We start from the raw sequence: 57,671 nt of genomic DNA, 5'->3' as shown, positions 1-57,671 counted from the left end.
CGGCCGGACTGCCATTGCGTGACCGGGCTGTTTTCGTAGATCTTCACCCCCATGTTCTGCACGGTACGCGCCAGCCCCCGCACCAGTTTCGCCGGGTGAATGGTCGCTACATGAGGCGCGTAAATGCCGCCGTATGGCTTGGCGATGCGGATCTGTTGCGCCAGTTGTTCCGGGCTGAGCCAGCGGTAATCGTCGTCGGTCAGGCCTTGGGCATGCAGTTTCGCCAGATAGTCGCGCAGGTTCGCTTCCTGCTCCGGATAACGCGCCGCGCAGTAAAGCACCCCGCCCTTGCGATAATCACAGTCGATACTTTCCTGTTCGAGGACGACCTCTACCTCATCGGGAATGCTGTGCAGCAGATCGAATGACGCCCGGCGCTGCTGCGGCGACAATCCGGCGAGCAAGCGATCCTCGCCGAGCAAATTACCCATCAACCACCCGCCATTGCGCCCGGACGCGCCGAAACCGGCGGTTTGCGCTTCGACAATCGCAATGTCGAGGCCCGGCGCGTGTTTTTTCAGGTAATAGGCCGTCCACAGCCCGGTGTAGCCGGCGCCGATAATCGCCACATCGACGTCCAGGTCCCGCTCAAGCTCAGGTCGCGCGGTCAGCGACTCGTCGAGCTGGTCCATCCACAAACTGATCGTGCGCCACGCTGGCATGCCAGACTCCACCACTTGAAACCTTCGATGGCGTCGATCCTAGTGGCAGTCCTTAGCCAGTGTCTTGCGCGCGTGCCCGCAAAGAAATTTGTTTGACGTAGGCTTTGGGCGACTGGCCGGTGTGCTGGCGGAAACAGCTGTAAAACGCCGACAACGAATTGAAACCGGCGGCAAACGCCAGCTCATCGATGCGCAGCGGCGGCATTGCGCTGTCGAGCGAACGCAGCAAATGCTGCAGGCGCGCCTGATTGACGTAGCGGTAGAAGCTTTGCCCGAGCACTTGATTCAGCAGGTAGGAAATCTGGTTGCGACTGTAGCCACACTCCTTCGCCACTCGCTGCAAATCGAGTTCGGGATCGAGATACGGCTGCTGTTTTTCGAAATACTGCTGCAGGTCTTCGGCCATAAAACTCAACTGGCGCGGCGACAATCCCAGGCGACTCTCTGCCGGGCGCTGGCTTGACGAGGCAGTGCCATCTGCTTGCGTACGCACCAGCGAGGCATATTCATTGACCCGCCAGATCAGCCCGTCCTTGACGGTGATCGCCTCGCTCGAGCGAAACGACACCAAGCCGTCGCCGCCGCGCAACGTCACTTCGTATTGGATGAACGCGGTGTTGCCATCGACGCGAATGCGGTCGCAATGCTCAAGCAGTTCGTCGGATTCTCGCGGCATGCTGACGCGCACGTATTCACGCAGCTCATCAAGGCCGAGCACGCGATTCTGAAAGAAATCGTTGTACTGGATATCCGGGTGATACAGCGCCATGACGCTGTCCAGATCGCGATGTTTCCAGCTCAAGTGATAGCGCATGACCGTGCCAGCCGTGGCTTGGGTCTGTGCGGGGCCGTCATCATCGGCGTGCATGGAAGGCTCGAAAAAAAGAACCGAGCTTGCCCAACATTGGCATTGGCGGCAACGAAAAATCAGTGATGGCCATTTGGCAAGTTCTCGCCTCGACGTGATCCACATCAAAAAAATCGCTGCAATCGCCAAATGGACTGAAAATTCTCACGAGAATTTCACAACTGGATGCTACTTTTAATAACTGTCACCGGTTGAGCCAATGAAGGCTCTTCCCACCTAACATGAGCAAACGGAAGCGCTCGATGAAGAAGGCGGGCAACACATGAATAAAGGGTTTAGCAAAGTCACGTTCCCCAATGCATGCCAGCTGATGCGCTGGCATTTTCATCCCATGGGTTTCGAAGCAACGATGGACGCGCCAGGCAGCATGGTCGCCCGTCTGTTCGATCGCGCCAGTGGGGAAACCATGATTGCCATCGCCGGTATTCCCTGCGCGACGGTCATGAATGCGGCAGACGTGGAACGAATCATCGAGGCTGTGGAGGATGAGCTGGAAGCTTTCATTCCTCCAGAGTCCTTCAGGAGTTACGCCTAGCCTGTTGATCTACAAAGAAAAAAGCCCGCGGTGTGCGGGCTTTTTTGTGCTCAGGTGGTTTGTCTGACCTTGCGCTGATCAGCAAAGAACGGCTTGTTGCTGGCGACCCGATCGGACGCCCGTGGCATGTTCACCGCTTGCGCGTCCTGCGGCTCAACGTACCAGTAGCAATGGCTGACCGCACGGGTGATGCCAACGTAGGCCAGGCGCAGGATTTCGTCTTTCTGGGCGTTGTCATACGGCTCGCTGTCGCCCGCTTTACCCAGCCCGGCCATGCGGTAAACCTGATTCTTGTAAGGCGAACTGGTCAGGTGTTGGCAATCACCGAGCAGGAACACCGCATCGGCCTGCAGGCCTTTGGCGCTGTGGTAGGTCAGTTGTTTCAGACGTCGAGCTTCGTACGGCAAGCTCGAATCTACATTAAGTACTGGCTGAATATGCTCTGTTATCAATGACTTATCGCTGCTTTTTCGATAAAGCATCAAGATCGAATGGCCCTGGCGATAGTGCTCGGACAACCGCTCAGCCAGTGCCTGATCGTCACGCTCGAGAACGTTGACCGCTTGCAATGGCTTGGGCGTTCCGCTCGCCTTGGCCTTTTTGCCCGGGATGGCCGGTGCCGCGCGAACGATATGTTCGGCGGCATCGATGATGTGTTGGTGGCTGCGGTAATTGTCGCTGAGCATCACCCGCGTCGTGCTCGGCGACGGGAATTCCTTGTCGAACGCCATGAAGTAACTCGGCGAACTGCCGCGCCAGCCATAGATCGACTGCCAGTCATCGCCAACGCACAGCAACGACGAGCGCTGTGCCCCGCGCCCGACGTGCATGGCCGGACCCCGGCTGCGGATTTCAGCGAGGCTTGCCCGTATCCAGGAAACGATCTGCGGCGAAACGTCCTGAAATTCGTCAATCATCAGATGTGACAGCGGCCGAAGCAGCTCATCGCTCAACAGCTTGAGGTTTTCCGGCGAATGCTCGCTGAACAAGGCGAACATCCGGTTGTAAGTCATGACCGGTGGTTTCTGATCGAGCAGATGATCTTCGAAGGCGCGCCAGAACAGGCTCAGCGCCTCGAAGAAAAACCGGTCCGGGTCGTCTTTGGCGAAACTCATGCGACCGACTGCATCGGGCACATCCAGCCCCAGGTTCTCGATAAACCCGGCCGCGCCGACAAAACAATCGAGCAACGGCGCCGAAGCCAGCTCGCCCTTGACCTTGTAGTCGAAGCCCGGACCGGCGCTGGCATCCCCGGCCAAGGTTGCCAGGATGCGCTTCGATGACTCGTAACTGTCCAGCCAGATCAACGGCTTACGACAGAAAGCTTGAAACAGGGTGCGCTTGACTGCCCATTCGGCGCGCACGCTGAGCTTGGCGTTGGGCCGGGAAAGCTGAGGGTTCTCGCGTTGATCGAAACCCAGCACTACCCAGGCATCCAGGCTCGGGATGTAGCCATGACTATGGAATTTCGCACCGTTGATCTCGAACGTCTGCCGATTCGGTTCGATGCCCTCAATCGGCCACGCACCGGCGCGAAACCAAAGGTCCTCGATCACATCGCAGAGTTCTTCATCACGTCGGGCGGCCAGCTCCGTTACCGCTACACGCTTTTGTACGTCCGGGTGATCGCGCTCCAGCTCCTTCAACTGCAAACCGGCGCGGGACAACGGCTGAATCAACTGCCGGAAACGTTCGTCTTCGTTAAACAAGCGGTGATAGCAGGCATTGAGCTGCTGGCGCTGCGCGTCATTGATGCGCAGGTCAAACGGGTTGCTGTCGACCTCTTCGGCAGCGCCCTGCGCTCTGTCACTGAGGTTCTCGAAAGCCTGCAAACGCTCGAAACCGGGCAAGCTGCGCACCATCGGCAGAATGCGCGAATGAAAGGTGCGCACCAGTTCGCGAGCCTGGCGCAGGTTCACTGCCAAATCCCACAGTGCGAACACTTCGATCAGTTTGTTGATGAAATCCTTGCGTGACTCGCGGGTGAAGGTCACCACAGTCATTGAATCCAGCTCGAAACCCAGATAGTGCTTGAGCAGCAGGATACGCAGCACCAGCGTGGTCGACTTACCCGCGCCGGCTCCGGCGACCACCGAGGTCGACGGCGTTTCGCTGAAGATCATCTTCCATTGCGCGGCGCTTGGCTGCGCGTGGGCAGGCAACAGGCGCGCGACATCGGCTTTCATGCGTTTTTTCAGTTCGGCGGTCAGCGGCAGTCGCCAATCGTCGAACAAATGATTGTCGACACTGGGCGGGCGATACTCGGTGTTGCGGCTGTCGCGTATCAGCAGCACCTGGCGGCCTTCCTCCAGCCCTTCGAGCTTGCCTTGTTTGAAGCCGTAATCGACACCAGCGGTGTGCCCGCTGCGAAAGCCATCCGCCTGCCCGTGCAACCAGGACGCACGGTGCTGCGCGCGCAAACGGGTCAGACCATGGCCGAAGAAACGCGCCGCCAGGCGTTTGAACCAGGGCATCTCGGCCAATGGGCGAAGTTCGGGAGGGAGATCGGGGGTGTGTTGCGCCACGCAGACGGCTCCAGTGTGTGAGGCTGAGGCGGCTATGGTGTCTGGATTCGCCGTTCGTTTCTAGCGAAATGCTTATGGGTCATCGGTTTAGGCGATGAAATGAAAGTCGGGTGAGATGTTTTCTTTTCCCCTTTCATCAACCTATTCGATAGTAATGCCGCATTTTTTACGCTTTTTATCGATAGTTAACGGGTAGATGATCGCCGTCATAAACCACCGGTTTCGCCCTGTGACGAACCTTTTGCGGAGACGATCATGCTTGAACTCAGACCTTTCAATTCGCTGGGCGCAGCCAATCATGGCTGGCTCGACGCCCACCACCATTTCTCCTTTGCCGAGTATTACGACCCGCAACGCATGAACTGGGGCAATCTGCGCGTCTGGAATGACGACGTGATCGCCGCCGGCAGCGGTTTTCCGCAGCATCCGCACCGCGACATGGAAATCATCACCTATGTGCGTGAAGGCGCGATCACGCACCAGGACAACCTTGGCAACAAGGGCCGCACCGAAGCGGGTGACGTGCAGGTAATGAGCGCTGGCACCGGCATTGCGCACAGTGAATACAACCTGGAAGCTCAGGACACGCGGATTTTCCAGATCTGGATTCTGCCGACCGAAACCGGCGCGCCGCCGTCCTGGGGTGCCAAACCGTTTCCCAAAGGCCAGCGTGAAGGTTTTGTAACCTTGGCCAGCGGCAAGGACGGTGACGACCAGAGCCTGCGAATCCGCGCCGATGCGCGTTTGGTGGCGGCCAATCTCAAGGCTGGGGAAACTGCGGAATACCGTCTGGATGAAGGCCGCCGTGCGTATCTCGTTCCGGCCACTGGCGTGATTGAAGTCAATGGCTTGCGTGCACAAGCTCGAGACGGCGTTGCGGTGGCGCAGGAGCAAGTGCTGACCGTCACGGCGGTTGAAGACAGTGAAATTGTTCTGGTGGATCTGGCTTAAAGTTCTCGATCATCCAACGCCGCATTACCAGGTCGACAAATGCCTCAAGCCGCCCACATTCAGTCCCCTCTCCCTCTGGGAGAGGGTTAGGGTGAGGAAAAAAAGGGGCAACCATCACGGCTGCCCCTTTTTTTACACCTTGGTGAACATCAACGGCTGGAAATCGCCCCATCCACCAATGCCTGCGCTTCAACCACCAGTTGCTTGAGGTGGTCATCACCGATAAAGCTCTCGGCGTAAATCTTGTAGATGTCTTCAGTGCCCGACGGCCGCGCAGCGAACCAGCCGTTCTCGGTCATCACCTTCAGACCGCCTATCGCCTGATCGTTGCCCGGTGCATGGCTGAGAATGCTCTGGATTTCCTCGCCAGCCAGTTCGGTCGAGGTGACCTGCGCCGGCGACAGCTTGCTCAGCAGCGCTTTCTGCTCTGGATCGGCCTTGGCATCGACACGCACCGAGAACGGTTCACCCAGTTCATCGGTCAGCGCCTTGTACGCCTGGCTCGGATCGCGCCCGGTGCGCGCGGTCATTTCCGCAGCGAGCAATGCCGGAATCAGACCATCCTTGTCGGTGCTCCAGACGCCACCGTCCTTGCGCAGGAACGACGCACCGGCACTTTCTTCGCCGCCGAAACCCAGCGAACCATCGAACAGGCCTTCCGCGAACCATTTGAAACCGACCGGCACTTCGTACAGCCGGCGGCCCAGACGCTTGGCGACACGGTCGATCAAGCCGCTGCTGACCACGGTTTTACCCACGGCAGCATCGGCGCGCCATTGCGGCCGGTTCTGGAACAGGTAATCGATGGAAACCGCAAGATAGTTGTTCGGCGCCAGCAAACCACCGGACGGCGTGACGATACCGTGGCGATCGTGATCCGGGTCGCAGGCAAACGCCACGTCGAAACGTTCTTTCAAGCCAATCAGGCCTTGCATCGCGTGGCTTGACGACGGGTCCATGCGAATCTGGCCATCCCAGTCAACGGTCATGAAGCGGAACGTCGCATCGACTTCTTTATTGACCACTTGCAGATCCAGACGGTAATGCTCGGCGATCGCCGACCAGTAGCGCACCCCTGCTCCGCCCAGCGGATCAACGCCCAGACGCAGCTTGGCGTCACGAATGGCATCGAAGTCGATCACATTGATCAGGTCGGCAACGTAGGTATTGACGTAGTCATGGCGATGGGTAGTGCTGGCCTTGAGCGCCTGCTCGTAGCTGACGCGTTTCACGCCGGCGAGCTTGTTGGCCAACAGTTCATTGGCCTTGGCTTCGATCCACTTGGTGATATGGGTGTCGGCTGGTCCGCCATTGGTGGGGTTGTATTTGTAACCACCGCTTTGTGGCGGGTTATGCGACGGCGTGATGACAATGCCGTCCGCCAGACCCGAGGTGCGGCCACGGTTGTAGCAAAGAATGGCGTGGGAAATGGCCGGTGTCGGGGTGTATTCATCACCTTCGGCGATCATCACCGTGACACCGTTGGCAGCCAGAACTTCCAGCGCGCTGGCCCCGGCCGGGGTCGACAGCGCATGTGTGTCGATGCCGACGAACAATGGCCCGGTAATGCCTTGCGCTTCGCGGTACAGGCAGATCGCCTGGCTGATTGCCAGAACGTGCCACTCGTTGAAACTCAAGTCGAACGAGCTGCCCCGGTGTCCGGAAGTACCGAACGCCACACGCTGAGTGGAAATCGACGCGTCGGGCTGTCCGGTGTAGTAAGCCGTTACCAGTCGCGGGATATCGACCAACAGTTCTGCCGGTGCCGGTTTGCCCGCAAAAGGACTGAGTGTCATGCAAAACCTCTGAAATGGAGTGATTCAGGAATAGAGCGCAGTTTACTGGCAGTTTGACCGTAGTGCGACGGGATCTATCCGGGACTCTTCCGATGTTTTTTAACGTCAGTCAGCGGGGGCCAGACGCAAGGCGTCACCGAGCAACCCGACCACACTGGCCAGATCACGCTCACCATGACCCAACGCGCTCAGACGCAGATTCTGCCCGTGCAGCCCCTGCAAGCTGAACAACTCGCCCGGCGCCACCACGATCTGCTGCCTGAGCAGGCGCTGGAAAACCTGAACCATATTGACCGGCCGCGACGACCGCACCCATACGGTTGCGCCGCCCTCGGGCTCGACGACATCCAGCGCGTCGCCCAGGCGATCGCGCAACAGCGCGATCAGCGGCGCGCGACGCTCCTTGAGCATTCTTCGCAAGACCGCCAGATGCTGGTCCAGTCGCCCGCCACCCAGCAGTCTGGCAATGGCTTTCTGGCGAATCGGTGACAAGCGGAACGCGCGCAACAAAAAGTGCCGCTGCAGCTCATGACGCCAATGTCGCGACAACAGAAAACCGAACGGTGCCTCGGCGCCGATGAATTTCTCGAATGTTGAAAACACCAGCAACCGTTCAGGATCCAGCCAGTCACGCAAGGGCTGTGGGCCCTCGCCGTCATGCAGTTCGCTGTAGCAGTCGTTTTCCAGCACCCAGGTGCCGTGCAATGCCAGTAAATGCGCAATCGCCTGCTGGTTACTCAACGGGCGCAGACTGCCGCGCGGCATGTTCAATGCAGACGACACCAGCATCAAGCGAACCGATTCGTGCGTTAACAGCGACTCGAGCTGTTGCGGGTCCACCTGCCCTCCGCCCAGCAGCGGCAACTCGATGACGTGCACCTGGGCCGCCTGCAACAGACGCAGGATCACCCAGTCGCATGGCGACTCTACGACGACGGTGGCGCCGCGCAATTGCAGCACCGAAATCAGTATTTCCAGTAGCCCACGCAAATCTGCACCGATATAGACGTCGTCCGCGCGCCAGTAATTGGCGGTCGAGGTGGTGTAGCGCGCGGCCAATACCGTACGCAGCTCCCGCTCGCCGCACGGTTGGATCAGCGAAGACGGCTGGCGTGGATACTGGCGCAACAATTCGCGCTCGAGCATCAACAACGGACTGTCCAATGGCTGCAGTGAAGCCGGGTCGTCAGCGCTCAGCACGCACATGCCCGGACGTCTGGCGTTGACGTACACCGTTTCCAGCAAATCATGGCAGCTATCCGGCGAATCCATGTCGTGTAGCGCCTGGGCGTAATACCCGGACTTGGCGATCGAGTAGACCCGCCCTTCCTTTTCCAGCAGCGAATAGGCGTACTGCACCGTCGAGATCGATACGCTGAGCCGGTCTGCCAGTTGTCGCAGCGAGGGCAGACGCACTGCTGCGCCCTTCCCGGCTTCGTCTATCAACGATGTCAGATATCGATAAACCGCCTGATAAACGAAGTCATTATCCCTCGACGCTTTCACAATCCCGTATCCGTGGGCATCCATTCATCTCCTGGCACACTGCTCATGGTCAGCCTTTTGCCGAGCGGTCTGCTGGTGGCTGTGCAGTGGCGCCATGGTCGTCCAGGCTCGGCGAGGTGGCCTGGTCTGGAGCGGATAGACGAAACGGCCCCATCGCATAGAGGCGAACGATCAACCGCAGCGGCAGCCCGCTGACATCCGTCATCCACTTCACGACCTGTTCCGGGGCATGCAGCCCTTGCATTGCCCGGTGCAGATCCGGGATCGCCACCAGCATGCCGGGGTGACAATGGCGCAGGAACCGCTCAAGACCCGCGCCGCCATCGATGAACGGGGCAAACAGCAGGCATGTCAACTGGATCTGGTTCAAGTCGAAACTGGCCAGCAACGCACCTTCCGCCTGTACGCTCAGTTGATCGAGCTCCCGCAAATGGCCGAAACTGGCCAGCAGTTGCTCGCAAACCGATTCGGGTACCTGTTTCTGCCGCATCGTCAGCAAGCTGCTCGCCAGATAATCACTGACACCCTCGTCGTAGGTCCGACCTTCGATGAATTGCGCCTGCAAACCGCGCAGATGCGCAGCCACCACAGGCTCTACGTGTTCATCGTCGGGCTGATAGAGCGTCATGTCGTCCGCCTGGAAACCGAGGAAATCACTGAGCAATGGCCAGCGCTCCTCAAGCTTGCCGACAATCATGTCGTTGATATGAATGAAACTGGTGCGCCGACAGGCTTCAAACTCACCTTGCGGACGCCAGACCACCCGCTCCTCCTCTGGATAAAACTCACGGTAATAATCGCCACCCAGCGCATCGAGCAAAGGAAACAGTCTGTCGAAACCGACATTGCTCACCTGAGGCCCGGCGATGCCGGCCTTTTGCACCGCCCGGTCCAGCCCGTCCAGAAAATGCTGCTGACGGCGCGTTGATTCGCTGCCGACCATGGCATCAACGCCATGATTCCAGCGTGCGATCTGGCCATAGAATTCGGCGCTGGCAAGATAGGCGTCGTCCCACAAATGCAGCGGTTCGTCCCAGTTACGGCGGTGACCGAGCAACAGCAGATTGAGGCGATTGGCTTCGCGACCTGCATCGCTGATCGGCGTCTGATGATCAAACGGCACGACTTGCCGATGGTCCACCATCACCAGTTCGACCCGTGGATCGTCATACAGAAACAAGGCACTGTAGCTGCGATGCATGTTCTGGAGCGACGTCTGGCTGTTGCCGTTCCAGCGCAGATTGGCCACTCGCAGTTGAAACGTCGCCGGCGCACGACTCGCAATGCTCAACTGTGCAGCGCGCAGCAAGGCCAGGGTGTAACAGCTGTCGCGCGACCCGGACTGGTTCACCAGCACCCTGAATTGACCGATGTGCTCCATGCCGCCCGCGGCCACCGCCAGCCGTTGAATCAACAACTGCAGGGCCGTGCGTTCAGCACGGGAGAAAAAACTCAGCAAGCGTTGCAATACTTGCTGGTAGACATAGTTCATTGCTTGATCATGGATCGTGCTCATCGGTATTTACCCGGAATCGAAAGTTTCATGCCGCACTCACGGAGACACCCGTAGCGGACAATTCATCAATAAGTAATAGACGCTCAAATGCTAACACTTACAACTTTGAAGTTATTTGAAACACTTGAGCTGGCGAAACCCCCAAGGATTGCCTTTTTTGGTCTCAAAGCCCTGTATTTAAGGGGTTATCGTCGCTCACCGTTCGTCCTAGGAAATTTCCCACGGGGTCCGAAGGCAAGTGAGTACAAGAAAAAGAGAAGCGGTTTCCGAATCGTCTTACAGCATTTAAACAGAAGTTGCCGTTATCAACAGATTCAACAGTTAGATGTCGCGCAGGACAAATAGAATGCACAGCCATGGCTCATTCCTTGAGATGAAAGTAATCATTCAATTATCAGGGCTTATATGGCGATTAGAAGATACAGATCGAGAGCAAAAACCAGCTCAGTTGTTCAACAGGCACGCGGATGGCGCCTCAACAAGCGTGGTTGTCGCAAAGGGAGAGTAAACGCAGAGGAGTCCGTGGGACCACGGACTCCGAAGGCAGGGCTTACGCCGGTTCGACTTGCAGGGCGACCCGTTCGCGGCACGGGCATTCGTCCATGTAGCGGTGTGCTTCGACGAACTCGTTGAACGCGAATACACGGGTTTTCAGTGGCAGCAGTACGCGGTCAGCGGTCAACTGATTGATGTCACGCAACGCGCGTTGCAGGGCGACGCTATCCTGCGCGATACCCAGCTCGGGCTTGCCGGTGAAATTGCCGATGCAATGCACAAAGAACTGGATGTTCTTCTGAAACGCTGCGCAGGCCGGAAACGGCGTCTGATTGCCGCCCTGCAAACCGTACAACACCAGACTGCCGCGCGGTGCCAGCACATCGCCGAGCAACGACATCTGCGGACCACCGAGGCCATCGAACACAACGTCGACACCGCGGTTGTCGGTGATCTTGTTGATTCGCATCAACAGATCTTCCTCTTCGGTCACGATCACCTTTTCTGCGCCCAGAGACAGCAGATACTCGCGCTCCTCGGCTTCCTTGGTCGCGGCAATCACCCGCACACCCAGCGCCTTGCCCAACTGGACAAACGACGGGCCGGCGCAATGGCTGGCGTCCGTGACCAGAGCGAACTGCCCCGGTTTGACCCGCGCCAGATCGGCGTAGGCAAAGTAGGCGATCAGCAGCGGCGTGTAATGAACACTGGCTTCGATCGGGCTGAGGACATCCGGATAACGCGTCAGCGCGGTCCGCGGCAGCACGATCGACTCGCCGTAAACCGGATAGTCGTTGGGGCTTTCAGCCGGGAAACTGGCCACCTTGTCGCCCACGGACAGGTCCTCGACGTCGGCACCGACTGCGGTGACCACACCGGCCATTTCATGGCCAAGGCCCGAGGGCAGACGCGCCTGGGACGAAGCCAGATTCTGACGCCAGAGGGTGTCATACCAGCTGATGCCGATGGCTTCGACACGCACCTGCACTTCGCCAGGACCTGGCTGAGCGGCCGCATGCTCTTCGCATTTGAGCACCTCGGCCGGACCAAACTTGTGAAAACGGATCGTGCGGGACATCGCAAACCTCGTCAAAGTAACCTCTAATGCCATGAACTCTATCTGGGCTTTCGACCCAAGACCATCAGTGGCTATTAATAGTCGACATGCCTGTCATTGATTCCGCAACAGGGGCGGCATTGGCATAAACCTGCAAAAAAGCGCTGCCGCCGTCTCGTAAAAGCTGAATTTTCCGGTGCAGAGTACCAGCCTTTCCCCGTAAGATTCATGCCGGCCATTGTTCTCATATGGCCGCTCTCGTCAAGCTTGATGACTCTGCCAGGACTCCAGATGAATCGTAATGACCTGCGTCGTGTCGACCTGAACCTGTTGATCGTATTCGAAACATTGATGCACGAACGCAGTGTGACCCGGGCGGCAGAAAAGCTCTTTCTCGGACAACCGGCAATCAGTGCGGCGCTGTCGCGCCTGCGCAGCCTGTTCGACGACCCGCTGTTCGTACGCACCGGGCGCAGCATGGAACCCTCTGCCCGCGCGGTGGAAATCTTCGCCCTGCTCTCGCCGGCCCTCGATTCGATTTCGACCGCCGTCAGCCGCGCAGCCGATTTCGATCCCGCGACCAGCACGTCGGTATTTCGGATCGGTTTGTCCGACGACGTCGAATTTGCCCTGCTGCCGATGCTGCTCAAGCGCCTGCGCGCAGAAGCACCGGGCATCGTGCTGGTGGTGCGCCGGGTCAACTACATCCTGATGCCAGGCCTGCTCGCCTCTGGCGAAATCTCGATCGGCGTCAGCTACACCACCGACCTGCCCGCCAATGCCAAGCGCAAAGTCCTGCGCCGCAGTGCCCCCAAACTGCTGCGCGCCGACACCGTACCCGGCCCGCTGAGCCTCGACGATTACTGCGCCCGCCCGCATGCACTGGTGTCATTTGCCGGCGACCTCAGCGGTTTTGTCGACGAAGAACTGGGAACACTCGGGCGCAAGCGCCATGTGGTGCTGGCCGTGCCGCAATTCAATGGATTGGGAACGCTGCTGGCGGGCACGGACATCGTTGCGACCGTGCCGGATTACACCGCTGATGCGTTGACGGCCGCCGGGGGACTTCGGGCTGAAGATCCGCCGCTGCCGACGCGTACGTTTGAACTGCACATGGCCTGGCGCGGGTCGCAGGATAATGACCCGGGTGAGCGCTGGTTGAGGTCGCGGATTCAGATGTTCTTCGGCGACCCTGAGAGTCTTTAGGAGTCGTCGAACAGGCTGTTTAGCTGATTATTTCTGCCTTTTCACAGACCATGGAGATCCATTCATTTCCAGTGGATTGCTACATTGGGGGCACTTCTGAGGGCATACTTGGGATGGTTTAAAAAGGATGCCCCCAGCCTGAGATCGAACAGCCCCCTTCTCGAAAAGTCATACGCTGCTGCTCCCAAACCGCCGTCCAGCGCTATCCAATCACCTCAGTTTGTAGACGCGCCTCTGAAATCCTGACAATCCTTCCAGGAACGCCAACCACAGTGGTCGTTGGAAAGAAACAGTAGGGGTAACCATGGGCCTGTCCCGTGACAGCGGACGCCAAGTAGCTGTTTATCCAGCCTTCTGCGGCACTTCGGGCCTCGACAGCCCCGTTGTGATTATGCTGCGTTCTGCCCCCAAAATCTGATCAAACCTGAACCGATCCCTTGCCGGCGTGCTCGCCAATGACGATGAAGCATAACGAATACCAACTTAGAGACCTGGCCGAGCCACTAGTAGCGCCGCACACTGCAAAGGCAAAAAAAGATGCTCCTCGGGAGCTTGGGGCCCCGCTCCACAACCATCACGCATTCCAACAGCGCATCGACCGATGATACCAAGCAGTCAACCCCAGCAGAGGTTGCCACCACTTCATTGGATGACTCTCACTACATGGATGCACTCATTCATGGCAATCTGCTAGCAACCCATGCCGCGAGGATTTAGGATATGGGTTAACCGACAGACATCGTAATCTTGAGCACAGGAAGCTGCTCACTCGCACTCCTTACCACTCAGGTCACGCCCATTCGAAACAGGGAGAGCTTCAATGAGTTCCAGTGATGCCTTGGAAATTGCCAACGACGCATTAGATTCGTTCCACCAAATCGAACAAATTGCTTCCAAGCAGCTCGCCACCGGAAGTCGCGAGGCCTCTGAAGCCTTGGCAGTCGTCAATACCTTCACTGGCGCGGCGGCCGTAGAGCAGATTGCATCCATCTCTGACGATGTGACCAAATCGCTTGCGAGCCTCGTTCGAGAGCCAGCTGTCTCACGTATAGTAGTTGAGAACGACAAGGGCCAAGTTGAGACCTACTACATCTGCCGTACGACTGGAGGATTTGTCCTTAATCACGGCAAGCTAGCAGGCTACCGTTCACCGTTCGGTCGTTTGGCTGCTCATGACGCTGGTGAGGACGTTGATCTAGAAATCGCGGGCAAAAAAGTCAGCTACCGGGTCTTGGACAAACTCGATCTGAAGCCTCAGAAGAGCGCTGAGCTCTGGGACTCAATCGACAGCATTTGGAGGCAAGAACGTTTAGCACCTCAGACGATTCCTTCTCTTCGTAAAGTTATCCAACCGGACGACAGCAATGCCTTCATCGCCATGCTTGGCGGCAAGTCCGAAACCGAGAAAGTCCGGGAAGGTGTGCGTCACGAAATCCGGAAGGCTATGGCCCTTCGAGACCAAGCGATTCTCGACAAATTCCAGGACGAAATCTTTCGCCTCTCAGTAGACCACCAGCTAATCATCCTGGGCCCTCCCGGGACAGGCAAGACAACCACCTTGATCAAACGTCTCGGCCAGAAGCTGGACTGGGAAGCTCTTAGCCAAGACGAACGCCTCCTGCTGGGCCCTCAGTCTAAGCGCTCGCGCTGGATGATGTTCACGCCTTCAGACCTCTTAAAGCATTACGTCAAAGAGGCCTTCAGCCGTGAGAATGTCACGGCTTCTGACGAGAACATCAAGACCTGGAGCAAGCGCCGACATGAGCTGGCAAGGTCGACATTTGGCATCCTCAAGACGGGCAGCGGTGGCACATGCATCCTCAAAGAGGATCGCCAATTCGCCCCGATGGACATCAACGATGATCCGCGCCAGTGGTTCGCCGATTTCAAGTCACTACACCAAAGCCGCCTCCTCTCCTCCCTGAAGGAAGGAGCAATTCTGCTGAAAGATTCGGCTCCTAACCTAGTAGACGCAGTTGTGCACAAGCTGTTTGCCACGGTAGATGGGCTTCAGCCAGAAGGACTGCTGAGCGCCTATGCCGAGTGGAACAATCTCGAGGCACGGATTGACCCTATGCTCAAAGCCAGTCGTGCAACCTCAGATAAGCTGATACAACAGCAAGGTAACCTTCTCCATAACCGGAACAATGCTGTCTTCGGGGAGATGGCCACCTTTCTCGAAGGCCTCGGCCAAAACGATGATGAAGACGAGGATGGTGCCGAATTTGATGATGATAACGGAGAGGAAGGAACAGGCATACCCACGCACACCGCAGAGCTCAAAGCATTCGCAGCTTACCAAAAGTTTCTCCAGACCTATGCCCGTACTCGCTATCGCAATGGCAATCTAGGTAAGGCAAGCCGTGCGGCTCAGATACGAGACTGGCTTGGGGATCGAGTCCCCTCAGATGAATGGCTTAAAACGCTTGGGCGAGAGATGTGCTTCCAAAACGCGCTACGGCGCTTCAGGAATGCATGGAGACGCTACGTACTTGACGTCCCTACAAGCTACAGAGCATTCCGTCGCGACAGCGTGACGCTTGATCGGTATAGCTATCAGCGGCCAGAGCACGCTTCCCACATTGATGAGACAGAACTCGACGCAATTCTCCTCCTCATGCTTCGATCCGCTCGCGAACTCATCCGCCAAGATTTCGTGAAGCGGCATATCGACGAACCTCGCTTCACCGAGTTGGCCAGGATTTCGAGCCGGTTCCTGCAGCAAGTCCTAGTGGACGAAGCCACGGACTTCTCGCTCCTCCAGCTTGCATGCATGGAGAGCCTGACTGACCCTACCATTGAGTCGTTCTTCGCCTGCGGAGACTTCAACCAACGGATCACAGGGAATGGCCTCAAGCATTTGGATCAGCTCGAGTGGATCTCCCCTCGCCTCACGTCTCAGCGGATAAACACGGTTTATCGACAGAGTCGCCTTCTGAACAGCTTTGCCATCAAGCTACTGCAGCATATGGATGGTGACGCCAAAGCTGTAGGCAGCCTGCCAGAGCATTCCTCTCACGAAGGCGTTCAGCCGGTGCTCGGGGAAAACCTCCAGGGCGAAAGCGTCGTCACCTGGGTAGCAGAGAGAATCTTCGAGATTGAGGATCACATCCGCTCCAAAAATGAACCGGTGCCTACGATTGCCATCCTGGTCGCTTCCGAGTCGCACGTGAAACCCGTCTCCGAAGCGCTTACCGAGAAGCTAGAGAGCAGAAGTTTGCTCGCAGTCCCCTGTGTCGATGGCCAGTCATTGGGTAACCAATCCGATATCCGGGTTTTCGATGTTCAACACATCAAGGGGCTCGAGTTCGAAGCAGTGTTCTTCATCGGGCTGGACGAGCTCGTCGAAACAAAACCGACGCTGTTCGAGCGGTTCCTATATGTGGGTGCCACCCGGGCGGCGACTTACCTCGGTATGGTCTGTCATCATAAGCTCCCGCACAAACTGGAGGATCTCAGGCCGTATATGGCTAGCAAATGGTGACAAGCTAAGCCAAGGTGCGTTCAGAGCCCTACTGCCCATTCGAATGAAGCAGACTCTCGGGTTCCCTATCTAAGATAGGGAGCCCTACACTGGCCACCACATTCGACGGCCAGTGGTTTAAAACCTCAGTCAGCTGAAGAGGGATCCTCAGCGAGTTTGCTTTCGCCCATGATTATTTTTGTTTGAACTCTCGCTTTCAAGTTACCGTTTAAGTGAGGCAAGGCCTTATGATAGTTCTCTAGAGCCAGCTCCATGTATCGCTTATCACCGCCCCTCTCGGCTAGATGGAAAAACGTATGCCCAAGCCAGGTGGTAGTTTTCGCCCAAGCAACGGGGTCGCTGTCAGGAGTACGCTCTAGCAATGCATCCTGATAAGCCTCAGTGGCGTAATGCAGGTACTCATTGCTTGGGTCAAAATCGGCAAGGGTAAAAAAAGCATTTCCCAGATTGTGCTTTGTCATCGCCCAGTCGCGAGGGACACTCGTTCGGGTGCGCTCCTCCAAAGAGTTTTCGTATGCTTCAATAGCCTGTTCTATCAGCCGAGGATCGTTTTTCCGATCCCCCAACTCGAGAAGTGCATTGGCTTGAGAATTAAGTGTCCGAGCCCAAGCTAACGGCACCAGCTGCCTCGTCCGCTCTTCCAAGGCTGCCATGGCTGAGTCCAATGCTTTCTCAAGCCACTCGGAATCCCCATCTCTCATAGCAAGCTGGTAATAGACATTGCCGAGGTTATGGTGTGTGTTAGCCCACTCTAGCGGAACTTGTTCTCGGGAAATTTGAGTCAATGCGGCATGGTAGGCCTCAGCCGCTTGATGGAAGAACTCGAGATTATCCGTATGCTCGCCCAAAGCGAGTAGAGCATTGGCTAGATCGTTCTGTGTGATGCCCCAGTTCAAAGATGAGCTCTGCGTGCGCTCAAGCAAAGCTGCTCGAAACGCCTGGACACTTTGCTGAAGGAGCGGAACGCTGTGCTCACGCTCGCCAAGAACACGTAAGGCGTTGCCAAGATTATTCTGGGCCGTTCCCCATTCGTGCGGCTTTCGACTCAGAACGGGTTCAAGCAGCGCCTCTTGCAGGCAGGAAACTGCCTGGCGAAGCCGGGCAACACCGCCCTCTCGCTGCCCAGTTAAGCGCAGCGCAGCACCGAGATTGCTTCTTACGATAGCTACCATAGCTACGTCCCCCGCCTCGCTGAAAAACTGCAAGGGGGCGTTGAAACGGTCAACAGCCTCAAGCAGCAAATCCCCGCGCCTATCCCTAGTGCCCAAGGCTAGGAGTACACCGGCTAGGCCATTTTGAGCGTGAGCATATGTGGCTGTATGAGATGCACTTGAAGCCGTCACCGCCTCCCGGAATATTAGCTCTGCCTGTCGAAGCAGGCCGTCATGAGAAACACGTTCGCCCAGGTTTGCCAAAGATTTCCCGAGCCAGAGTAACGCTTCAGTCCTAGCCTGATCGTCCGCCGCGTCATCGACCCACTTGCGAGACAGCTCTATTGCCACCTCCAGAGGGAAGTTTGAGCCATACACTTCACCCCTCCTGCAATACGCATCCAATTCCTTTATGAAGTCTTCGCTTAGGACGGGGGCCTTCGGGTGATCCAGCGAAATGAGTTTCACCACTTCATCAGCTACTCGCCGAGGATCTCGCAGCAATGTGTGCTGCTTAATCGAAGCGTCAAGAAGTTCAGCTCGCTGACGCTTGATGGACTCGCGCGTGTCAGCCTCCTGCTTATCCAGGGTTGCAAGGGCCTCTTCAATTGCCTGTGCGCCGTGTGCCAGTTCGCCGGCCTCAATCGACTCGCGTACGCCGACCATTGTGTCGTTGACCAAACGGTCTCGATAGTGAGCGGTAGCTCCAGTTGCTCTTATTTCCTCTAGGACGGAGACGGCGAACTCCAGCTCTTTGTAAGCTTGAGATTGATTTAGCAAAAGGTCAGGAAACAACGGCTTAGCCAGCGCTAGGATTGCTTCATCTGACGCCAGACTTCGACTGTCACTGTGTTGACGTTTGAGGGTTTCGAGGATCTGGGCAAGTGCCTCATTCGTTTGAGCGCTCTGCGCGTTGGCAGCTAAAATACCACCGTCAACCTTGAAACCAACGTTCTGTATTTGTGCGCCGAGCTGCTCAATCCCTTGCGCCCAACTCGCGTCAAGGTCTCTCAGCCAAGCCTGGAGCCCCTCAGCACTGGGCACGTCAGCTAGTGCACTTATCAATTTGTCGACGCGCTCGTCAAACCCTCCTAATGTTTTGAGACATTGTCGCCCCAGCTCTACGCCGAGACTGCTGACCGCGATCTGAAAAGCTGTCTCAGCTTGGGGATACTTATCAGGGGTCTGGATAGTCTCTACAAACACCAAGTAAACCAGGTCGCCGAAAGCAAACCGAGCAGTGCCGCGATGTGTGACGATACCCGCCTCCGCCGCCTGGCAATACAAATCGGGAACATCTTTCGGCTCGCAGCCCACGATTTCGGCAGTGATTTTGCGGAAGTCTCGAGTCAGCGGGTCAGCGCTTTCGAGCCCCTTCCCTACTAGCGTTGTGGGAGCGTTGAGGAGGACAAGTTCAAAGTGGCCATCAATTGGTGACGCCACCAGGGGGACTCGACGATCAAAGGCCGCGGCGCGTAGTTTTTCGATTTTTGGCTTGAAGATGTTTGAGAAGGTACCAACGGCTACCGCCTGACCATCCCCTTCAAGCGCTTCACGGGCGCTCAAGACCGCCTTGTTTACTTCGAGGGCCGATTCGATCCAGGCTATTCTCAAGACGCGAAGCAGGTCATCACTGGCTCCAAGCGAGGCAAATGGGTTGTGGTCATTCAGCCTGGCCGAGAGGCTTTTTCTATGCCGTTCAGGCATTAGCTTGATTAGCGTCGGCAGATTTTTGACCATCGTGCCGACCAGCTTTTCCGTCCACACCATTTCGCACTCCGTTGCAGAAAATTGCCTTAGCCTACCAACTCCTAATCTCTCGGGGTAGGCCGAGATAGAGCAGCCGAATGTAAAGTTTGATCAGCGAGGCACCGTTGGGCGAAACAAGGGCCGACGATGAGAATACTGTCACTCGAATGAATCTGAGCAGGTATGGACTCATGGAGCTGCAGACTGTAGTGATCCGAGTATCACTGGTGAGAACGTGAAGCTCAGGAACCTGAATACCCTCTCTCTGCAGTTCGTCCATTGCCCTCAGCGCGAGCGCCAGAGTGACCGGACTGTCCTTGCCGAAACTGCAGGCGATCACGCAACGCCTCCCGTCCAAGATCTGCTGCTTGATAACCGCGATAGCATCATCAACTTTTCGTCAAATGGAAGCTCCGCGGTAGGCGCTTTGACCGGTGCAGCATCATGGAAGAGGGTGGCGGGGATCAATTGCATGGTGGCGGCTCAGTGATGAAAGTACACTTTAAACATATCGGCACATCCTAATTCGCAACGACTAGGTGATGACCTCACTGAGTCGTTCCACCACTCATGTTCAAAAGGTGCTTTTTGACAACCATTACCTGGGATAAGAAGATTCTCTGCGCAGATACGCTTGTAAGTTTCGACACTGCTGCCTTGACTGGAATGTCGCACGCCCGCGGTTGGGAGATAAAGAGCAAGCTGTTTACGCCAGGCAAAGTAGTCATGTTTGAGGGGGCGCCAATTATAGCCGTGGGAGCCGCCGGCAACGGGGCCGCAGGTAACAGTCTCAGAGATTGGCTGTTTGACCAGAATCTGAAACCCGGTTATTACCCCAGACCTTCCGCCCCTCTACGCAACGACCTCATACGGCAAGCACAAATATCTCAAGTGCTTGTGGCAGAGGATTCTTGGCTGTTTGTTCTCACTGAAACCCACTGTTGGCATGTGACCTCTGTCATTGGCATTCAGCCGACCGTTGATGACGTCACGACGAACTCAACAGCGATCGGCCTCGGTGCAAAATATGCTCGACCCTGCCTGGCCAAAGGACTGGATGGCGTTGACGCTATCATTGAAGCCGCTACGCACACCGACTCAGAAACTAACTTCAAAATCGAAAGCGTTCAGCACAAGCCCGGTTCGCAGATCAAACTTGAGCTCCGATCGCTAACCACCTTGAAGGATCCAGTGCGCAAAAATCGAGTACTGGCATGCGTCTTGGGAACCGCTGGCCATCTCCTAACGGCCATTGGCGGGGTCTCCCTACTGGCGGGCGGATTTGAGGGACTGACCCGCTTACTGTGGGTTGCCGCCTTAATGCTTGGGGTGATGGTGTCGGGTTGGTCGATGTTGACCTCTTTTAGATCGAAGCGAGCCCCTTTCTACGCCTTGGGTGCTCTGATTTTGATGCTGGCGCCTTTGGCGATCCCAGAAACAGAAGCCTTCATCGTTGCCAACAACCTCGAATCGTTGATTGTCCTTCCGTGGTTAGCATTTGCGGTGCTATACCTTCCCACGCAAAGATTTCCGGCATTAATGAATCCCTTGATTGCTTCCTACATTGTTTCTGTACTATCTGTGATTGCAGTGTTGGTAGCCGTGGTGGGGTTCAACGACCCTCCCTGTAATTGGGCCGAGGCATTTGTGGGTTTCCTGGGCGTCGGGGTTGGATTCTCTATTGTCTGGCTTTGCGCCAGGCATATCGAGAGCAACGAAAGGCGGTTTTGGCATCTATTTGATCTGTGACCTTGCCGAGGTTATCCCTCGGCTTAACACGAGCTGCATAGCTGCTGGACACCTAATCGCACCCTGAGTACGGTACGTGCGCAGCAACTCATCCCTAAACCGGCTACCACCGTTATTATCACAGCAGATGACGTCACCTGGTTCGCAGTGATCTATCAATTTCCGGACGTGCAGATCATGGTGGCGAAGCCGGCCCCACGGTCAGGCGGCGCGAGCTGTAGCTTGGCCATGACGCGTACCGGGGAGTTCGTGCAGCCCCTTGAGTTTTCCGAGCTTGTGGTCAACACGGACGACGTCGCCGTCACCTCGTTGCTGTCACACCAACTTGGCATTCCGGAAAACCGCACAGAGGTTGCGGAGGAGCACACGCGTAACAGCTACGAAGCCTCCATCAAGCATTCGTACTACTACCTCTTCCAAAGGCAGGGCCTAGTCACCAACAAGGATCAGCTTTTCTATCGCCAGAACGAGCCGTTCCAACCCCAGGCGATCAGAGATACGCTTCCCATCCTGCTGGGCGCGTCAACCAATGAGCGATACGAGTTGCAGACTAGGCTGCGGACAGCTCAACGAGACCTGAGAGCCCAGACAAAGCTGCTGGAGCAGGCGAAGCAAGCCGTGGGCAACAACCGAAACCAGGCCATCGCACTGCTGACTGAAGCCAAGTCCGTAGGAATACTCCCTCCAGAGTCCCCCATTGGGGAGGTCGAGGAGATCATTACCGCGCTCAAAACAGCAGCACAATGGACTCCCGCCAAACCACACTCCCAGCCTGACGACAAGGTACCCAAGTTGGAAGCTGAGCTGGCCAAGCTGAGGAAAACCAAGCGCGAGATCAAATCCAAAATTGAGGCCGGCCAAGTGTTCGAGCGGCGTGCCGGCGGCTTCCAGAGCGAGGCATCGGAACATATCGACCGCCTCTTATCCATCAAGTCGCTTCCGAAGAATGCAACAACAGGCGAATGGCAGTGGCCTTTTGCAGAAAAGAACTTGGCGATGGACACCCCCATAGCCCAGGCGCTCATCAGCGAACTGGCGTCTCTGGAGGCAGAAATGCAGACAGTGATGGGGCAACGTCCGCAGATTCAGGGCTACCTAGCGGAGGAAAACCAACGCCTTCAGGACACGACCAAGTCGATTGTCGAGAAGGAAGCGGAGCTGACAGCCGCCATCGCCACCAATACGGTGCTGGCGAACGCACAGAAGCAAAGCGACGCCGCCAAGCATGTCGTGGGGCGCATCAGCTTTTTCCTTGAAGGCTTCGTCCCTGACAGTTCGCTGAAACAGCAAGAGGCTGACTATCGCCGTCGGGAAATGCGCGTTCAGGAGCTGGAAAAGGCGCTGGCAGATGTCGATCTGGACGACCGCCTGGCGTCGATCATGAACAGCATCTCGGCACAGTTCAATCTGTACAACAAACGCTTCGAATCTGAATTCAGTGCCTACCCTGCCCGATTCGACCTGAAGAAGCTGACCACCATTTTCGACCGCCCTGAGCGCTCTGTGCCCATGGCTCGGACAGGCGGCGGCGAAAACTATCTGGCCTATGATCTCTCCGCGCTGCTCGCTTTGCATTGGTACTGCGCCAAGAGCGATCGACCCATGCCGCGCTTCTTGTTGATCGATCAGCCGACCCAAGTGTATTTCCCCTCAGAGGAATCCTACAAAGCGGTCGACGGTACGGTATTGAACACTGAGCAATCCGATGCCGATATGGACTCGGTACGCAAGATGTTCAACTTGCTTTACCAGTTCACGGTCGAAGCCGTACCAGGCTTCCAGATCATCATCACCGAGCACGCCAATCTACGGGATGACTGGTTCCAGAAGTCTCTGGTCGAGGCACCTTGGAGCAAACCTCAGGCGTTGGTGCCTGAGGGCTGGCCACTCAAGGGTGAAGTGACGTTCTGACGAGCTGTTGAATGCGCCGATGTTCTTAGCGATGGGCACCAAATGCATCCACTTGAGTTGCATCGAACCTAGGCAAAACCGGAAGCTTGAGTGAGTCCTGGCCCCTCGTGCCAGGACAGCCTTCCACTAGGAGTTCCCATGACCCGTCTCCGCTTCATCCCCGATCAACTGACACGCTACCCACAAACGAACGAAGCGCTGTTCGCCATTGCCCTATGGCCCGCATTGTTCGCGATTGGCTGCTGGCGAACGCCACAAATCGCCCAGTTTCTGAACGCTCAGGGGGTTGAGATCAGCATGCTGCAGGTATTTCTGGCGGGCTTTGGCGCCTACCTGTTTCTCCTCGCTAAGCACCGCGTGTTCAACCACCGCTATTTCGAGCACCACGCAGTCGATATAGCCTGGCACCGTCAATTGCGCGACGTTGATCAGGATATGGTTGCAGCAGGCCTTGCTGGCACCGATGCGCATAGGGCCGTGACGAGCGAGATGGCCCAGCTCCGCAAGCAAATGGGCTTCTTGGTCGACGCGGATAACTTCTATCGCAAGCTGAAAGTCTTGATCCGGGTAATGAGCTGGCTGCGCGGTAAGCTCAAGTAACTCAGTTATTTTCCCCTGTAAAGTACAGTCCGGGTTCGCAGCACAGAGCCCGGCCTCTTCGGTACACGATAAGGATGTTGGAGTACACGTCATGACAATCGAGCTAAACACCAAAGCCATCAGAGGGCTCACTCGTCTCGCGCTTCCAGCTGACGATGGTTACATCTACCGGCTTGGGGTCGCGCTGTATGGCTTTGCTTCCCTAAGCAGCTTCATGGCCGAGCTCGCTCACCATATGGATCCGCTCGTGAACCGCACTGAGCTTCAGGCAAGAACGGGCGGCGAGATCCTCAGCGAGTTCCGCAAGTGTGTAAAGAAAGCTAAGGCAACAAAACCGGCGGTCGGGCCTATTGGCCGCGCCGCCGCTGACATGTTCCAAGCACTAAACACCCGGCGCTCGGACATCATGCATGCCTACCCGATCACCAACCAAGCCAGACAGCAAATTCTGCACCGTCGGCTGGACAAGAAAAATCGCTACTTCGAGGTCACCAACGAGATACTGGAGGAGTTCATCAGCAAGCTACATAACGTGAGCAGCTTGCTGTATGACATTCGCGCCATCATGAAGCCAGAGCTTGGCGACCGAGCAGCAGCTGCTAATCAGTGAGTAACCTGGATGCGTGCCCAGAAGCCTTGGACGCGGATAGCTTCAAGCTTGGCTTCCTGGCTAAAGTGGGATGTTACGCAGCAAACCCAGCCGCTAAAGGCATCCCAGCGCCTGAGCTGCTTGTTATCGCTTCAATTGCCACTCCAACCAAATGGCATGAAAGCAAGCTGGCTACCGTCCAGGAAGGAAATCTGATGTGACGTCTCATCACGTGCACCTGTGCTGACTCGAAATCTAGCTATGATCAAAGCGAAGCGGCATCGGGCAGATCAGCGCAGGGACTTACTGTATGGCAAGGATTCGTCGGCTCCAGATCCAAAACTTGCGCTCTATTCAGAACTTGGACTGGACACCCTCACCCGGCTTCAATTGCTTGATCGGCCCTGGCGATAGCGGAAAGTCCAGTATTCTTGATGCCATCGATCTTTGCCTCGGCGCCCGACGCAACGCGCCTTTCGGCGACACCGATTTCTACCAGCTGGATGTTGCACAGCCGATCCTGATCACGGTGACGCTGGGTGGCCTACCTGATGACCTGATCAACCTCGACAGTTATGGCGATTTCCTGCGCGGCTTCGATCACACGAACCGAACGCTAGAAGATGAGCCGCGTTTCGGTATCGAAACCGTACTGACGCTGCAACTCAAGGTCGAGAGTGATCTGGAGCCTTCCTGGCGGCTCTATTCTGACCGGGCGAGCCAGCAGGGCATTGAGCGAAACCTGGCCTGGAAGGATCGAGCACGCATCTCCCCCGCTCGCATCGGAAGCTATGCCAACACCAACCTGTCGTGGAGCCGTAACTCCATCCTCAACCGATTGACCGAAGAGCGGCCTGCGCTCGGTGGTGCCTTGGCAGAGGCCGCACGAGACGCTCGGAACGGTTTCGGTGTACAAGCAGGAGCTCAGCTTCAGCGGCCTCTGGAGATTGTGACGCAGACCGCCAACTATCTCGGCGTACCCGTTGGTGCAGCCGCCCAAGCATTGTTGGACGCCCATGCAGTCTCGATCGGTGATGGCGCCATTGCCCTGCACAACGACCAGGGCATTCCTCTACGATCGCTCGGCACCGGATCGTCTCGCTTGCTGGTAGCGGGCCTTCAACGCCAAGTCGCACAGGCAGCCTCCATCGCACTGGTGGATGAAGTGGAATTTGGCCTGGAACCCCATCGCCTGATTCGCTTCATGGACTCTCTCGGCGCCAAGGACACCCCAGAGCCCCTTCAGGTGTTCCTGACCACCCACTCCCCAGTTGCCCTGCGTGAACTGTCGGGGCATCAACTCTTCGTGGTTCGTCCACTACAGGGGCATCACGAGGTTCGCCAAGCCGGAACATCCGATGATGTACAGAGCACGCTCCGGGCTGATCCCGAGGCCTTTCTGGCCAAACGCATCGTGGTCTGTGAAGGTGCCAGTGAAGTGGGTCTGATGCGCGGCCTGGATCAATACTGGGGCACTCTCGGCAGGCCTTCCTTCCTGGCGCTGGGCGGAGCCTATGTCAACGTCAACGGCGGCAGCCCTGACAACTGCTACACGCGTGGCTCCGCTCTGCTGAGCCTCGGGTACCAGGTGCTTGTGATCGTCGATGCGGACAAGCCCCTAAATCCCGCCATCCAAAACGCTTTCCATCTGGCGGGAGGACAGTCTGCCACCTGGGGTCAGGACAGAGCCTTGGAAGATGAGCTGTTTGCATGCGTGCCGGACACGGCCATCGATAGGCTGCTCGAAAAAGCCATTGAGGTGCGTGACCGAGAGTTGGTAGCTGTCCATATACGCGATCGTTCGCAAAACAACCTGAATCTAGAGCAAATCGAGGCATTTCGAGCGCAAGGGGTGCCTTACGCACCAGGTACTCGAAGCTATCTAGGACTTGCTTCACGCATTCGCAAGAATGGCTGGTTCAAGTCGGTGACAACCTACGAATTCATCGCAAAGCACATCATTGGCCCCAACCTGCAGGCGTCTCATCCCGACCTCCAAACGACCATCAACCGGATCAGAGGCTGGATTCATGCCGCCTGAAATCGCGCTGTTCGATTTTCCAAGAGGGTCGATAACGGCGCCGGCAGGCTGCGGCAAAACGCAGCTGATTACGGACACGTTGATTCAGCACACGGGGCCAAAACCCATTCTGATCCTGACCCACACCAACGCCGGAGTCGCAGCGCTGCGCGCTCGCATGGCCCGTGCAAGAGTGCCGCCCGCCTCATTTCGCATTGCAACGCTGGATGGCTTCGCCATGAAGCTAATCGGCAAATTTCCCGCCCGAAGCGGGCACAATCCAGCGATCATGCAGTTAGCCAATCGCGCCGCTGACTATCCTGCAATCCGCGCGGCGGCTATCGCGCTGCTGAGCGGGCAACACTTGGATCAGGTGTTACGGTCAACTTACTCGCACCTATTGGTCGACGAGTACCAGGACTGCAACCAAGCACAACACATCATCGTCACCTGGCTCGCTGCCAGTTTGCCCACCTATGTCCTGGGCGACCCCATGCAGGCCATTTTCGACATCGCACAGAATCGCCTGGTCGACTGGAACACCGATGTCCTTCCACACTTCCCCAGGATTGGCGCCCTGGCCACGCCTTGGCGATGGCGCCTCGCCCTTGCGGAGAACCTGGGGCTCTGGCTGCTTCAGATGAGAGAGCTGCTGGAAGCCGGTCACCCAGTCGATCTGGCTGCAGCGCCCCACGAAGTTCAATGGATACAGATCCACCCAGCCAATGCCGACGCGCAACGACGAAACGCTGCATTGACCCCGCTGCAAAACGGAGAGTCGGCGCTGATCATAGGGGATGCCAGAAACACGGCAGGCAGGCAGCGCCTGACAAGCCAGACACCAGGTGCAACAACGGTAGAGACTGTGGATCTGCCCGACCTCATCACCTTCGCTCAGAGCTTCGAGCTGGCAGGGCCAACGGCGCTGAGCCAGATAGCCAATTTCGCCGGGAGCGTGATGACCGGTGTGGGCGTTAATGCTTACCTCACTCGGGTGGAAACCATCCGCAATGGTCGCAACCGCACACCACCAACAGTCGCTGAGTCCGTCGCGGTGACCTATCTGGCAGCCCCCAGTTTTGCAGGTGTGAGCGACCTCCTGCAGCAGCTCTCCCAGCAGCAGGATTGCCGCGTATACCGCCCGGAAATCCTTCGCTGCTGTATCGCCGCGCTACGAATGGCAGCATCTCACACGCACACCTTCCGCGAAGCGGCTATCCAGATCCGCGAGCGCAACCGGATGCAAGGGCGCCCATTGTCGCGTCGAGCAGTAGGCAGCACGTTGCTGCTGAAGGGACTGGAGGCTGATGTTGCGGTGATTTTGGAGCCTGAGCAGATGAACGCCAGGAACCTCTACGTTGCCATGACGCGTGGCGCGAGGAGGCTCATCGTCTGTAGTCAACACCCTATCCTGACGCCTCCCAGATAGCGCGATTTCACAAGGTTTAACAGGGAGCGATCGCATCCTATCGATTAGCCCAAAGCGAGATCCATACGGCAAGATCGGATGAAAAATACGCATCGCTCAGAATGGGCAGGCCCTGATGTTCGAAGACGACCCTGCGCAACAAATATTGCTGGAGGTGTGACCGAAGGCGGGAGCGTAGTTTGAGCATCTGGTCGAACGTGCCTTGGTTGCGTCAATCACGACAGCGTTGATAGACCGTTGACCAAGTGCCAAAACGCTCAGGCATGTCACGCCAGGCCGCTCCGGAAGAGAGATCCCACAGGATGCCATTGAGCATGAGCAGATCATCGGCTTTGGGGCGCCTGCAATGGCGAGGCGCGATAAAAAAGTCGGGGATCAACGCTCAGGATTCGACTGCAATTTCGTTTAGCCATCAGAAACCTTCACCAGCTGAAGTAAGAGTTCCATTGAATTCATACATTTACGCTTTCCGAAATAGTTTCGCCTAATTTCGTACAGAGCCTAGAATGAACATTTGCGGATATAGGCTTCGCTCAGTCGATGAGCGAGCTCGGTCAACCGCGTAAGTTTTTGCTCAAGCTCTTCGGTAAGCCAAGGAGACACTAGGTTTCCATGCATGACGCTGTTTCTCACCTTCTGCCAGATATTGAGATGTTCTTTATCAATCACCCCGTTCTCTACCAAAGGCTTGAGTCGATGAAGCACACCCTTCTCCCGGGCGCCTCGCAGTGAAGTCATGAGCCTTTGGCGAAGCTTGTCATCTCCCTCCCATTCTTGGACATGCACTTCCAGGCTTCTGATGGACGCCTCCCAAGTGTCGATGTTTTCCTTGCCCGAGATAACAGACTTCACCGGAGGGAACATCAGATTTGCCACACCTTCGATGACACTGGCAAGGGTCATACATAGTACCCAGTGCGAGCCAGTCGTGGCCTGGGCAATTTCCTGATAGTACTGAGTGAGCTGATGAAGTGCTAGATCCGGTGCCGCCTTGTTCTGTCCCGCTCGGATGATCATGGACAGGATCTGGCCATAGAGCTCCCAGAAGCGCTTACTGTGCCATCGCTGGTCTTTGGCTATCAATAACGATGAAACCTGGGTGTCTGCAGTGTGATCCGAGACATTGCGCAAGGCGATTAGCGCAGATCCATCACCCATGTTGCGGGCCGTCAGGCGCGGATAAACCAATTGACCAAAAAGAAGGTTGAGCGGCTCGCCGACCCAATTCTCTAGGAACACGCTCAGGGAAGGCTGAAATCCAGATGCTGTAACCCATAGCCTTTCATCACCCCAGCTACGATGGAAGGCGACTGTCCCGCCCTCAACCTCGATCTGGTGTTGTTGAGCTATCCTTTGCCTGGAAGTCGACTTGGGCGACTCTGCACTCTCGCGCAACGCTTTCCGGCTGAGCAGCGGAATAGGAACGCTCAGTTGCGCATCATAGACCAACTCCACCCCTGGCTCGGGATGTATCCTTGTCCCAGAGGCCATGGTCATGATTCCCTGAATGCTTCCTGAGAGCCGCCAGGTGCCCTTCGCAGTTTCACCGATCTGAACGTCCACCCAACCGCAGTTCCACTCTACGCCCTCATAATCAACCGCGAAGACTCTGAGCTGATCCAGATTGACGTATGGATTTTCGAACGCGAGCATGACGCGTTCAAGTGCCTTGGCTTCATCAGCCGGCGTCCCGTGCATCACAAATTCCATCTCAGTGCGTGACTTGATAGAGATGTGGCCAGGCCCGGTGAAAAGAGGTTCTTCTTGGTCGTAGCCTATAACCTGCATCGAGGGGCACTCGATGAGCAGTGGGAGATGTAAAAGTCGATGAGCCCAGCTATCTAAAGTTCGCATTCACTTTCCTGTGTAAGCAGAAGGTGACGCTTTTCAGCACCATCCTCGACCGATCTCACCGAAGGGACTTTGCCGCTTTGTCCTGTTCCCAATGGGTGATGTCTTCAACTTCGTTTGTCGCATCGGATCCGAGCATCAGGGTCTGCCGGGGGAAGAGCCCCATCAAGTGTGGCACCCGCGCAAAGTCCTGTACTGTCTCGGCCCACTCGTAGCTGTCCTCAAATGGGTAGTAGTTTACCGCGTGTACGAAGACGCCAAGCACGGAGGTTTCAGAGGCATCGTAGGCACTGATCTGGTCGACATTTTTGTCCCGGCGTAGCTTCTCGACCTCGATACCGTCACGAGTCTCAAACCAGACGTGCACCACGCCAGCGCGATCGGGAGGAATTTGGCTCACGCCGTCGTTGACCAGGCTCTTGAAGTGCTTGGAGCGCAACGAGAGTGAGTTCTCATGGTCGCAGCGCCACTGGGCACCTACGCAACTGGCGACGTCTTTGACAAACATGTTGAGGATGTCGTCATTGGTTCCAGGGCGAATGACCCGACTTGCGACAGTCGCGACGCTGCGCTTTTCGTTGCTATCGATGTCACCGAACACAAGCAGCTCTTGTTGCGGGCTATTAGGCCTAACAGAGAAATTCCGGTAGTGGCGTTTGAGCCCGACCTTGTCGATTACGCGAATTTTCGCGGTAATGGCTCCCACCCTCACCCCTTGCTCATCGGCCTTGATGGCAAGGTTCACCACCTTGATTACATCCTCTTCTGTGACATCTGACACTTTCTCATGGAACGTCAGATCAACGATGCTCCATGGTGCGGCTTTGAGCATGTAATGGCTCACCTGCGCCCAGATGTTGGCCCAAGCTTCCTCCTCGCCAAGCGAGTACTTTGTTTGTTTATCCGAGCGTTTACATTCAACGTAGAACTCAAGCTCACCTGATTTGACGAGCAAATCTGGCGACTTCTTCTTCCCGTTCGGCCACGTGATGCTGTTCTCTGGAATGAAGGCAACCTCGTAACCGTTTTTCAGGTAGAACGAGGCCGTCAGCAGCTCGAACAGCTGCGTTTCCGGGTTATTGTTGTTGGCCAACATCTTGTCTAGGACATCTCCAACGCTGGGTACGCTTCGGAGCTGCTCGGCAACGGCGCCGATGGCCATGGCGTAGGGAAAGACTCGTCTACTGCTGTAAGCCGAATCACTGTAGGGAAAATCATGGGACAGGTACGATGCGAGGATGTACCAGTCGATATCATTTTCTGTCGGCGTGAAAAGCTGCGACTCGATCGGTAACTTGATATCGAATTTCGATTCTTTGTCACGGATGAGCTTCACATAGGCGGCTTTGCGCTCAGCCCAGCTTTGTGACCCGAGCCTGTCGACCAAGAGTTGGTAAAACGCCTTGGTTCTTGCTCGCTCAACCCGACTGACAACATCCATTGCGGTCTCTCCATGTTGGGAGTCTGGAGAGTAACCGGAAGAATAGCTATATGCCATCAAAGACAGCGTAATACCGCCCAGCCGCACTCAAAAATCAAGGTACGCTGGCCTTGCTTCAAAACATTTCAGGCATCAGCCCAATCAGCCACGTAGGCTCTGATCGGGCTTAGGAATCAGCTTAACAGACGAGGCAGCTTTTCACGACATCGGACCGTACTGAGCTTTCCAAGCCTTCAGACCGGAGTGATTGCCACCTTTCGTTTCGATGACTTCACCGTTCTCAGGGTGAACGTGTCGCTTGGCCTGACGTTCCCGGCGAGACGCTTTCTGCAAACCCAACAGTGTGGGTCACCGACATGACCTACAACTCCAAACTTGTTCGCTCTAGGATGAGGCCGCTACCCTCCACCTATGAACTACTGAAAGCCATCTGAATCCATCTGGTCTCTGTCGGAAATCGCCACTCGCGAACCTGATACACTTGGGGGCAAAACTGGGGGCATATCTGAAACTTATCTGCCTGAAAACACTGATCTAGAGCCAAGTCAAAATGTTTTTGGGGGATCCAGATAGCCTGTAGTTCCAGGTTTCACTTGGAGGCGAGGGCTTCTGACAAGCTAGCCCCCCCTCCAAGTCCTGATGCTCAAAGCCCTACTGATCCAGGCAGCTCCAGCCCAATACCGACGCCCCAAGCGTTGCCCATCAAAGCCTCGCTCACCCCTGCGCCGGTTGCCAACCGTCCGGCACCACAGCAATCACGTCAATTTCCATCAGCCATTGCGGCTGCCCCAGCCCCGAAATCACCAGCCCGGTGGAAATCGGGAACACACCCTTGAGCCACTTGCCGACCTCCTGATAGACCGGCTCGCGATAGCGCGGGTCGATGATGTAGGTGGTGGTCTTGACGATGTGCGACAGGTCAGAGCCTGCCTCTTCCAGCAACTGTTTGACGTTTTTCATCGCCTGTTCGGCCTGGGCGCGCGGGTCTCCGAGCCCGACCAGATTGCCTTCGAAATCGGTGCCGATCTGGCCGCGTACGTAGATCGTGTTACCCGCCCGAACGGCCTGACACAGATCGTTGTCCAGTGACTGGTTCGGATAGGTTTCCTTGGTGTTGAACATGCGAATGCGGGTATGCGTAGGTTGTGCCATGTGGGGCTCCCTGGAAGCAGAAAGTTGCCCGCGCCGCCCCGCTCGGGTTCGGCGCGGAACGCGGATTTCAGGCCGTCACGACTGATGCCGGCGCCGTTGAAGCAGCGTGCTCGGCCTGACGCTCGGCGGCGTCCCGGTATTCGAGGTATTTGCGCTGGGTGGCAATGTGATCGGCGACGTATTTGGCGTCGTGCCATACCCCCCAGATGAACGACGAGCCGCGGCGCGACTGCCACGGCAGACCGAGGAAATAGATGCCGGACTCGGTCGACACGCCACGCTGATGCCGGGGTTTGCCTTTTTCATCGAAGGCATCAACGTTCATCCAGCTGTAGTCGGTGGCGAAACCGGTGGCCCAGATGATGGTGGTGATGCCAGCCTCGGCCAGGTCCAGTTCGAGAATCGGTTTGCTCACGCATTCCGGGTCGGGGAACACGCGACGGGCTTCAGGCTCCAGCGGCAGGTTCAGCCCGTTGCGTTCGATGTAGGCATCGGCGGCATCGAGCACGGCCAGATAGTTCTCGTCGCCACGCGCCAGGTTTGCCGCCAGGTCCGGCTGGAAAGTCGCCACGCCGTCGCTGAAAGACCGGGTCACGCCGACCAGTGTCATGCCGCGCTGCGCCAGTTCGCGGAAATCCACCGTGCGCCCGCCATGGGCGCCACTGACCGCGATGGTCACGTGCTCGCGGCCAGGTTTCATCGCCGCCTGATCCCACTCGCCGAGTACGCCCAGCCACCAGCAGAAATCGCGATTGCGATACGCGCGCGGCGGCCGGTCATGCTGGCCGACCGACAAGTAAACCTGCTTGCCGGCGCGCAGCAGTTCATCGGCGATTTGTGTGCCGGACGATCCGGCGCCCACCACCAGCACCGCGCCTGCGGCCAGTTGCTGCGGGTTGCGGTACTGTGCGGAATGGATCTGCGTCAGCCGCTCATCTTGCGGTGCGATGGCTGGAATCACCGGTTTCTGAAAAGGACCGGTTGCCACCACCACGCGATTGGCCTGGATGACGCCTTGAGAGGTTTCAACGGTGAAACCGGGACGCCCGACGTTGCGCTCAACCTTGCGCACTTCAACGCCCGTGCGAATCGGCGCTTTGAATTTGCGGGCGTAGGCTTCGAAGTAATCGGCCACCTGCTCTTTGTGAGCAAAGCCGTCGGGGCTCAGACCGGCAAACTCAAGGCCTGGAAAACGGTCGTGCCAGGCCGGTCCGTTGGCGACCAGCGAATCCCAGCGTCCGCTGCGCCAGGCCTCAGCGATCCGGCTGCGCTCCAGGACCAGGTGAGGGATACCCAAATGGCTCAGGTGTTCGCTCATGGCCACGCCGGCCTGACCGGCACCGACCACGAGCGTATCGATTTCAATGTTTCCAGCTGTCATACCTGTGTCCTTCACGAAGGCGGGTGTGGACGCATTCTGTGCAGGATCAGGGGATAGCGAAATTATGATTTTTGTCGTCGCAGAGCAGGAAAAACCTAGGGCTATGCTTCGCCCGGGTCGCTCAACATCCCGTGGCACATCAACCCCAGCACGCTGCGCATATGCGCCGCATGAGCCTCGCGATCCGGCACGGCTTCAGTGGCCAGGCGGATGAACGCCAGGTTCGCGTACTGGTTGAACACGGTCGCGGCGACCTCGATATCGACTGATGGGCGAACCTTGCCGCGGTCTTGAAAATGCTTGAGCAAAGCCTTGGCTTCCTCGACCACCGCCGCGTTCCACGGCTGAAAGGCGTGGGACAGGTCTCCCGTGAACAGGAATGGCGCCAGTTCGCGCCACAGCGACGCAGGCATCGCGCGCAGTTGATATCGGGTCATCAAGCCTTCGAGTTCGCATAGCGCGTCGAGCGGGTCCGAATTGTCGTCCAGATTCGCCCTCGCCTCGCGCATCGCCTGTTCGTCGGGGGCCTTGAGCAATGCGAGGAGAATGTCCTGCTTGCCGCCGAAATAATTCACCACGGTGGGCGCTGAAACGCCCGCCTCGTTGGCAATCTGTTCCAGCGTGGTCGCGCTGAATCCATTGGCTTTGAACAACCTCAGCGCCGCCTCGGCGATCACCTGTCGGCGCTGTTCTTTTTGCCGTTCTCTTAATCCGCTCATGGCGCCCTTGCACTCGCTTTGCGATGCCGCTCAGGGTACGGACTTGCGTTTTTCCCCACAAATATTTTCTTTACAAAAATATTTTCAAGTGCCAAAACTTATACCGCCACAAGCCCTCGGCAACCGCTTGCCCCTCGTCATGACGAGCATCGGGCGCCCTCACCCTGGAGACACGCAATGTCCATCGATCTCGATCCAGCCCGCACCACACGTGACTATCAGGCGTCCGATGCCGCCCACCACATTCACGCGTTTGTCGATCAGAAAGCCCTCAACGAGGAAGGGCCGCGGGTGATGGTCAGGGGCGATCGGCTGACCTTGTGGGACAACGACGGCCAGCGTTATCTGGACGGCATGTCGGGGTTGTGGTGCACCAACCTCGGTTACGGGCGCAAGGATCTTGCCGCTGCCGCCAGCGCTCAGCTGGAGCAGTTGCCCTACTACAACATGTTCTTTCACACCACCCATCCGGCGGTGATCGAGTTGTCGGAACTGCTGTTCAGCTTGCTGCCGGCGCACTACAGCCACGCGATCTACACCAACTCCGGTTCCGAAGCCAACGAGGTACTGATTCGCACGGTGCGCAAGTTCTGGCAGGTAATGGGCAAGCCCGAAAAAAAGGTCATGATCGGCCGCTGGAACGGTTACCACGGCTCGACACTGGCGGCGACGGCGCTGGGCGGGATGAAATTCATGCACGAAATGGGCGGCACGATTCCGGATGTCGCGCACATCGACGAGCCCTACTGGTTCGCCCATGAAGGTGATTTGACCCCTGAAGAGTTCGGCCTGCGCGCAGCGCGTCAGCTGGAAGACAAGATCCTCGAACTGGGCGCCGACAAGGTGGCGGCGTTCGTTGCCGAGCCGTTCCAGGGGGCTGGCGGGATGATCATTCCACCGCAGACCTACTGGCCGGAAATCCAGCGCATCTGCCGTCAATACGACGTGCTGCTGTGCGCCGATGAAGTGATCGGTGGCTTTGGTCGCACCGGCGAATGGTTTGCCCACGAGGCCTTGGGCTTCGAGCCCGACACGCTGTCCATCGCCAAGGGCCTGACCTCGGGTTACATCCCCATGGGCGGGCTGATTCTGTCGCGACGTATGGCCGAAGCGCTGGTGGAAAAAGGCGGCGTCTTTGCTCATGGCCTGACCTACTCGGGCCACCCTGTGGCGGCGGCGGTGGCGATCGCCAACCTCAAGGCGCTGCGCGATGAGGGCGTGGTCACTCAGGTGAAAATCGACACCGGGCCGTACCTGCAGAACTGCCTGCGCGAGGTGTTCGGCAATCACCCCTTGGTGGGTGAAGTGCAAGGTATCGGACTGGTGGCGGCGTTGCAGTTCGCTGAAGACAAGGCCACGCGCAAACGCTTCGTCAACGAAAACGATATCGCCTGGCGCTGCCGCACCATCGGCTTCGAAGAAGGCATCATCATTCGCTCCACCCTGGGGCGCATGATCATGGCCCCGGCGTTGGTCGCCACCCGCGCGGAGCTGGACGAGCTGGTGGACAAGACGCGCATCGCCGTGGACCGCACCGCCCGCGAGTACGGGCGCCTGTAACCGGGCACGTCGGACTGAGAAGTTTTTCCGTAACCCGGCTCCACAAAAAACCTCGTTTCGCCAATGCCTGCGCATCGACAGAATGCACCCATGTCCCATCCCGACCGGGCCGCGTATCCCGCGCCCGGCCGGCGGATGGCAGGTCAGGACGGAACAGGACAAACACTTCATGACGTTTTCAATCGTCGGCCGTTGCGCCGAAACAGGACAACTGGGCATCGCCATCAGCTCTTCCAGCATCGCCGTGGGTGCACGCTGCCCGTGGCTGCGTCCGGGCGTTGGCGCGGTGGCCACGCAGAACATCACCCTCCCCGCCCTCGGCCCACACGTGCTCGACCAGATGGAAAACGGCCGCTCACCCGCCGAGGCGCTGGACAAAGCGCTGACGAGCAACGGCTACAGCCAGTTTCGCCAGCTGACCGCCATCGATCACTTGGGTCAGACCGCGCATTTCAGCGGCAGTGAAACCCTCGGTACGCACAACGCGCTGGCTGGCGAACAGTGCGTCGGCGCGGGCAACATGCTCGCTGATCGCGCGGTGATCGAAGTGCTGGTGCAGACCTTTGAAAACAGTGGCGGGCAACTGGCTGACCGTTTGATCGCCGCCATGCAGGCAGCCGTCGCGGCCGGCGGCGAAGCCGGCCCGGTACACTCCGCAGCGCTGGTGGTGGTCGGCGAACTGACCTGGCCCATCGTCGACCTGCGCGTGGACTGGGCCGACCACGACCCTATCGGCAAACTCGCGCAACTGTGGAGTGACTACCAGCCGCAGATGCAGGACTACATCACCCGCGCCCTCGACCCGACCAAGGCCCCGAGCTATGGCGTGCCCGGTGACGAATAAGACGCCCGTGAGCCAGGCAAGGATCGACACATGAGCAAAAGCCGGGAATTGTTGGCGGCATTGGTGGCCTTCGACACCACCAGTCGCGAGTCGAATCTGCAACTGATCGAATTCGTGCGCGACTATCTCGCGCAATTCGACGTGCCCTGCGAGCTGATCTTCAACGAGCAGCGCAACAAGGCGAACCTCTTTGCAACCCTCGGCCCGGCGGATCGTCCGGGCATCGTACTGTCCGGGCATACCGATGTGGTGCCGGTGGACGGACAACCGTGGACAGTCGCGCCGTTTGCACTCAGTGAACACAACGGCAAGTTGTTCGGGCGCGGTACCGCCGACATGAAAGGCTATATCGCTTGCGTGTTGGCAGCGGTCCCCGATCTGCTCGCGGCGCCCTTGAACATGCCAGTGCACATCGCGCTGTCCTATGATGAAGAAGTCGGTTGCCTGGGTGTGCGCGCATTGCTTGCCGAGTTTGAGAAACGGCCGGTCAAGCCGCTGCTGTGCATCATCGGTGAACCCACCGAACTCAAGCCGGTGCTCGGACACAAGGGCAAACTGGCGATGCGTTGCGAAGTGCATGGCGCGGCCTGCCATTCGGCCTATGCGCCTGAGGGCGTGAACGCCATCGAGTACGCGGCTGAACTGATCGGTGAACTGGGGCGCATCGGCACGGCACTGCGCGCGATGGATCTGCACGATCCGCGCTTTGAACCGCCGTTTACCACGGTGCAGACCGGGGTGATCAGCGGCGGCAAGGCGTTGAATATCGTCCCAGCTGACTGCTGCTTCGATTTCGAAGTCCGCGCGCTGCCTGCGCAGGATCCGCGCGCGGTAGCAGCGCAGCTTCAGCATTATGCCGAGGCCCACGTGCTGCCAAAAATGCGCACCGTCAATGCGGGTAGCGACGTGCGTTTCTCCGAGTTGTCCGCGTACCCCGGCCTGGTCACCGACGCGAAAAGCCAGGCGGCGCGGTTGATTGCACATTTCTGTGGTTCGGATGAGTTCACGACCGTGGCGTTCGGCACCGAAGGCGGATTGTTCGATGCTATCGGCATTCCCACCGTAGTGTGTGGGCCAGGGAGCATGGATCAGGGGCACAAGCCGGATGAGTTTGTCAGCGTTGCGCAACTGGATGGTTGTGATGCGATGTTGCGGCGGATAATCGACAAGCTCCAGTCAACACAAGCTCTGTAGCAGCCCGGCGTGCCGCTACAGAGGTGAAATGGCTTTTCCAAAAGCTACTTCGGCGCCAACTCTTGCCGACAATGATCCACGAACAACTGCGCCGGTTTGGTCAATTGCGAACGGCGCAACCAGGCGGCTGACAATCCAGAACCGGTGACCTCTTCGGCCAGCGGCACGCACACCAGTTTCTGTCCGTCGTAAGTGAGGTTGGACTGCGGGCGGGTCACCAGAATCGAGAAACCGAACCCGCGCCCGACCATGCCCCGCACCATTTCTATCGATGGCGAGCTGAACTGGATGTGCGGCGTCAGCCCGCGTTCTTCGAAGATGCTCACGAAATAGGTGCGGCTCGGCTGTACGTCGAGCAACACCATCGGCTCCAGCACCAGATCGTTGAGCGAAACCTTGGCCTGATGGGCGAAGCGATGCCCCTCCGGCAATAGCGCGTAGGGTTGCTGCGGGGCCATCAACGGCGCGGTGTCGATGGTGCTGTCCAGATCGTGTTCGTAGAGGATTGCAAGATCGATGCTACCGGAGGTCAGCGCCTGCACCAGCTCCTGTTGCTCACCATCGCGGATGCGGATTTCCACACCCGGCCAGCGATCACGGAACCCTGAAATCAAGCGTGGCAGGTACAGCGGCGCGACGGTTTCGAAGCAGCCGATATCGATCTGCCCAGCGACCACATCATTGTCCGCCAAGGCGTTCTGCTCGAACTCGTGGGCCACCCGCAACAGCTCCTGAGCCTTGCGATAGAAGCGTGCGCCACTGGGCGTCAGCGACACGCCCTGAGCGTGGTGCCGAATGAACAGCTGCACGGCAAAGCTTTCTTCCAGGTGTTTGATCGCGGTAGAGACCGAAGGCTGCGCGATGTACAGCTTGCGCGACGCCTCGGCGACGCTGCCGCACTCAACCGTGGTGACGAAATACTTGAGTTGTCGCAGGTTGTAGGCTGCCATTGCTACCTCGAATTCGCTGAACCATGACCGCAGATCTTGCGCGCTATTGTGCGACGTGCAAAGCCTTTGAGAAACAAGCAAATACCTGCCCATTGAAGCTAAAAAAACTGACCCCGAAACGGTGCGTAAACGCACCGCCAAGGTGCGTTATTGGCGAGTTTTTTTATCGACAGCGAACACATTTTTAATCATTTCCTGACCCCGTCACATCGCCCACTATCGGCACCACTGATCGCAAACATGGCCCGCCGAGGCCATTGAAGGAGTGTGTGCAGTGACGGATTTCAAAAGCTGGCAACGCCTTGCCGAACAGCAGCGTTTCATCGACGCCGCGTTGATCGCAGGGCACATGCATCAAGCGCAGAGCGGTGAAACGTTCGCCGTGATCAACCCCGCCACCAACGCCTTGCTGGCAAACGTCGCGGCTTGTTCGAATGCGGATGTCGACCTCGCCGTTCGCGTCGCGCGCAAAAGCTTCGAAAGCGGCCCATGGGCGCGCATGCAGCCCAGAGAGCGCAAGGCTATCCTGCTGCGCTTGTCTGAACTGATTCTGGCCAATCGCGAAGAACTGGCATTGCTGGACTCCCTGAGCATGGGCAAGCCGGTGATGGACGCCTACAGCATCGACGTGCCCGGCGCCGCGCATGTTTTCGCCTGGTACGCCGAAAGTCTCGACAAGCTTTACGATCAGGTCGCGCCCACTGGCCCCGGCTCACTGGCGACCATTACCCGCGTGCCGCTGGGCGTGATCGCTGCGGTGGTGCCGTGGAACTTCCCGCTGGACATGGCCGCCTGGAAGCTCGCTCCCGCACTGGCGGCAGGTAACAGTGTGATTCTCAAACCCGCCGAGCAATCGCCGTTTTCGGCACTGCGCCTGGCGCAACTGGCACTCGAAGCCGGCGTGCCGGAAGGCGTGTTCAACGTGGCCACCGGGTTGGGCGAACACGCCGGACGCGCGCTGGGATTGCACCCGGACGTCGACGCGCTGGCGTTCACGGGCTCGACGCAGGTCGGCAAATACTTCATGCAATACGCCGCGCAATCAAACCTCAAGCAGGTCTGGCTGGAGTGCGGTGGCAAGAGCCCGAACCTGGTGTTTGCCGACTGTCAGGACCTGGATCTGGCCGCCGAGAAAGCCGCTTTCGGGATCTTCTTCAATCAGGGCGAAGTGTGCTCGGCCAACTCGCGACTGTTGGTGCAACGTTCGATTCATGACGAGTTCGTCGAGCGCATGATTGAAAAGGCGCAGCACTGGCAGCCAGGCGACCCGCTGAATCCGGCGAGCAAAATGGGCGCCATCGTCGACGCCAGGCAAGCGTCACGGGTCATGGATTACATCGCCGGCGCCAGTGCCGGCGGCGCGCACCTGGTGGCGGGCGGCGACCGGGTGATGATCAACGGCTCGAACAATTTCATTCAGCCGACGCTCTTCACAGACGTCACGCCCAACATGCATCTGTCGCGCGAAGAGGTGTTCGGCCCGGTGCTTGCAATCACTGCGTTCGATGACGAAGACCAGGCCGTGGCGATGGCCAACGATCACATTTACGGCCTCGCCGCATCGGTCTGGAGCGATGACCTCAACCGCGCTCATCGCGTGGCGGGACGATTGAATGCCGGAACCGTGTCGGTCAACACCGTGGATGCACTGGACGTGACCGTGCCCTTTGGGGGCGGCAAGCAATCTGGCTTCGGCCGCGACCTGTCGCTGCACTCCTTCGATAAATACACCCAACTGAAAACCACCTGGTTTCAGCTGCGCTGATTCGTCGCCCGGGAACAATTTGAGTGAATCCGTATGAAAACCGATTACGACTACATCATCGTCGGCGCCGGTTCGTCCGGTTGCGTACTGGCGAACCGTCTGAGCGCGGACCCTGCTGTCAGCGTCTGCCTGATCGAAGCGGGCAGCCACGACAACAACCTGCGCATCCAGACGCCCGCTGGAACCATCACCCTGTACAAGAGCAAAAAGTACAGCTGGAACTTCTTTTCCGCACCGCAGCAGCACCTCAACGGCCGCAGCCTGCACACCCCTCGGGGCAAGGCGTTGGGCGGTTCGAGCTCGATGAACAGCATGATCTACATCCGCGGTCACGCCAGCGATTACGATCGCTGGGCCGAGGCTGGCTGCGCGGGTTGGGACTGGAACAGCGTGCTGCCGTTTTTCAAGAAATCCGAAAACAACCGCCTCGGTCAGGACACGCGTCTGCATGGCACTTCAGGCGAGCTGAACGTTGAAGCCGCCCGCGACCCGAACCCGGTGTCGCAGCTGTTCGTCAACGCCGCACAAAAGATCGGCATCCGCCGCAACGACGATTTCAATGGCGAGCAGCTTGAGGGGTGTGGGATCTACAACCTGACCCAGAAAGACGCCAGGCGGCTGTCAAGCTATCGCGCCTTTGTGGCGCCGGTGCTCGAGCGGTCCAACCTCACGGTCATCACCGACTGCGCGATGCAATCGCTGATCCTCGAACAGCGCGTGGCCAAGGGTGTGCGCGTGGCTTCAGAGGGGCAGCAAACCCGACTGACTGCACGTCGCGAGGTGATTTTGTCGGCGGGTTCTCTGGCCAGCCCGAGCTTGCTGTTGGCCTCGGGGATCGGCCCGGCCAGCGAACTGAAAGACGCCGGGATCAAGGTCGAACATGACCTGCCGGGCGTTGGCAAGAACTTGCAGGATCACCTCGACGGCTTGATCACCGTGCGCTCGAAAAGTCCGCTGACGCTGGGGTTCTCCCTGGGTTCGCTGCCGAGCATTCTGCTGTCGCCGCTGCGCTATGTGCTCGGCAAGAAAGGCTGGCTGACCACCAACTACGTCGAGGCCGGTGGCTTCGCTCGCACGCCGCTGGCAGAAGCGCTGGCGGATGTGCAGTTTCACTTCGTGCCCGGTTATCGCAGCCATCGCGGGCGCCTGTTCGAATGGGGCCACGGGTACGCGGTACACACCTGCGTGCTGCGGCCGAAAAGCATTGGCCAGTTGCGCCTCGATCGAAACGGCAAAGCGGTCATTGACTTCAATTTTCTCTCCGACCCTGAAGACGCAAAGGTGCTGATCGAGGGGCTGAAGCTGGCGCGCAGGATTCTCGCCGATCAGCAGTTCGATGCCATTCGCGGCACAGAGATGCTCCCCGGCAAACACGTGCAGACCGACGAGCAGTTGATGGCCTACGTGCGTGAGTACGCCGCGACGGTGTTCCATCCGGTGGGTACCTGCAAGATGGGGGTCGATCCGATGAGCGTGGTCGGGCCGGATCTGAAGGTGCACGGTATCGAAGGGCTGCGCGTGGTCGACGCCTCGATCATGCCGAGCCTGATCAGCGGCAACACCAATGCGCCGTGCATCATGATCGGGGAGAAAGCGGCGGACATGATTCTGCGGGGCGATCGATCCACCGTCGAAAGGCATGTCCGGGACCATGCCACGGCCGGTTGAAGCAGTTCGATCCGCTGGGTCTGGAGGGCGATAAAACCTCACGAAAACGCCGCGTCCGTGCACCGCGAAGCGGCGTTTTCATTCGCCCTGCCCCAGCATCGAACAGGTTTTTTTCACCCCAGTTTTTTCCTCATCAGGGACCACATATTTACTAATTTTCCTATCCCTCGACATCCGCCAACATCAACCCTGCCCCACAGCGGCAAAAGGTCCGTCAGAGGCCACAAGCGTTTCAAGTTTTTGGCGTCTAGCCCCACTGCCCCGAGACCTATTCAAACCAAAAAAACATCCGGGAGTGTTCAATGATCAAGTCTTTCGTATCGCGCTGCGTGCGTCCGCTGGCCCTGACTGCAATGGCTGCCGGCATCGCCAGCGGCGCCCAGGCCGGCACCCTGTCCATCGGACACACCACCTGGGTGGGTTACGGCACCCTGTACCTGGCCAGGGATCTGGGCTACTTCAAGGAAGGCGGCCTGACCGTCGAGCTGCCGACCATCGAAGAAGCCTCGATGTACATGGCGGCGCAGGCCTCGGGCAAGTTGTCCGGCTCGGCCTCGACCCTCGATGAAATCCTCAAGTACCGTCCGCAGTTCTGCTTCAAGGCCGTGGCCGCGCTGGACGACAGCCATGGCGGCGACGGCGTGCTGGTGGGCAAGGATGTCAACAGCCTGCAGGACCTCAAAGGCAAGGCCGTTGCCGTCAACGAAGGTTCGGTCTCGCAGTTCTGGCTTAACTACCTGCTGAAAAACGCCGGCATGAAGATGAGCGACCTGACCATCCAGAACATGACCGCCGACGACGCCGCCACCGCCTTCATCGCCGGCCGTGTACCGGCCGCCGTGACCTGGGAGCCGCACCTGAGCACCGTCCGCAGCAAACAGCAAGGCAAGGTTCTGGTGGACAGCAGCACTACGCCGGGGGTGATCGTCGATGTCGTCGCCCTGAGCTGCGATGTGATCGACAAGCAACAGGCGGACGTCAAGGCGCTGGTCGCAGGCCTGTACAAAGCCGTGCAGTACACCAAGGACCACCCGAAAGAGGCTTACGCAATCATGGCCAAGGGCGTGGGGGGCTACCTCGCCGACCCGGCAGAACTGGAGGCGGCAGCCAAGGGCGTGCGTTTCTACGATCAGGCCATGAGCGAAAAACTGCTGGGCAGCAACGGCAGCACCGGCGAGGCCGCCACGGTGATCAAACTGGCCAACGAAACCGCCAGCGAGCTGCAGGGCAAGCCGTACAACGTGAGCTACAGCGACCTGATCGACAACCGTTTCGTCAGCCCGAAATAACCGAGGAGCACCTCATGTCCAAGCGCAATTCGTGGCTGAACCGTTGCCTGACGCCCAAGACCAGCCTGCCGGTGCAGGTGATCTGGAGCGCCAGCGGTCTGGCCTGGGCTCTGCTGATCGGCCTCTGGGCCTGTCTTTCCTACGGCGGCGTGGTGCCGGCCATGTTCCTGCCGACACCGGGCGCGGTGTTCGATGCCGCGATGCGCCTGGCCCGTGATGGCACCCTCGGCCCGCACGTGTGGGCCAGTGTGGAAGTGGTGATGGTCGGCTTCATTATTTCTTCAGTAGTGGCTGTGCCCATCGGCCTGATGATGGGCAGTTTCCGGGTCGTGCAAGCGTTCCTCGAGCCGCTGGTCAACTTCATCCGCTACCTGCCGGTGACCTCGTTCGTGCCGCTGTTCATCCTCTGGATCGGCATCGGTCTGGAGCAACGCGTGTCGATCATCATCTTCGGCGTGTTTTTCCAGCAAGTGGTGATGATCGCTGACGTCTCCAAGGGCATTTCCAAGGACCTGATCAACGCGTCGTACACCCTGGGCTCGAGCCGCGCGGACGCGGTGCTGCACGTCATCGCCCCGGCCTCACTGCCCGGCGTGCTGGATACCCTGCGCGTGACGATGGGCTGGGCCTGGACGTATCTGGTGGTCGCCGAACTGGTCGCCGCCTCCAGCGGCCTGGGTTACCTGAGCCTCAAGGCCATGCGCGGGTTTCAGGTCGACGTGATTTTCCTGGCAATCGCGGTCATCGGCCTGTTGGGCCTGATCACCGATCAACTTTTCAGACTTCTTCGCTTGAAGGTGGCCGCATGGGCTCAGTAACTGCAACTTCGCCGATCCAGCTTCGCCCGACTCCCGTGGCAGCTTCGGCCACTCCACGCTTGCGGGTCGATAACGTCACCCTGCAATACCAGACACCGTCGGGCAGCACATTTACGGCGCTCGACAGCGTCTCGTTCGAGGTCCCCGATCAGCAGTTCGCCGTGTTGGTCGGCCCGTCCGGTTGCGGCAAGTCCAGCCTGCTGTATCTGACCGCCGGCCTGGCGGAACCGACCTCGGGCGATATCTACGTCGGTGGTCAGCAAGTCGACGGCCCCGGCGCCGATCGCGGCATGGTGTTCCAGGGCTACACGCTGTTTCCGTGGTTGACCGTGCGTAAAAACATCGAGTTCGGCCTCAAGCGCCGTGGAATGCCCGCCGCCGAGCGCAAGGAAATCGTTGAGTTCTACCTCAACGAAGTGGGCCTGCTGCGCTTCGCCGACAACTACTCCAAGCAGTTGTCCGGCGGGATGATGCAACGTGTGGCCATTGCCCGAGCCTTGGCGAACGACCCGCAAATCCTGCTGATGGACGAGCCGTTCGGCGCGCTCGACAGCCAGACTCGCCTGCAGATGCAGCAACTGCTGCTCAAGGTCTGGGAACACAGCAAGAAAACCGTGCTGTTCGTCACCCACGATATCGATGAGGCGATCCTGCTCGGCGACCGTATTTTCGTTATGGGCGCCCGTCCCGGTCGGATCAAGGAAGTGCTCGACGTGCCGATCGGCCGCCCGCGCAACCTGGACATGGTGATGGACCCGCAATTCATCCGCATGAAGCGCAACATCTTCCACCTGCTGCATGACGGCCCTGAAGATCACGACCACTGAGCCTGCTTGAACCGCTAAAACCTTCTTACTACCGCCATGGATCGGCGGGCGGTGCATTCAGGCGATCCAGCACTCGACTGGGTATCTCCAGGTTACGGACGGATCGAGGCAGTCTGAAAAAACGGATCAAAGGTGCAACGCAGGTTTGGGCTGGTGAACGCCATGGGCAGAAGGGACGCGGACGCGCAGGGCAATCAGTAACGCGGCCAACAGCATCAGCACGCCTGCCGCTACGAATACGCCTGCGCTGCCACCGAGGCTGAACATCGCCCCACCCGCGGCGGCGCCCGTGGCGATGGCTGACTGTACAGAGGCCACGACCATGCCTCCGGCGCTTTCCGCCTGATCCGGTACCGCGCTCGCGACCCAGTTCGACCATGCCACCGGCACACCACCAAACGCCATGCCCCAGACCGCCAGCAACACCACCTGCCCCGGCACCGAAGCCGGCAACAGCACCAACGCCAGTGCTGCAACGCCGACCAGCGCGGGCATCAGCACCAGAGTGGCCAACGGGTAGCGCTCCAGCAGCCTGCCGGCCAACAACGTGCCGACGAAGTTCGCCACACCGAACCCCAGCAGCATCAGCGACAGCCCTTGCGCACCGATGCCGGTCGTCCCTTCAAGGAATGGCCGAACATAGGTAAACATCGCGAAGTGCCCGCTGTGCACCAGCACACAACCGAACATCCCCATGGCGATGCCGGGGCGCAGCAACACCTCGAAAACGGTGCGAAGCCTTGCTGGCCGCCGCGGCGCAAGTTTCGGCAGCGTGAACGACTGGAAAGCCAGCGTCACCATGCCTACCGCCGCCGCTGCAAAGAACGCGCTGCGCCAGCCATACAACCCGCCCAGATAGCTGCCCAGCGGCACTGCCACTACGGTGCCGATGGCGATGCCGCTGAAAATGATCGACAGCGCCCGCGGCAACAAGGCACTCGGCACCAAGCGCATCGCTACCGCCGCCGCCATGCTCCAGAACCCGCCAAGCGCAATGCCCAGCAAGATGCGCATCACTAACAGCACCGCGAAGCTGGAGGAAACCGCGACCAATAGATTGGACGCGACCATCAGCACGGAAAAACCCAACAACACCCAACGTCGGTCGATGCCGCGGGTCAGTCCTGGTACCAACAAGCCAGCGAACAGCGCCACCACGGCTGTCACCGTTACTGCCTGCCCAGCCAGCGCTTCCGATACTCCCAGCTCGGTAGCCATCAGCGTCAACAAACTGGCCGGAAGGTACTCTGCGGTCAGTAAGCCGAACACTCCCATTGCCAACGAGAAGACGGCCATCCACGCAGGTGCCGCAGGCTCTATGTCGGCGCTGACGCCGCAATGGCGGTCGGACACGGTGTTACCTACACAGTCAGTCATTGCACGGATCTCCCGATCTTCATTTCGTGCCGCAGTCTAGGCGCCGAAAACCGGATGATCTATGATCAAAAGTCTCTACTTTTTGACTAAAACACCTGAACGATGCCCGCAGATCAGTTTGCCCTTTCCTCTGACCTCATCAACGAGCTGTTGCGCAGCATGCGCCTGCGTGGCGTTGACTATCGGCGTATCCAGGCGGGCTCGACCTTCGGTTTGGGCTTTGCAGAAAAACCCGGGCACGCCTGGTTCCACTTCATGGCCGTCGGCAATGCGGTACTGCGAATGGACGACGGCAGCACCTATGCGCTGTCTGCCGGCAACGCGGTGTTCATCTCCCATGGCGTAGCCCATCAACTGTTTTCCCATCCGGATGCGCCTGTCCAGGACATCGATCGTCTGGACGGTGCGCCCTTGGGTGACGCCGTCAGCGCGATAGACACCGGAACCGATGCCAACCCTGCCCCGAGCACTATTTTGTTCAGTGCTTGTATGGAGTTTGAACTGGGCAGTATCCATGGGCTTGGCAGGCTGATGCCGGGCTTGATGCTGATTGACGCCGGCGGCCAGCGCTACCCCGGGCTGGTGCCGATCCTGACCACCATGGAGCGCGAGGTCAGCGCCGCACGCGTTGGCTACGCCGGTATCCTCGCGCGCTTGGCCGACGTGGTAGCCGCCATGGTCGTGCGCGGCTGGGTGGAGTGCGCCTGCGGGAATGCTTCTGGCCTGGTCGCCGCCTTGCGCGACCCCCGCTTGGCCGGTGCACTGCTTGCACTCCATCAACAACCGGGCCGCGACTGGACTGTTGCGCAGCTGGCAGAGCACTGCAATACCTCACGCTCGGTCTTCGCGGACCGCTTCCAGACGACCCTTGGCATGGCCCCGCTGCGCTATGTCACCGAACTGCGAATGCGGCTTGCAAGCCAATGGCTGACCCTCGAAAGGCTACCGATTGAAGAGGTAGCGCAACGTTTGGGCTACACCTCCCAAGCCGCGTTCAGTCGTGCATTCAAACGCATTACAGGCAAGACGCCTGGATTGAGTCGCAAGGTCAGGCAAGCCGAACGCAGGTAGTCGATGGCAAGCGCGAACAGGCGCAGGTGCCCACTCAAGCCCTGGCAGGCGCCGCCCCGGATTTGCGAGCTTCACGAAAGGCAAACATGAACACCAACACCACACCCAAGGAGAAGAACGCCGGAAACAACCAGATGCTCTGCCACTGATGCCCCTCAGGTGTGGCGTAGTAGTCAGAGACATGCCCCGCGACCCAGAAACCGATCAACATGCCCACGCCATAGGTCGCCAGGGTAATCAGGCCCTGAGCCGAGCTTCTGAAGCGCTCAGGGGTTTTGGCGTCGGTGTAGATCTGCCCGGACACGAAGAAAAAGTCGTAGCAGATCCCGTGCAGGGCGATGCCGGTGAACAGCATGAAGGCCAGGTCGGCGTTGTTGCCGTAGGCGAACAACACGTAGCGCAAGGCCCATGCCAGCATGCCCATAAATAAGGCGATCTTGATGCCGAAGCGGTGAATGAACAGCGGCAGCAGGAGCATGAACAGCACTTCGGATACCTGCCCGATGGCCATCTTCGCGGTCGGATTGGTCATGCCGATGTCCGCCAGAAACGGATTGGCATTCTGGTAATAGAACGCCAGCGGGATGCAGATCAGGATCGAGGCAATGAAAAACACCAGGTAGCTGCGGTCTTTCAACAGGCCCAAGGCGTCGAGGCCAAGGAGCTGTTTGACACCGGTTCGGGTGTTCTCGGTTTTCAGCGGTGCGGTACGCGGCAGCGTGAAGCTGTAGACGCCCAGCACCAGAGATGCCAGCGCCGCCATCAGAAAGGTGTTGCGCAGGCCTCCTGAGGCAATCGCGGTTTTCGAGTCCCAGGCGAACACAAAACTGATCACCACTCCGGCGACAATCCAGCCCACGGTGCCCCACACACGAATGCGCGAGAATTCCAACGCCGGGTCGCGCATCTGCCGGAAGGCCACCGAGTTGACCAATGCCAGCGTCGGCATGTAGATCATCATGTAGGCGAGTACGTAGGGATAGAACGCGGCAAAATCTGGCGCCCGGTAAAGCTGATAAAGCAACACCGCCCCTACCAGATGCAACACCGCCAGAATGCGTTCGGCATTGAAGAAACGGTCGGCGATCAGCCCGATCACGAACGGGGCAATGATCGCGCCCCAGGATTGGGTCGAGAACGCCATGCCGATCTGACTGCCGCTGGCGCCCAGCTGGCTGGAAAGAAAAGTGCCCAGGGTGACGAACCAGCCACCCCAGATAAAGAACTGCAAAAACATCATGGCGCTCAGGCGCGCGGTCATCCAGGTCATCACAGTCACCGTCTTGTTTTTATTGGGAGCAGCGGGTGAAATTCAGGCGTCGGGCAAGCCGAGCAAGCGCCTGTTGGAAGCCGCATCGCTGGCCACGCTGGCGAAATCGTCAAAGGCCTTTTCGCTTCGGGTGATCATGTGCTTGCGGATAAATGCAGCGCCCTCGGCAGCACCTTGCGCAGAATCTTTCAGGCAGCACTCCCACTCCAGCACGGCCCAGCCGCTGAATCCGTATTGAGTCAGCTTGCTGAAAATCGACTTGAAGTCGATCTGCCCGTCCCCCAGCGAACGGAACCGTCCGGGACGCTCCACCCAGCCCTGATAACCGCCGTAGACACCGGAGCGCGCATCCGGACGGAATTCCGCGTCCTTGACGTGGAACATGCGGATACGTGAGTGATAACGGTCGATAAAGCCCAGGTAGTCCATCTGTTGCAGCAACAAGTGGCTGGGGTCGTAGAGGATCGCGGCGCGGGGATGATGATCGACGGCTTCAAGGAAACGCTCGAAGGAGGCGCCGTCGTGCAGGTCTTCACCGGGGTGAATTTCGTAGCACAGGTCGACACCGGCCTCGTCAAAGCAGTCGAGGATCGGCAACCAGCGCTTGGCCAGTTCGGCAAACCCTTGCTCGACCAGCCCGCTGGGACGCTGCGGCCACGGGTACATGTAGGGCCAGAGCAGAGCCCCGGAAAACGTGGCGTGTGCGGTCAGGCCCAGACGCTGGCTGGCCCGCGCCGCCAGCTTCAACTGCTCAATGGCCCACTCGGTGCGCGCCTGAGGCTGCCCGCGCAAATGAGTCGGAGCGAAGTCATCGAACAACGCATCGAACGCCGGATGAACCGCCACCAATTGCCCTTGCAGGTGTGTCGACAGTTCACTGATTTCCACGCCGACACTGGCGCAAACGGCTTTCAACTCATCGCAATAGCTCTGGCTTTCAGCCGCGCGTTCAAGATCGATAAAGCGTGTGCCCAGCGTCGGCAGTTGAATGGCGCTGTAGCCTTGGGACGCCGCCCATTGAGCGATATTGGCCAGGGTGTCGAACGGCGCCTGATCACCGATGAACTGCGCCAGAAAGATCCCCGGCCCGCGCAGGCCTTGGGTAACCGGAGTCGTTGCGGTCACAGCGGACGCTTGCGGTTTCATACGTTGCACTCCAAAAGGGTCCATTTGGCATTGCTGTGGTGACTGGCAATGGCCGCCTCGATAAACGCCATGCCGCGCAGGCCGACTTCGATCCCCGGCACACCAGGTGCGGCATGGTTTACCCCGCCTGCGCGGATGGCCGTGGCAAAGTCGCCGTACAGATTGGCCATCGCTTCCAGATAACCTTCGGGATGCCCGGCGGGCAGGCGCATGCGTTGGGTCGCGGCCTCGCACAACCACGGCTGCCCGGTGCCGGAACGCAGGATGCGCATCGGTTGGTCGAGTGAGCGATGAATCAGGCTGGCAGGCTGTTCCTGGCGCCATTCGAGGCCGCCCTTGTCACCGTAGACCCGAATGCTTAGCGGGTTTTCTTCGCCCGCGCAGACCTGGCTGGCGATCAGCACACCGCTGGCGCCCTGCGCCATCTTGAACAGCATGGCGGCGTCGTCATCCAACTGACGACCCTCGACGTGCACACCGAGGTTGGCACACAAATGGGTGATGGCTTGATCAGCCACAAACTCCGCCAGGGAAAACGCGTGGGTGCCGATATCGGCGATGCAGCCGCCCGCACCGGACAACGCCGGCTGCCCGCGCCACTCGGCCTGCCTGTTGCCTTGCCCGGCCACATCCTGGCTGAGCCAGCCCTGAGGATATTCCACCAGAACCTTGCGCAGGTTTCCGATGACGCCGTTGCGCACCATGTGCCGTGCTTGCCAGACCATCGGGTAACCCAAATAGGTATGCGCCAAGCCGTACAGTCCGGCGCTGCTGTTCAATTGAACTTTGAGGTCCTGCAGTTCCGCGAGGCTCAATGCGGCCGGTTTCTCGCTGAACACATGAAAACCTGCAGCCAGTGCTTCGCTGGCGACCGGCGCATGCAAATGGTTAGGCGTTACGATCACCAGCAGTTCCATGCGCTGCTCAGCCGGTAGCGCACGCTCGGCTTCGAGCATCAATTGCCATGTGCTGTAACAGCGCGACTGAGGCAGGCCCAAGCGGTTACCCGTACGCAGGTTGTTCTGCGCGTCGCGACTGAACGCTCCGCACACCAGTTCAAAGCGGCCATCGAGCCCCGCGGCCTGATGGTGCGCTTGAGCGATAAAAGAGCCCTCTCCTCCACCGATAAAACCCATTCTTATTTTAGGTATCACTGTGTTCATCGCTGACCTTCTCTGTCCGGCGCGGCTGAAAGCTGTTCGCTGGCGAATGTAACCGGTTACATCTGAGCAGGAATTTAGGCGCTGGGGCGTGTGCTGTCAAACCGATAATCCACGCTCGCAAGGATTCAAGCGCAGGCAGACCTGCTGTAAGCTCGCCCGACGTTCAGTTCAGACATGAGGTGGTTTTGTCCAATATCCGTGAAGTCGCCCGGCTCGCTGGCGTTTCGGTCGCCACCGTATCGCGCACCCTGAAATCGCCCGAGCGTGTGCGCCAGGCCACCCGAGACATCGTCAATGCAGCGGTCGAGCAAGCGGGTTATCGCCCCAACCTGATGGCCGTGCAGTTCCGCTCACGGCGCACCGGCAACCTGGTGATTCTGGTGCCGAAAATTGCCAATACGTTTTTCGCTCGGGTGATCAGCGGCGCGCAATCGGCTGCCCAGGCCGCCGGTTACCGACTGCTGTTGTGCGATACCCAGGGGCGCGAGGAGATCGAGCGTGAATTTGCCGAGCTGGTCTACGCGCATCAGGCCGATGGCGTGATTCAGTTGCGCGCTTACGACCCCTTCCCGGTTGACAGCAATCAGCCGCCGCCGATGGTGAACGCCTGTGAAGTGATCCAGGGCGGACGCCATCCCACCATCAGCCTCGACAACCACGCGGCTGCCAAGGCCATGACTGAACACTTGCTCGGTATGGGCCATCGGCGGATTGGCCTGATCAAAGGCCCTCAACACAGCCCCCTGACCCAGCAACGGGTCGCCGGTTATCAGGCGGCGCTGGCCAAGGCGGGCATCCCCAGCGACACGGCAATCATCTGCCATGGCGATTTCAGCCTGCGCGCCGGCTACGACGGCGCCGCCACCCTGCTGACGCTAAGCGATCGCCCTACCGCGCTGTTTTGTGAAAACGATGAAATGGCCATTGGCGCGCTCAAGCGCATCAAGGAAGCCGGCCTGCGGGTGCCCGGAGATATCTCCGTGGTGGGATTCGATGATATTCCGTTGGCGCACTACTGCGATCCGCCCCTGACCACCATTGCCCAACCCGCCGAAGGTTTTGGCCGCACGGCCGTCGAGATGTTGATCAACCTGATCGAGAAAAAGATCAATCCTGAGCAGCATGTGATTCTGCCTTTTGAACTGACGATACGTGAAAGTTCGGCTGCGCCTTCAGTTCGTCGGACCGGCTGAATTTCAAGGCCGGTAACAGCTTCCGCCGTCTGAATCACTTACCTCCTGTCACATCCAGAAAGGTACCAGTGACAAACGATGCCTCCGCGCTCGCCAGCCATAGAATGGCCCGCGCCACTTCCTCCGGCTGCCCGCCTCGACCCATGGGAATCGAGTCCTTGACGCGGTCGACCCGTCCCGGTTCGCCACCACTGGCGTGCATGTCGGTGTAGATATGGCCGGGGCGGATGCAGTTGACGCGTATGCCTTCACGCGCGACTTCCTTGGCCAGGCCGACGGTGAAGGTTTCCAGTGCGCCTTTCGACGCGGCGTAGTCGACGTATTCATTGGGGCTGCCGAGACGCGCTGACGCGGACGACACGTTGATCACCACGCCGCCGGGGCCGTTATGCCGGTGCGACATGCGCTTGATCGCCTGCTGGGCGCACAGGATCGGCCCGATGGCGTTGACTGCAAAGATGCGTTGCATCCGCGCAAAGTCGAGGTCTTCAAGTCGCGATTGTCTGGCCAGCATCCCGGCATTGTTGACCAGCACGTCGATGCGTCCGAACGTGCGGTCGATGGCCGCAAACAACGCGGCGACCTGTTCGGGATCGGCACTGTCGGCGCGCACCGCCAACCCCCTGCGCCCCGCGGCTTGTACCTCCGCAACCACCGCCCGCGCCGCGGACTCGTTAGCCACATAGCTGATGGCGACGTCATAGCCTTGCGCGGCGGCGAGTCGGGCCGTGGCGGCGCCCACCCCGCGGCTGCCACCGGTTATCAGAATCAACGGTGCCTGCGAGACTTCATTCATGAACCTGGCTCCTGACTGGTCGGCCGTATCAGCCGATGATGAAAATGCCGCTGACGATCACCACGCACGCCAATATCCGCCGGACGCTGAGTGCTTCGCCGAGAAACAGATAGCCGATCAACGCTGCGAACAGCACGCTGGTTTCGCGCAATGCCGATACCGCGCCCAGCGGCGCTTCGTTCATTGCGTAGATGACGATGGCGTAGGCCAGCAATGACACCAGCCCGCCGACCACCGCGGCCAATGTTCCCCGCCGAACCGTGAACAGGCTGCGGGCGTCGCGCAGACCGATGTACACCGCGGGCATCAGCACACCCCACAACGCGCACATCCACACGGTGTAGGCCAGCGGCGCGCCTGACAGCCTGGCGCCGATACCGTCGACAACGCTGTAGGCGGCGATAAAACAACCGGTGCCCAATGCGTAAGGCAGGCTCGGCACCGACAGCCTGCGGCCGCTAAAGGCCAGCGAAATAATTCCGCCCGACACCAACGCAACGCCAAGCAGTTGGCCGGGCGCGATGCGTTCACCGGCGAAAACGGCAGCACCGAGGGTGATCAGCGCGGGCGACGATCCACGGGAAATCGGATAGACCTGCCCCAGTTCAGCGACGCGGTAACTGCGTACCAGAAACAGGTTGTAGCCGACGTGCAGCAGCGCCGAGAGCACCGCGTAACCCCAACTTGCCGCCGCGGGTATCGGCATGAACACTGCGGCGATGGCACAGGTGAAGGCGATGGCGATGCACATCACGGTCATCGACCACAGCCGATCGGCACCGCCGCGCAGCAGTGCGTTCCAGCTGGCATGCAAGAGTGCGGCGAACAAAACCAGGATCACGATATGGGTAGGCATGGGCACCATATTAGGTAAGGCAATCAGCGGACTGAAGCGAAGTCTCCTCACTGTGTCATGAGCAATTCCTCACGAAGCCCCTCAACGGACTTTCACCGCCTCCGCCATCAACCACTGGCGAAAGCTGACAATGTGCGGCTGCGCTTCGATGCCCTTGGGACAGACAAAGTAGTAGGCAAGCGGCGAGGCGAATGGCACATCGAAAAGGCGCACCAGTCGGCCATCGGCCATCTCGTTCTCGACGTGGCCGCTGCGTACCAACGCCACGCCCTGACCGAGCAAAGCAGCCTCTACGGTCATGTTGGTGTCGCCAAACCGGACGCTTTCGCGAACGGGCGAAAACCCCAACCCGATGGCTTCGAACCAGGCCTCCCATTTCGGCACCAACTCGGCGCCATCGCGGGTCAGCAGCGGAAAGTGCAGCAATTCGGCCGGGCTGTGCGGCATGCCTAAGCGTTGCAACAATTCGGGACTGGCGACCGGGAACACCTGCTCGCCGAACAGAAACTCCGCATACAGCCCTGGGTAGTTGCCCTTGCCCAGCCGGATCGCCACGTCAGCCTGGCCCGCCGCGAAATGGATGATTTTGTCTGTGGTGTCCAGCGCCACCAACAGCTCGGGGTGCTTCCGTGACAGATTCGGCAAACGCGGCAACAGCCATTTCAGCGCAAAGGAATACGTCGTACTGACGCTCAGCCGCACCCTGCCCTTTTGCTCGCGCAAATCAGCCAGTGTCGCCTCCAGACTGATGAAAAATTCCCGCACGATCGGCGCCAGCGTCGCTCCCGCTGCGGTGAGGCGCAACGCCTTGCCACGCTCGAACAACGGCAGCCCCCACAGCGCTTCGAGGTGTTTGAGCTGATGGCTGACCGCGCTCTGGGTCACGTGCAGTTCTTCTGCGGCAGCGGTGAAAGTCGGGTGCCGGGTGGCGACTTCAAAGGCACGCAAGGTCGCGGTCGGCGGGAGATCTTTCATGGGCCGGTCATCCGATCGAATTGTCGGCCACGAGCTGAGCATGAATAACCGCTCATGATCAAGCCCAGACGCGCTTTTGGCGCATGGAGACGTTTTCATCGATGCGTCGCTTTTGCGGTTCTGTGCGACACGTCCCGTTTCAGGGCTCCCGCATTCCTGCGCAGCGGTGGTAGTTTGTAAGTGCATGTGTCCTGAGATTCAGGCACGACTTATTCATCACTCTGCAAAGGAATGCCTTTCGCAATGAATGTCCCTTTCAAAAAACTCGCGGCCACCACACTGATGCTGGCCGGCCTCGCCGTCTTCACCGCGCCTGCGCAAGCCAACATCACCGCGCAGCAAAGCGCCGAAATACTGAAAACCTACAATGCCGCGTCAGCGACTGATTTCCACCAGTTCCTCAGCGAACTGAGCAAAAGTGATCTGGCGAAAAAAGCCGAGATCAGCCCGGCCATCGGTGCTTATCTGAATAAAAAGACCCTGACCGCTGAACAGCAGAACGAGATCTACCGCCTGCTCGGGCTGTACACGCGGGTCAAATACAGTGCCGCGGCCACCGAAACCCTGCGTGAGCTGGTCGAGATCCCGACCTACCGCAAGGACGGCGTCGAGCAGCACGACAACCCGGAATTCATCAAGATCGCCGCGAAGATCAAGAGTCTCGCCGAATCGTTCGGTCTGAAATTCCGCAACATCGACAATCGCGTCTACGAAATATCCCTCGACGGCAGCGGTGAAGAAGTCGTGGGCATTCACGCGCATGCCGATGTGGTGCCGGTGACGCCGGAAAACTGGGTGCTCAAGGATGGCACCCGCCTCGACCCGTTCAAGATCACCCTGATCGGTGATCGCATGTACGGTCGCGGCACTGAAGATGACAAGAACGGCATCGTCGTCACCCTGTACGCGATGAAGGTCATCAAGGAAGAAAAGCTGCCGCTGGTGCGCAACTTCAAGCTGCTGGTCGACACCACCGAAGAAACCACGGGTGACGCGATCCCTTACTACTTCGAACGCAATCCGATACCCAACTACAACCTCGCGCTGGACGGCGGTTATCCGGTGGTGATTGCTGAAAAAGGTTACGGCACGGTCATGGCCAACTTCGCCAAACGTACAGGCGAAGGCAAGGGTGCGGAAATCGTTGCGCTGATCGGAGGCATGGCGACCAACCAGATTCCATCGGCCTCGGTGGCCACCGTGCTCACCGACAAGCCTGCGGAACTGGCGGCCAGCCTGCAAAAAGCCGGTAGTGAATACGCCAAGCGCAACGGCGGCAATTTTGAGGTCAGCGCCAAGGTCGATGGCAAGGACGTCAAACTGACGGTGACCGGCGTGTCCGCGCACTCCTCCGAACCCGAGTCCGGGGTCAATCCGGTGGCGCGCATGCTCGACTTCATCAATAGCGTTGATGGCAAGGTCGCGCTCAAGCATAACCACATCACCGACGCCGCCCGTTACCTCGCCGACAACTGGGGCCTGGATTATCTCGGCAACAAGCTCGGCGTCGGTTTCTCCGACGCGTTCATGGGGCCGCTGACCACCTCGCCGACCTTCGTCGGCATGGACGACAAGACCTTCAAGCTCGCCGTGAACCTGCGTGTGCCGAAAGGCAAATCGCCGGAGAAACTGAAAACCGAAATCGCCGACAAACTTGCCGCCTGGAGCAAGAAAACCCACGTCGCGGTGGCGTTCGATTATTCGGTCGCGGCGCCGATGTACCGCAACCCCGAGGGTGAATGGGTCAAGGCGTTACTGGCGGTTGCCACGGAAAACCTCGGCATGAAACACGAATTCGGCACCTCCGCCGGCGCGACGTCGGTGCATGAACTGCCTAACGGCGTGCAGTTCGGCCTGGCCATGCCGGACGTGAAATACACCGGCCACACCGACGGCGAATTCAAGACCGTCGAGCAATTCCAGCTGGACCTGCAAATCGTCACCGAAATGATCGGCCGCATCGGCCAGTTGCCGAAGCTCTAACCGACCTGCCGAGCCCGCCGCAATGGTGGGTTCGGCGTTTTAATCGCCGCGTAAACCTGTGGGAGCCAGCCTGCTGGCGATGGCGGTGGGTCTGGCAATGGAAGTGCCGCCTGTGGGGACGCCATCGCTTGCAGGCAAGCTCCCACATTAGATCGCATTGTGTCAGTTGGAACTCGGATACCTGTGGTTGCCAGCCTGCTGGCGATGGCGGTGGGTCTGGCAATGAAAGTGTTGCCTGTGCGGCCGCCATCGCTTGCAGGCAAGCTCCCACAGGGATCGCGTGCACCACCAGGCCAGCAATCGAAAATCAAAAGCCCCTCACCCTAGCCCTCTCCCGGAGGGAGAGGGGACTGACCGTGGTGGATGCGAGAGCTATGCCGACGTGAGATACCGAGTCGTACGTAAATTCCAAATCCAACCAAAATCGGCCCCCTCTCCCTCGGGAGAGGGCTGGGGTGAGGGGCGAATCCACCACAAATCCCAAAGCCATGCGGCGCTTCTCACCACTCAACAATGAGCGCCAGCTCGAGTGCTCTTGATCTTGATCTTGCCTAACCAGCGACATCGGAAGGCTGAGTGGAGG

42 protein-coding genes and 2 pseudogenes (1 of these 44 running past the window's edge) are annotated in these 57,671 nt (G+C 58.7%); 21 read left to right on the top strand and 23 right to left on the bottom strand.

Annotated elements, in window-relative coordinates:
* Positions 1–662, bottom strand: partial view of an NAD(P)/FAD-dependent oxidoreductase gene (locus tag ACYYKW_RS18260; RefSeq protein WP_464990754.1) — the 5' portion only. The gene continues 745 nt to the left of window position 1, outside the view; the window shows 662 of its 1,407 coding nt (coding positions 1–662); it begins with the start codon at positions 660–662; its stop codon lies off the left edge, out of view.
* A gap of 52 nt (positions 663–714) precedes the next feature.
* Positions 715–1,530, bottom strand: coding sequence for a helix-turn-helix transcriptional regulator (locus ACYYKW_RS18255; protein ID WP_464990753.1), 816 nt, complete (start codon positions 1,528–1,530; stop codon positions 715–717).
* Between the two features lie 262 nt (positions 1,531–1,792).
* Between ACYYKW_RS18255 and ACYYKW_RS18250 the strand changes: the two genes are divergently transcribed.
* The gene (locus ACYYKW_RS18250) at positions 1,793–2,065 is read left to right on the top strand and encodes a DUF1652 domain-containing protein (protein WP_093101566.1); all 273 of its coding nucleotides are present in this window, start codon (positions 1,793–1,795) and stop codon (positions 2,063–2,065) included.
* 50 nt (positions 2,066–2,115) lie between these two features.
* Here ACYYKW_RS18250 and ACYYKW_RS18245 read toward each other — a convergent pair whose 3' ends face one another.
* Entirely contained in the window at positions 2,116–4,590 is a 2,475-nt protein-coding gene (locus ACYYKW_RS18245; protein WP_464990752.1) for a UvrD-helicase domain-containing protein, read from the bottom strand.
* 255 nt (positions 4,591–4,845) lie between these two features.
* Here ACYYKW_RS18245 and ACYYKW_RS18240 point away from each other — a divergent pair, with 255 nt between their 5' ends.
* Positions 4,846–5,541: a pirin family protein gene (locus ACYYKW_RS18240; protein WP_464990751.1), complete on the top strand. Its 696-nt coding sequence runs from the start codon at positions 4,846–4,848 to the stop codon at positions 5,539–5,541.
* Positions 5,542–5,690: 149 nt separating this feature from the next.
* Here the strand turns inward: ACYYKW_RS18240 and pgm are convergent, their stop codons facing one another.
* The 4 genes from pgm to ACYYKW_RS18220 all read right to left on the bottom strand — a co-directional run bounded on the left by pgm (position 5,691) and on the right by ACYYKW_RS18220 (position 11,932).
* Positions 5,691–7,337 carry a phosphoglucomutase (alpha-D-glucose-1,6-bisphosphate-dependent) gene (pgm, locus tag ACYYKW_RS18235; protein ID WP_464990750.1) on the bottom strand — a complete coding sequence of 549 codons (1,647 nt, stop codon included), beginning with the start codon at positions 7,335–7,337 and terminating at the stop codon, positions 5,691–5,693.
* Positions 7,338–7,442: 105 nt separating this feature from the next.
* Positions 7,443–8,843, bottom strand: a complete 1,401-nt coding sequence (locus tag ACYYKW_RS18230; protein WP_464990755.1) for an aminotransferase-like domain-containing protein — start codon at positions 8,841–8,843, stop codon at positions 7,443–7,445.
* 49 nt (positions 8,844–8,892) lie between these two features.
* Positions 8,893–10,359, bottom strand: a complete 1,467-nt coding sequence (locus ACYYKW_RS18225) for a hypothetical protein (protein ID WP_464990749.1) — start codon at positions 10,357–10,359, stop codon at positions 8,893–8,895.
* 550 nt (positions 10,360–10,909) lie between these two features.
* Complete coding sequence (locus ACYYKW_RS18220; protein ID WP_093101547.1) at positions 10,910–11,932, bottom strand: zinc-dependent alcohol dehydrogenase family protein; 1,023 nt, start codon at positions 11,930–11,932, stop codon at positions 10,910–10,912.
* A gap of 270 nt (positions 11,933–12,202) precedes the next feature.
* On the opposite strand from ACYYKW_RS18220, the gene ACYYKW_RS18215 reads away from it, so the two are divergent.
* Together ACYYKW_RS18215 and ACYYKW_RS18210 are read left to right on the top strand one after the other, a co-directional pair.
* The gene (locus ACYYKW_RS18215) at positions 12,203–13,117 is read left to right on the top strand and encodes a LysR family transcriptional regulator (protein ID WP_464990748.1); all 915 of its coding nucleotides are present in this window, start codon (positions 12,203–12,205) and stop codon (positions 13,115–13,117) included.
* 820 nt (positions 13,118–13,937) lie between these two features.
* Entirely contained in the window at positions 13,938–16,601 is a 2,664-nt protein-coding gene (locus tag ACYYKW_RS18210) for an ATP-binding domain-containing protein (protein ID WP_464990747.1), read from the top strand.
* A 125-nt stretch (positions 16,602–16,726) separates the two neighbouring features.
* Here the strand turns inward: ACYYKW_RS18210 and ACYYKW_RS18205 are convergent, their stop codons facing one another.
* A complete protein-coding gene (locus ACYYKW_RS18205; RefSeq protein WP_464990746.1) occupies positions 16,727–19,522 on the bottom strand; it encodes a tetratricopeptide repeat protein in 2,796 nt (931 codons plus the stop codon).
* 567 nt (positions 19,523–20,089) lie between these two features.
* Between ACYYKW_RS18205 and ACYYKW_RS18200 the strand changes: the two genes are divergently transcribed.
* From ACYYKW_RS18200 to ACYYKW_RS18175, 6 genes are all read left to right on the top strand, one after another.
* Entirely contained in the window at positions 20,090–21,250 is a 1,161-nt protein-coding gene (locus tag ACYYKW_RS18200; RefSeq protein WP_464990745.1) for a hypothetical protein, read from the top strand.
* A gap of 147 nt (positions 21,251–21,397) precedes the next feature.
* Positions 21,398–23,161 carry a DUF3732 domain-containing protein gene (locus ACYYKW_RS18195; RefSeq protein WP_464990744.1) on the top strand — a complete coding sequence of 588 codons (1,764 nt, stop codon included), beginning with the start codon at positions 21,398–21,400 and terminating at the stop codon, positions 23,159–23,161.
* Between the two features lie 138 nt (positions 23,162–23,299).
* Positions 23,300–23,761 (top strand): hypothetical protein, encoded by a 462-nt coding sequence (locus ACYYKW_RS18190; RefSeq protein ID WP_464990743.1) that lies wholly within the window; start codon positions 23,300–23,302, stop codon positions 23,759–23,761.
* A gap of 91 nt (positions 23,762–23,852) precedes the next feature.
* Complete coding sequence (locus tag ACYYKW_RS18185; RefSeq protein WP_464990742.1) at positions 23,853–24,371, top strand: hypothetical protein; 519 nt, start codon at positions 23,853–23,855, stop codon at positions 24,369–24,371.
* A 289-nt stretch (positions 24,372–24,660) separates the two neighbouring features.
* Positions 24,661–26,391, top strand: coding sequence for an ATP-dependent nuclease (locus ACYYKW_RS18180; RefSeq protein WP_464990741.1), 1,731 nt, complete (start codon positions 24,661–24,663; stop codon positions 26,389–26,391).
* Positions 26,381–27,799 (top strand): UvrD-helicase domain-containing protein, encoded by a 1,419-nt coding sequence (locus ACYYKW_RS18175; protein WP_464990740.1) that lies wholly within the window; start codon positions 26,381–26,383, stop codon positions 27,797–27,799. Before ACYYKW_RS18180 ends, ACYYKW_RS18175 begins: the two co-directional genes overlap by 11 nt.
* Positions 27,800–28,013: 214 nt before the next feature.
* Here ACYYKW_RS18175 and ACYYKW_RS18170 read toward each other — a convergent pair.
* The 7 genes and pseudogenes from ACYYKW_RS18170 to ACYYKW_RS18140 all read right to left on the bottom strand — a co-directional run.
* Positions 28,014–28,160: pseudogene (locus tag ACYYKW_RS18170) on the bottom strand (transposase); the annotation flags it as partial.
* Positions 28,161–28,300: 140 nt separating this feature from the next.
* On the bottom strand, positions 28,301–29,653 hold the full coding sequence (locus ACYYKW_RS18165; protein WP_464990739.1) for a hypothetical protein: 1,353 nt from the start codon (positions 29,651–29,653) through the stop codon (positions 28,301–28,303).
* 55 nt (positions 29,654–29,708) lie between these two features.
* Positions 29,709–31,091 (bottom strand): hypothetical protein, encoded by a 1,383-nt coding sequence (locus ACYYKW_RS18160; protein ID WP_464990738.1) that lies wholly within the window; start codon positions 31,089–31,091, stop codon positions 29,709–29,711.
* Between the two features lie 198 nt (positions 31,092–31,289).
* A pseudogene (locus ACYYKW_RS18155) lies at positions 31,290–31,421 on the bottom strand (transcriptional regulator); the annotation flags it as partial.
* Positions 31,422–31,805: 384 nt separating this feature from the next.
* Positions 31,806–32,243, bottom strand: coding sequence for a RidA family protein (locus ACYYKW_RS18150; protein ID WP_464990737.1), 438 nt, complete (start codon positions 32,241–32,243; stop codon positions 31,806–31,808).
* Positions 32,244–32,310: 67 nt separating this feature from the next.
* Entirely contained in the window at positions 32,311–33,624 is a 1,314-nt protein-coding gene (locus ACYYKW_RS18145) for a flavin-containing monooxygenase (RefSeq protein WP_464990736.1), read from the bottom strand.
* Positions 33,625–33,725: 101 nt separating this feature from the next.
* Positions 33,726–34,343: a TetR/AcrR family transcriptional regulator gene (locus tag ACYYKW_RS18140; RefSeq protein WP_464990735.1), complete on the bottom strand. Its 618-nt coding sequence runs from the start codon at positions 34,341–34,343 to the stop codon at positions 33,726–33,728.
* Between the two features lie 177 nt (positions 34,344–34,520).
* Between ACYYKW_RS18140 and ACYYKW_RS18135 the strand changes: the two genes are divergently transcribed.
* From ACYYKW_RS18135 to argE, 3 genes are all read left to right on the top strand, one after another.
* Positions 34,521–35,903: an aspartate aminotransferase family protein gene (locus ACYYKW_RS18135; protein WP_464990734.1), complete on the top strand. Its 1,383-nt coding sequence runs from the start codon at positions 34,521–34,523 to the stop codon at positions 35,901–35,903.
* Positions 35,904–36,072: 169 nt separating this feature from the next.
* Positions 36,073–36,747: a DUF1028 domain-containing protein gene (locus tag ACYYKW_RS18130; RefSeq protein WP_464990733.1), complete on the top strand. Its 675-nt coding sequence runs from the start codon at positions 36,073–36,075 to the stop codon at positions 36,745–36,747.
* Between the two features lie 30 nt (positions 36,748–36,777).
* Positions 36,778–37,941: an acetylornithine deacetylase gene (argE, locus tag ACYYKW_RS18125; RefSeq protein WP_464990732.1), complete on the top strand. Its 1,164-nt coding sequence runs from the start codon at positions 36,778–36,780 to the stop codon at positions 37,939–37,941.
* 44 nt (positions 37,942–37,985) lie between these two features.
* Here the strand turns inward: argE and ACYYKW_RS18120 are convergent, their stop codons facing one another.
* Positions 37,986–38,891, bottom strand: coding sequence for a LysR family transcriptional regulator (locus ACYYKW_RS18120; RefSeq protein ID WP_464990731.1), 906 nt, complete (start codon positions 38,889–38,891; stop codon positions 37,986–37,988).
* A gap of 274 nt (positions 38,892–39,165) precedes the next feature.
* Here ACYYKW_RS18120 and ACYYKW_RS18115 point away from each other — a divergent pair, with 274 nt between their 5' ends.
* The 5 genes from ACYYKW_RS18115 to ACYYKW_RS18095 all read left to right on the top strand — a co-directional run bounded on the left by ACYYKW_RS18115 (position 39,166) and on the right by ACYYKW_RS18095 (position 45,258).
* On the top strand, positions 39,166–40,656 hold the full coding sequence (locus ACYYKW_RS18115) for an aldehyde dehydrogenase (RefSeq protein ID WP_464990730.1): 1,491 nt from the start codon (positions 39,166–39,168) through the stop codon (positions 40,654–40,656).
* 33 nt (positions 40,657–40,689) lie between these two features.
* Positions 40,690–42,324: a GMC family oxidoreductase gene (locus ACYYKW_RS18110; RefSeq protein ID WP_464990729.1), complete on the top strand. Its 1,635-nt coding sequence runs from the start codon at positions 40,690–40,692 to the stop codon at positions 42,322–42,324.
* 302 nt (positions 42,325–42,626) lie between these two features.
* Positions 42,627–43,613 (top strand): ABC transporter substrate-binding protein, encoded by a 987-nt coding sequence (locus ACYYKW_RS18105; protein WP_093101520.1) that lies wholly within the window; start codon positions 42,627–42,629, stop codon positions 43,611–43,613.
* A gap of 14 nt (positions 43,614–43,627) precedes the next feature.
* Positions 43,628–44,431 carry an ABC transporter permease gene (locus ACYYKW_RS18100; RefSeq protein ID WP_093101517.1) on the top strand — a complete coding sequence of 268 codons (804 nt, stop codon included), beginning with the start codon at positions 43,628–43,630 and terminating at the stop codon, positions 44,429–44,431.
* Positions 44,419–45,258 (top strand): ABC transporter ATP-binding protein, encoded by an 840-nt coding sequence (locus ACYYKW_RS18095; RefSeq protein WP_464990728.1) that lies wholly within the window; start codon positions 44,419–44,421, stop codon positions 45,256–45,258. The genes ACYYKW_RS18100 and ACYYKW_RS18095 overlap by 13 nt, the downstream gene beginning before the upstream one ends.
* 126 nt (positions 45,259–45,384) lie before the next feature.
* Here the strand turns inward: ACYYKW_RS18095 and ACYYKW_RS18090 are convergent, their stop codons facing one another.
* On the bottom strand, positions 45,385–46,635 hold the full coding sequence (locus ACYYKW_RS18090; protein ID WP_464990727.1) for an MFS transporter: 1,251 nt from the start codon (positions 46,633–46,635) through the stop codon (positions 45,385–45,387).
* A 102-nt stretch (positions 46,636–46,737) separates the two neighbouring features.
* On the opposite strand from ACYYKW_RS18090, the gene ACYYKW_RS18085 reads away from it, so the two are divergent.
* Entirely contained in the window at positions 46,738–47,706 is a 969-nt protein-coding gene (locus ACYYKW_RS18085; RefSeq protein ID WP_464990726.1) for an AraC family transcriptional regulator, read from the top strand.
* Positions 47,707–47,740: 34 nt separating this feature from the next.
* Here ACYYKW_RS18085 and ACYYKW_RS18080 read toward each other — a convergent pair whose 3' ends face one another.
* The 3 genes from ACYYKW_RS18080 to ACYYKW_RS18070 are packed head-to-tail and all read right to left on the bottom strand — an operon-like array spanning position 47,741 to position 51,285.
* On the bottom strand, positions 47,741–48,976 hold the full coding sequence (locus tag ACYYKW_RS18080; protein ID WP_464990725.1) for an MFS transporter: 1,236 nt from the start codon (positions 48,974–48,976) through the stop codon (positions 47,741–47,743).
* A 42-nt stretch (positions 48,977–49,018) separates the two neighbouring features.
* Positions 49,019–50,122 (bottom strand): sugar phosphate isomerase/epimerase family protein, encoded by a 1,104-nt coding sequence (locus ACYYKW_RS18075; RefSeq protein ID WP_464990724.1) that lies wholly within the window; start codon positions 50,120–50,122, stop codon positions 49,019–49,021.
* A complete protein-coding gene (locus ACYYKW_RS18070; RefSeq protein ID WP_464990723.1) occupies positions 50,119–51,285 on the bottom strand; it encodes a Gfo/Idh/MocA family protein in 1,167 nt (388 codons plus the stop codon). The genes ACYYKW_RS18075 and ACYYKW_RS18070 overlap by 4 nt, the downstream gene beginning before the upstream one ends.
* A gap of 185 nt (positions 51,286–51,470) precedes the next feature.
* Between ACYYKW_RS18070 and ACYYKW_RS18065 the strand changes: the two genes are divergently transcribed.
* Positions 51,471–52,478 (top strand): LacI family DNA-binding transcriptional regulator, encoded by a 1,008-nt coding sequence (locus ACYYKW_RS18065; RefSeq protein ID WP_464990722.1) that lies wholly within the window; start codon positions 51,471–51,473, stop codon positions 52,476–52,478.
* A gap of 34 nt (positions 52,479–52,512) precedes the next feature.
* Here the strand turns inward: ACYYKW_RS18065 and ACYYKW_RS18060 are convergent, their stop codons facing one another.
* The 3 genes from ACYYKW_RS18060 to gcvA all read right to left on the bottom strand — a co-directional run bounded on the left by ACYYKW_RS18060 (position 52,513) and on the right by gcvA (position 55,105).
* Positions 52,513–53,274 (bottom strand): SDR family oxidoreductase, encoded by a 762-nt coding sequence (locus ACYYKW_RS18060; RefSeq protein ID WP_464990721.1) that lies wholly within the window; start codon positions 53,272–53,274, stop codon positions 52,513–52,515.
* A 28-nt stretch (positions 53,275–53,302) separates the two neighbouring features.
* Positions 53,303–54,130, bottom strand: a complete 828-nt coding sequence (locus ACYYKW_RS18055; RefSeq protein WP_464990720.1) for an EamA family transporter — start codon at positions 54,128–54,130, stop codon at positions 53,303–53,305.
* Between the two features lie 81 nt (positions 54,131–54,211).
* Positions 54,212–55,105 (bottom strand): transcriptional regulator GcvA, encoded by an 894-nt coding sequence (gcvA, locus tag ACYYKW_RS18050; RefSeq protein ID WP_464990719.1) that lies wholly within the window; start codon positions 55,103–55,105, stop codon positions 54,212–54,214.
* A 243-nt stretch (positions 55,106–55,348) separates the two neighbouring features.
* Here gcvA and ACYYKW_RS18045 point away from each other — a divergent pair, with 243 nt between their 5' ends.
* Entirely contained in the window at positions 55,349–57,088 is a 1,740-nt protein-coding gene (locus tag ACYYKW_RS18045; RefSeq protein ID WP_464990718.1) for a dipeptidase, read from the top strand.
* Positions 57,089–57,671 lie beyond the last annotated feature (583 nt).

This window comes from Pseudomonas sp. 15C (assembly GCF_055484735.1).
The sequence above is the reverse complement of the archived record's forward strand: the minus strand, read 5'-3'. Positions and strand labels throughout refer to the sequence as shown.

Coding starts and splice junctions, on each gene's coding strand:
- ACYYKW_RS18090 (WP_464990727.1), bottom strand. CDS start 46,635: ATGACTGACTGTGTAGGTAACACCGTGTCCGACCGCCATTGCGGCGTC.
- ACYYKW_RS18175 (WP_464990740.1), top strand. CDS start 26,381: ATGCCGCCTGAAATCGCGCTGTTCGATTTTCCAAGAGGGTCGATAACG.
- ACYYKW_RS18135 (WP_464990734.1), top strand. CDS start 34,521: ATGTCCATCGATCTCGATCCAGCCCGCACCACACGTGACTATCAGGCG.
- ACYYKW_RS18070 (WP_464990723.1), bottom strand. CDS start 51,285: ATGAACACAGTGATACCTAAAATAAGAATGGGTTTTATCGGTGGAGGA.
- ACYYKW_RS18075 (WP_464990724.1), bottom strand. CDS start 50,122: ATGAAACCGCAAGCGTCCGCTGTGACCGCAACGACTCCGGTTACCCAA.
- ACYYKW_RS18055 (WP_464990720.1), bottom strand. CDS start 54,130: ATGCCTACCCATATCGTGATCCTGGTTTTGTTCGCCGCACTCTTGCAT.
- ACYYKW_RS18105 (WP_093101520.1), top strand. CDS start 42,627: ATGATCAAGTCTTTCGTATCGCGCTGCGTGCGTCCGCTGGCCCTGACT.
- ACYYKW_RS18205 (WP_464990746.1), bottom strand. CDS start 19,522: ATGGTGTGGACGGAAAAGCTGGTCGGCACGATGGTCAAAAATCTGCCG.
- ACYYKW_RS18110 (WP_464990729.1), top strand. CDS start 40,690: ATGAAAACCGATTACGACTACATCATCGTCGGCGCCGGTTCGTCCGGT.
- ACYYKW_RS18255 (WP_464990753.1), bottom strand. CDS start 1,530: ATGCACGCCGATGATGACGGCCCCGCACAGACCCAAGCCACGGCTGGC.
- ACYYKW_RS18215 (WP_464990748.1), top strand. CDS start 12,203: ATGAATCGTAATGACCTGCGTCGTGTCGACCTGAACCTGTTGATCGTA.
- ACYYKW_RS18250 (WP_093101566.1), top strand. CDS start 1,793: ATGAATAAAGGGTTTAGCAAAGTCACGTTCCCCAATGCATGCCAGCTG.
- ACYYKW_RS18185 (WP_464990742.1), top strand. CDS start 23,853: ATGACAATCGAGCTAAACACCAAAGCCATCAGAGGGCTCACTCGTCTC.
- ACYYKW_RS18160 (WP_464990738.1), bottom strand. CDS start 31,091: ATGGATGTTGTCAGTCGGGTTGAGCGAGCAAGAACCAAGGCGTTTTAC.
- ACYYKW_RS18190 (WP_464990743.1), top strand. CDS start 23,300: ATGACCCGTCTCCGCTTCATCCCCGATCAACTGACACGCTACCCACAA.
- ACYYKW_RS18100 (WP_093101517.1), top strand. CDS start 43,628: ATGTCCAAGCGCAATTCGTGGCTGAACCGTTGCCTGACGCCCAAGACC.
- ACYYKW_RS18130 (WP_464990733.1), top strand. CDS start 36,073: ATGACGTTTTCAATCGTCGGCCGTTGCGCCGAAACAGGACAACTGGGC.
- pgm (WP_464990750.1), bottom strand. CDS start 7,337: ATGACACTCAGTCCTTTTGCGGGCAAACCGGCACCGGCAGAACTGTTG.
- ACYYKW_RS18225 (WP_464990749.1), bottom strand. CDS start 10,359: ATGAGCACGATCCATGATCAAGCAATGAACTATGTCTACCAGCAAGTA.
- ACYYKW_RS18045 (WP_464990718.1), top strand. CDS start 55,349: ATGAATGTCCCTTTCAAAAAACTCGCGGCCACCACACTGATGCTGGCC.
- ACYYKW_RS18085 (WP_464990726.1), top strand. CDS start 46,738: ATGCCCGCAGATCAGTTTGCCCTTTCCTCTGACCTCATCAACGAGCTG.
- gcvA (WP_464990719.1), bottom strand. CDS start 55,105: ATGAAAGATCTCCCGCCGACCGCGACCTTGCGTGCCTTTGAAGTCGCC.
- ACYYKW_RS18220 (WP_093101547.1), bottom strand. CDS start 11,932: ATGTCCCGCACGATCCGTTTTCACAAGTTTGGTCCGGCCGAGGTGCTC.
- ACYYKW_RS18120 (WP_464990731.1), bottom strand. CDS start 38,891: ATGGCAGCCTACAACCTGCGACAACTCAAGTATTTCGTCACCACGGTT.
- ACYYKW_RS18180 (WP_464990741.1), top strand. CDS start 24,661: ATGGCAAGGATTCGTCGGCTCCAGATCCAAAACTTGCGCTCTATTCAG.
- ACYYKW_RS18140 (WP_464990735.1), bottom strand. CDS start 34,343: ATGAGCGGATTAAGAGAACGGCAAAAAGAACAGCGCCGACAGGTGATC.
- ACYYKW_RS18150 (WP_464990737.1), bottom strand. CDS start 32,243: ATGGCACAACCTACGCATACCCGCATTCGCATGTTCAACACCAAGGAA.
- ACYYKW_RS18080 (WP_464990725.1), bottom strand. CDS start 48,976: ATGACCTGGATGACCGCGCGCCTGAGCGCCATGATGTTTTTGCAGTTC.
- ACYYKW_RS18240 (WP_464990751.1), top strand. CDS start 4,846: ATGCTTGAACTCAGACCTTTCAATTCGCTGGGCGCAGCCAATCATGGC.
- ACYYKW_RS18165 (WP_464990739.1), bottom strand. CDS start 29,653: ATGCGAACTTTAGATAGCTGGGCTCATCGACTTTTACATCTCCCACTG.
- ACYYKW_RS18095 (WP_464990728.1), top strand. CDS start 44,419: ATGGGCTCAGTAACTGCAACTTCGCCGATCCAGCTTCGCCCGACTCCC.
- ACYYKW_RS18145 (WP_464990736.1), bottom strand. CDS start 33,624: ATGACAGCTGGAAACATTGAAATCGATACGCTCGTGGTCGGTGCCGGT.
- argE (WP_464990732.1), top strand. CDS start 36,778: ATGAGCAAAAGCCGGGAATTGTTGGCGGCATTGGTGGCCTTCGACACC.
- ACYYKW_RS18060 (WP_464990721.1), bottom strand. CDS start 53,274: ATGAATGAAGTCTCGCAGGCACCGTTGATTCTGATAACCGGTGGCAGC.
- ACYYKW_RS18210 (WP_464990747.1), top strand. CDS start 13,938: ATGAGTTCCAGTGATGCCTTGGAAATTGCCAACGACGCATTAGATTCG.